This is a genomic window from Streptomyces sp. NPDC001492, assembly GCF_053597275.1.
The window spans coordinates 1-55,432 of the sequence record NZ_JBSFHW010000012.1 but is presented as its reverse complement, the minus strand read 5'-3'; the positions used below and the strand labels follow the sequence as shown (position 1 = coordinate 55,432).

The 55,432-nt window shown below is 70.7% G+C and carries 56 protein-coding genes (1 of these 56 cut by a window edge); 30 read left to right on the top strand and 26 right to left on the bottom strand.

Annotation, left to right across the window (positions count from 1 at the left end; translation table 11 throughout):
- Positions 1-130, bottom strand: partial view of a mycothiol conjugate amidase Mca gene (mca, locus tag ACWC1K_RS17460; protein WP_450832238.1) — the 5' portion only. It extends 752 nt beyond the left edge of the window; the window shows 130 of its 882 coding nt (coding positions 1-130); it begins with the start codon at positions 128-130; its stop codon lies off the left edge, out of view.
- A gap of 113 nt (positions 131-243) precedes the next feature.
- Here mca and ACWC1K_RS17455 point away from each other — a divergent pair, with 113 nt between their 5' ends.
- Complete coding sequence (locus tag ACWC1K_RS17455) at positions 244-642, top strand: DUF4307 domain-containing protein (RefSeq protein WP_450832236.1); 399 nt, start codon at positions 244-246, stop codon at positions 640-642.
- Between the two features lie 169 nt (positions 643-811).
- Positions 812-1,312: a transcription elongation factor GreA gene (gene greA / locus ACWC1K_RS17450; RefSeq protein ID WP_030929763.1), complete on the top strand. Its 501-nt coding sequence runs from the start codon at positions 812-814 to the stop codon at positions 1,310-1,312.
- A 67-nt stretch (positions 1,313-1,379) separates the two neighbouring features.
- Here greA and ACWC1K_RS17445 read toward each other — a convergent pair whose 3' ends face one another.
- From ACWC1K_RS17445 to ilvA, 3 genes are all read right to left on the bottom strand, one after another.
- Positions 1,380-2,225, bottom strand: coding sequence for an ABC transporter permease (locus ACWC1K_RS17445; RefSeq protein WP_450832234.1), 846 nt, complete (start codon positions 2,223-2,225; stop codon positions 1,380-1,382).
- Positions 2,222-3,232, bottom strand: coding sequence for an ATP-binding cassette domain-containing protein (locus ACWC1K_RS17440; protein WP_450832232.1), 1,011 nt, complete (start codon positions 3,230-3,232; stop codon positions 2,222-2,224). The genes ACWC1K_RS17445 and ACWC1K_RS17440 overlap by 4 nt, the downstream gene beginning before the upstream one ends.
- Positions 3,233-3,426: 194 nt before the next feature.
- Complete coding sequence (gene ilvA / locus ACWC1K_RS17435; protein WP_450832230.1) at positions 3,427-4,656, bottom strand: threonine ammonia-lyase; 1,230 nt, start codon at positions 4,654-4,656, stop codon at positions 3,427-3,429.
- A gap of 166 nt (positions 4,657-4,822) precedes the next feature.
- Between ilvA and ACWC1K_RS17430 the strand changes: the two genes are divergently transcribed.
- The 3 genes from ACWC1K_RS17430 (at position 4,823) to ACWC1K_RS17420 (ending at position 6,276) form a co-directional block, all read left to right on the top strand.
- Positions 4,823-5,329, top strand: coding sequence for a MarR family winged helix-turn-helix transcriptional regulator (locus tag ACWC1K_RS17430; protein WP_450832449.1), 507 nt, complete (start codon positions 4,823-4,825; stop codon positions 5,327-5,329).
- A 169-nt stretch (positions 5,330-5,498) separates the two neighbouring features.
- Positions 5,499-6,002, top strand: coding sequence for a sigma factor-like helix-turn-helix DNA-binding protein (locus tag ACWC1K_RS17425; protein ID WP_450832228.1), 504 nt, complete (start codon positions 5,499-5,501; stop codon positions 6,000-6,002).
- A gap of 25 nt (positions 6,003-6,027) precedes the next feature.
- Positions 6,028-6,276, top strand: a complete 249-nt coding sequence (locus tag ACWC1K_RS17420) for a hypothetical protein (protein ID WP_351462253.1) — start codon at positions 6,028-6,030, stop codon at positions 6,274-6,276.
- Positions 6,277-6,289: 13 nt separating this feature from the next.
- On the opposite strand, the gene ACWC1K_RS17415 is transcribed toward ACWC1K_RS17420, so the two are convergent.
- On the bottom strand, positions 6,290-7,444 hold the full coding sequence (locus tag ACWC1K_RS17415) for a cystathionine gamma-synthase (protein WP_450832226.1): 1,155 nt from the start codon (positions 7,442-7,444) through the stop codon (positions 6,290-6,292).
- Positions 7,445-7,607: 163 nt separating this feature from the next.
- On the opposite strand from ACWC1K_RS17415, the gene ACWC1K_RS17410 reads away from it, so the two are divergent.
- A complete protein-coding gene (locus tag ACWC1K_RS17410) occupies positions 7,608-8,726 on the top strand; it encodes a hypothetical protein (RefSeq protein ID WP_450832225.1) in 1,119 nt (372 codons plus the stop codon).
- Positions 8,727-8,744: 18 nt separating this feature from the next.
- Here ACWC1K_RS17410 and msrA read toward each other — a convergent pair whose 3' ends face one another.
- Complete coding sequence (msrA, locus tag ACWC1K_RS17405) at positions 8,745-9,257, bottom strand: peptide-methionine (S)-S-oxide reductase MsrA (protein WP_351462256.1); 513 nt, start codon at positions 9,255-9,257, stop codon at positions 8,745-8,747.
- Between the two features lie 179 nt (positions 9,258-9,436).
- Between msrA and ACWC1K_RS17400 the strand changes: the two genes are divergently transcribed.
- From ACWC1K_RS17400 to ACWC1K_RS17390, 3 genes are read left to right on the top strand one after another with little or no spacing between them, the layout of a single operon-like run.
- On the top strand, positions 9,437-10,075 hold the full coding sequence (locus tag ACWC1K_RS17400; RefSeq protein WP_450832223.1) for a DUF4291 domain-containing protein: 639 nt from the start codon (positions 9,437-9,439) through the stop codon (positions 10,073-10,075).
- An 8-nt stretch (positions 10,076-10,083) separates the two neighbouring features.
- Positions 10,084-11,190 carry a serine hydrolase domain-containing protein gene (locus tag ACWC1K_RS17395; protein ID WP_450832221.1) on the top strand — a complete coding sequence of 369 codons (1,107 nt, stop codon included), beginning with the start codon at positions 10,084-10,086 and terminating at the stop codon, positions 11,188-11,190.
- Between the two features lie 27 nt (positions 11,191-11,217).
- A complete protein-coding gene (locus tag ACWC1K_RS17390; RefSeq protein WP_450832219.1) occupies positions 11,218-11,958 on the top strand; it encodes a Type 1 glutamine amidotransferase-like domain-containing protein in 741 nt (246 codons plus the stop codon).
- 9 nt (positions 11,959-11,967) lie between these two features.
- On the opposite strand, the gene ACWC1K_RS17385 is transcribed toward ACWC1K_RS17390, so the two are convergent.
- Both ACWC1K_RS17385 and ACWC1K_RS17380 read right to left on the bottom strand, forming a co-directional pair.
- Entirely contained in the window at positions 11,968-12,351 is a 384-nt protein-coding gene (locus ACWC1K_RS17385) for a VOC family protein (RefSeq protein WP_450832218.1), read from the bottom strand.
- 176 nt (positions 12,352-12,527) lie between these two features.
- Positions 12,528-13,568 (bottom strand): NAD(P)-dependent alcohol dehydrogenase, encoded by a 1,041-nt coding sequence (locus ACWC1K_RS17380; RefSeq protein ID WP_450832216.1) that lies wholly within the window; start codon positions 13,566-13,568, stop codon positions 12,528-12,530.
- A 171-nt stretch (positions 13,569-13,739) separates the two neighbouring features.
- Between ACWC1K_RS17380 and ACWC1K_RS17375 the strand changes: the two genes are divergently transcribed.
- Positions 13,740-14,651 (top strand): helix-turn-helix domain-containing protein, encoded by a 912-nt coding sequence (locus ACWC1K_RS17375; RefSeq protein ID WP_450832215.1) that lies wholly within the window; start codon positions 13,740-13,742, stop codon positions 14,649-14,651.
- A 127-nt stretch (positions 14,652-14,778) separates the two neighbouring features.
- Here the strand turns inward: ACWC1K_RS17375 and ACWC1K_RS17370 are convergent, their stop codons facing one another.
- The 6 genes from ACWC1K_RS17370 to ACWC1K_RS17345 form a co-directional block, all read right to left on the bottom strand.
- Positions 14,779-15,549, bottom strand: coding sequence for a globin domain-containing protein (locus tag ACWC1K_RS17370; RefSeq protein ID WP_450832213.1), 771 nt, complete (start codon positions 15,547-15,549; stop codon positions 14,779-14,781).
- Positions 15,550-15,629: 80 nt separating this feature from the next.
- Positions 15,630-18,917, bottom strand: coding sequence for a S8 family peptidase (locus ACWC1K_RS17365; protein WP_450832211.1), 3,288 nt, complete (start codon positions 18,915-18,917; stop codon positions 15,630-15,632).
- 212 nt (positions 18,918-19,129) lie between these two features.
- Complete coding sequence (locus ACWC1K_RS17360) at positions 19,130-19,813, bottom strand: ABC transporter ATP-binding protein (protein ID WP_450832209.1); 684 nt, start codon at positions 19,811-19,813, stop codon at positions 19,130-19,132.
- 244 nt (positions 19,814-20,057) lie between these two features.
- Positions 20,058-21,497 (bottom strand): ABC transporter permease, encoded by a 1,440-nt coding sequence (locus ACWC1K_RS17355; RefSeq protein ID WP_450832208.1) that lies wholly within the window; start codon positions 21,495-21,497, stop codon positions 20,058-20,060.
- A gap of 151 nt (positions 21,498-21,648) precedes the next feature.
- The gene (locus ACWC1K_RS17350; protein ID WP_450832206.1) at positions 21,649-22,917 is read right to left on the bottom strand and encodes a L,D-transpeptidase; all 1,269 of its coding nucleotides are present in this window, start codon (positions 22,915-22,917) and stop codon (positions 21,649-21,651) included.
- 238 nt (positions 22,918-23,155) lie between these two features.
- The gene (locus ACWC1K_RS17345) at positions 23,156-23,509 is read right to left on the bottom strand and encodes a hypothetical protein (RefSeq protein ID WP_450832204.1); all 354 of its coding nucleotides are present in this window, start codon (positions 23,507-23,509) and stop codon (positions 23,156-23,158) included.
- A gap of 109 nt (positions 23,510-23,618) precedes the next feature.
- Here ACWC1K_RS17345 and ACWC1K_RS17340 point away from each other — a divergent pair, with 109 nt between their 5' ends.
- Both ACWC1K_RS17340 and ACWC1K_RS17335 read left to right on the top strand, forming a co-directional pair.
- Complete coding sequence (locus ACWC1K_RS17340) at positions 23,619-23,933, top strand: hypothetical protein (protein WP_450832202.1); 315 nt, start codon at positions 23,619-23,621, stop codon at positions 23,931-23,933.
- A 42-nt stretch (positions 23,934-23,975) separates the two neighbouring features.
- Positions 23,976-24,788 (top strand): hypothetical protein, encoded by an 813-nt coding sequence (locus tag ACWC1K_RS17335; RefSeq protein ID WP_450832201.1) that lies wholly within the window; start codon positions 23,976-23,978, stop codon positions 24,786-24,788.
- 60 nt (positions 24,789-24,848) lie between these two features.
- Here ACWC1K_RS17335 and hutH read toward each other — a convergent pair whose 3' ends face one another.
- The 5 genes from hutH to ACWC1K_RS17310 all read right to left on the bottom strand — a co-directional run bounded on the left by hutH (position 24,849) and on the right by ACWC1K_RS17310 (position 31,576).
- A complete protein-coding gene (hutH, locus tag ACWC1K_RS17330; RefSeq protein WP_450832447.1) occupies positions 24,849-26,387 on the bottom strand; it encodes a histidine ammonia-lyase in 1,539 nt (512 codons plus the stop codon).
- Positions 26,388-26,558: 171 nt separating this feature from the next.
- On the bottom strand, positions 26,559-27,707 hold the full coding sequence (locus ACWC1K_RS17325) for a diguanylate cyclase domain-containing protein (protein WP_450832199.1): 1,149 nt from the start codon (positions 27,705-27,707) through the stop codon (positions 26,559-26,561).
- Positions 27,708-27,799: 92 nt separating this feature from the next.
- Positions 27,800-28,618: an enoyl-CoA hydratase/isomerase family protein gene (locus tag ACWC1K_RS17320; RefSeq protein WP_450832197.1), complete on the bottom strand. Its 819-nt coding sequence runs from the start codon at positions 28,616-28,618 to the stop codon at positions 27,800-27,802.
- 859 nt (positions 28,619-29,477) lie between these two features.
- Positions 29,478-30,593 (bottom strand): adenylate/guanylate cyclase domain-containing protein, encoded by a 1,116-nt coding sequence (locus ACWC1K_RS17315; protein ID WP_450832195.1) that lies wholly within the window; start codon positions 30,591-30,593, stop codon positions 29,478-29,480.
- Positions 30,594-30,715: 122 nt separating this feature from the next.
- Positions 30,716-31,576 carry a biotin--[acetyl-CoA-carboxylase] ligase gene (locus ACWC1K_RS17310; protein ID WP_450832194.1) on the bottom strand — a complete coding sequence of 287 codons (861 nt, stop codon included), beginning with the start codon at positions 31,574-31,576 and terminating at the stop codon, positions 30,716-30,718.
- A 111-nt stretch (positions 31,577-31,687) separates the two neighbouring features.
- Between ACWC1K_RS17310 and ACWC1K_RS17305 the strand changes: the two genes are divergently transcribed.
- The 4 genes from ACWC1K_RS17305 (at position 31,688) to ACWC1K_RS17290 (ending at position 34,562) form a co-directional block, all read left to right on the top strand.
- The gene (locus ACWC1K_RS17305) at positions 31,688-33,280 is read left to right on the top strand and encodes an acyl-CoA carboxylase subunit beta (RefSeq protein WP_450832192.1); all 1,593 of its coding nucleotides are present in this window, start codon (positions 31,688-31,690) and stop codon (positions 33,278-33,280) included.
- A gap of 8 nt (positions 33,281-33,288) precedes the next feature.
- Complete coding sequence (locus tag ACWC1K_RS17300; protein WP_115906254.1) at positions 33,289-33,498, top strand: acyl-CoA carboxylase epsilon subunit; 210 nt, start codon at positions 33,289-33,291, stop codon at positions 33,496-33,498.
- 256 nt (positions 33,499-33,754) lie between these two features.
- Positions 33,755-33,883 carry a morphogenic membrane protein MmpB gene (mmpB, locus tag ACWC1K_RS17295; RefSeq protein WP_344404440.1) on the top strand — a complete coding sequence of 43 codons (129 nt, stop codon included), beginning with the start codon at positions 33,755-33,757 and terminating at the stop codon, positions 33,881-33,883.
- Between the two features lie 61 nt (positions 33,884-33,944).
- On the top strand, positions 33,945-34,562 hold the full coding sequence (locus ACWC1K_RS17290) for a Maf family protein (protein ID WP_450832190.1): 618 nt from the start codon (positions 33,945-33,947) through the stop codon (positions 34,560-34,562).
- Here ACWC1K_RS17290 and ACWC1K_RS17285 read toward each other — a convergent pair.
- Positions 34,531-35,046 carry a hypothetical protein gene (locus ACWC1K_RS17285; protein ID WP_450832188.1) on the bottom strand — a complete coding sequence of 172 codons (516 nt, stop codon included), beginning with the start codon at positions 35,044-35,046 and terminating at the stop codon, positions 34,531-34,533. The two genes, ACWC1K_RS17290 and ACWC1K_RS17285, sit on opposite strands and share 32 nt — an antisense overlap.
- Before the next feature lie 398 nt (positions 35,047-35,444).
- Here ACWC1K_RS17285 and ACWC1K_RS17280 point away from each other — a divergent pair, with 398 nt between their 5' ends.
- Positions 35,445-37,217: an acetyl/propionyl/methylcrotonyl-CoA carboxylase subunit alpha gene (locus ACWC1K_RS17280; protein ID WP_450832186.1), complete on the top strand. Its 1,773-nt coding sequence runs from the start codon at positions 35,445-35,447 to the stop codon at positions 37,215-37,217.
- A 275-nt stretch (positions 37,218-37,492) separates the two neighbouring features.
- Positions 37,493-38,041 carry a TetR/AcrR family transcriptional regulator gene (locus ACWC1K_RS17275; protein ID WP_450832445.1) on the top strand — a complete coding sequence of 183 codons (549 nt, stop codon included), beginning with the start codon at positions 37,493-37,495 and terminating at the stop codon, positions 38,039-38,041.
- Positions 38,042-38,141: 100 nt separating this feature from the next.
- Here ACWC1K_RS17275 and ACWC1K_RS17270 read toward each other — a convergent pair whose 3' ends face one another.
- Both ACWC1K_RS17270 and ACWC1K_RS17265 read right to left on the bottom strand, forming a co-directional pair.
- On the bottom strand, positions 38,142-39,092 hold the full coding sequence (locus ACWC1K_RS17270) for a DeoR/GlpR family DNA-binding transcription regulator (RefSeq protein ID WP_450832184.1): 951 nt from the start codon (positions 39,090-39,092) through the stop codon (positions 38,142-38,144).
- 166 nt (positions 39,093-39,258) lie between these two features.
- The gene (locus ACWC1K_RS17265) at positions 39,259-40,707 is read right to left on the bottom strand and encodes an NAD(P)H-quinone dehydrogenase (RefSeq protein ID WP_030929901.1); all 1,449 of its coding nucleotides are present in this window, start codon (positions 40,705-40,707) and stop codon (positions 39,259-39,261) included.
- Positions 40,708-40,814: 107 nt separating this feature from the next.
- Between ACWC1K_RS17265 and ACWC1K_RS17260 the strand changes: the two genes are divergently transcribed.
- From ACWC1K_RS17260 to ACWC1K_RS17250, 3 genes are all read left to right on the top strand, one after another.
- Positions 40,815-41,252, top strand: coding sequence for a gamma-glutamylcyclotransferase (locus ACWC1K_RS17260; protein ID WP_390693227.1), 438 nt, complete (start codon positions 40,815-40,817; stop codon positions 41,250-41,252).
- Positions 41,253-41,396: 144 nt separating this feature from the next.
- On the top strand, positions 41,397-42,221 hold the full coding sequence (locus ACWC1K_RS17255) for a purine-nucleoside phosphorylase (RefSeq protein WP_351462287.1): 825 nt from the start codon (positions 41,397-41,399) through the stop codon (positions 42,219-42,221).
- A 351-nt stretch (positions 42,222-42,572) separates the two neighbouring features.
- Complete coding sequence (locus tag ACWC1K_RS17250; protein ID WP_450832181.1) at positions 42,573-44,204, top strand: phospho-sugar mutase; 1,632 nt, start codon at positions 42,573-42,575, stop codon at positions 44,202-44,204.
- A gap of 325 nt (positions 44,205-44,529) precedes the next feature.
- On the opposite strand, the gene ACWC1K_RS17245 is transcribed toward ACWC1K_RS17250, so the two are convergent.
- Complete coding sequence (locus ACWC1K_RS17245; RefSeq protein ID WP_450832180.1) at positions 44,530-44,691, bottom strand: hypothetical protein; 162 nt, start codon at positions 44,689-44,691, stop codon at positions 44,530-44,532.
- Between the two features lie 319 nt (positions 44,692-45,010).
- Entirely contained in the window at positions 45,011-45,670 is a 660-nt protein-coding gene (locus ACWC1K_RS17240; RefSeq protein ID WP_450832178.1) for a PH domain-containing protein, read from the bottom strand.
- Positions 45,671-45,783: 113 nt separating this feature from the next.
- Between ACWC1K_RS17240 and deoC the strand changes: the two genes are divergently transcribed.
- Genes deoC through ACWC1K_RS17225 form a run of 3 tightly spaced genes read left to right on the top strand, consistent with a single transcriptional unit; the run spans position 45,784 to position 49,104 of the window.
- Entirely contained in the window at positions 45,784-46,743 is a 960-nt protein-coding gene (deoC, locus tag ACWC1K_RS17235) for a deoxyribose-phosphate aldolase (RefSeq protein WP_450832443.1), read from the top strand.
- Positions 46,744-46,748: 5 nt separating this feature from the next.
- On the top strand, positions 46,749-48,185 hold the full coding sequence (locus ACWC1K_RS17230; protein ID WP_450832176.1) for an aldehyde dehydrogenase family protein: 1,437 nt from the start codon (positions 46,749-46,751) through the stop codon (positions 48,183-48,185).
- Complete coding sequence (locus tag ACWC1K_RS17225) at positions 48,178-49,104, top strand: aldehyde dehydrogenase family protein (RefSeq protein WP_450832175.1); 927 nt, start codon at positions 48,178-48,180, stop codon at positions 49,102-49,104. The genes ACWC1K_RS17230 and ACWC1K_RS17225 overlap by 8 nt, the downstream gene beginning before the upstream one ends.
- Positions 49,105-49,179: 75 nt before the next feature.
- Here the strand turns inward: ACWC1K_RS17225 and ACWC1K_RS17220 are convergent, their stop codons facing one another.
- Positions 49,180-49,581 carry a hypothetical protein gene (locus tag ACWC1K_RS17220; protein ID WP_450832173.1) on the bottom strand — a complete coding sequence of 134 codons (402 nt, stop codon included), beginning with the start codon at positions 49,579-49,581 and terminating at the stop codon, positions 49,180-49,182.
- Between the two features lie 126 nt (positions 49,582-49,707).
- Here ACWC1K_RS17220 and ACWC1K_RS17215 point away from each other — a divergent pair, with 126 nt between their 5' ends.
- Positions 49,708-50,343, top strand: coding sequence for a uridine kinase family protein (locus ACWC1K_RS17215; protein ID WP_450832171.1), 636 nt, complete (start codon positions 49,708-49,710; stop codon positions 50,341-50,343).
- 169 nt (positions 50,344-50,512) lie between these two features.
- Here the strand turns inward: ACWC1K_RS17215 and ACWC1K_RS17210 are convergent, their stop codons facing one another.
- Positions 50,513-51,256, bottom strand: coding sequence for a SigE family RNA polymerase sigma factor (locus ACWC1K_RS17210; RefSeq protein ID WP_351462294.1), 744 nt, complete (start codon positions 51,254-51,256; stop codon positions 50,513-50,515).
- Positions 51,257-51,509: 253 nt separating this feature from the next.
- On the opposite strand from ACWC1K_RS17210, the gene afsQ1 reads away from it, so the two are divergent.
- From afsQ1 to ACWC1K_RS17185, 5 genes are all read left to right on the top strand, one after another.
- Entirely contained in the window at positions 51,510-52,187 is a 678-nt protein-coding gene (gene afsQ1 / locus ACWC1K_RS17205) for a two-component system response regulator AfsQ1 (protein WP_351462295.1), read from the top strand.
- Positions 52,184-53,749, top strand: coding sequence for an ATP-binding protein (locus tag ACWC1K_RS17200; RefSeq protein ID WP_450832169.1), 1,566 nt, complete (start codon positions 52,184-52,186; stop codon positions 53,747-53,749). Before afsQ1 ends, ACWC1K_RS17200 begins: the two co-directional genes overlap by 4 nt.
- Positions 53,746-54,357, top strand: a complete 612-nt coding sequence (locus ACWC1K_RS17195; RefSeq protein WP_450832167.1) for a hypothetical protein — start codon at positions 53,746-53,748, stop codon at positions 54,355-54,357. Before ACWC1K_RS17200 ends, ACWC1K_RS17195 begins: the two co-directional genes overlap by 4 nt.
- An 82-nt stretch (positions 54,358-54,439) precedes the next feature.
- Positions 54,440-54,991 carry a VanZ family protein gene (locus ACWC1K_RS17190; RefSeq protein ID WP_450832165.1) on the top strand — a complete coding sequence of 184 codons (552 nt, stop codon included), beginning with the start codon at positions 54,440-54,442 and terminating at the stop codon, positions 54,989-54,991.
- 96 nt (positions 54,992-55,087) lie between these two features.
- Positions 55,088-55,291, top strand: coding sequence for a PspC domain-containing protein (locus tag ACWC1K_RS17185; RefSeq protein ID WP_030929945.1), 204 nt, complete (start codon positions 55,088-55,090; stop codon positions 55,289-55,291).
- Positions 55,292-55,432: the final 141 nt, after the last annotated feature.

The window sequence follows — 55,432 nt, the reverse complement described above, 5'->3', positions numbered from 1 at the left end:
CCCCGCCCGTGCAGGTCACGACCAGCACGTCCACCCCCTCGGACACGTACTTCGCCATGGTGGCCGCGCCCTTGCTCGACTCGTCGTCGGGGTGGGCATGGACGGCCATCAGTCGCAGCTGGTCAGTCAAGACTCAATCCTCGGTCAGTCGGCGCCCGGTGTGAACCGGCGCGATCGGCGGCTTCTATAGTGACCGAATCCGGGGGAGAAAAATTCCGTGGTCCGGTTTCGGAGAGGACGATCATGAGTACGGCGAGCACGCGGCTGCCCGAGGGCCGCTACGGCCGCTCCTCGGACGAGCGCGCCGACCGCAAGCTCAAGATCGCCGGTGCAGTGCTCGGAGCCTTCCTGCTCGTACTGATCGGCTACTTCGCCTACCACTACGTGGCCCAGAACAAGATCAGCGCCGAGGTGATCACCTTCGATGCGCAGAAGGACGCGGTGAAGGTGCATCTGGAGGTCCGCAAGGACGCCGAGGCCTCCGGCTACTGCACCATCCGCTCCCAGTCGAAGGACGGGGCCGAGGTGGGCCGGGCCGACTTCCACTTCGGCGGACACGCCACCCGCATCGACCGGCTCGTCACGCTGCGTACGACCTCCGAGGGCACCACGGCGGAGCTGCTCGGCTGCCACGCCGACTGACCCGGGCCGCAAATACACAGGCCGTGGCCTGCGGGGATGCAATTCTGATGGCTTATGTCCTCCCCCTTCAGCCGCTGAATTGTTAGGCTCGTGGTTTCGCCCATCCGTGAAGGACCATTCTTCTGGGTAGGGCGATGCTTTGTATTCCCAGTACCTACGAGGAGCACCTGTGACCCAGACCAGCGAGAACGTCACCTGGCTGACCCAGGAGGCGTACAACCAGCTCAAGGCCGAGCTGGAGTACCTGTCTGGTCCTGCGCGCACGGAGATCGCCGCCAAGATCGCGGCCGCGCGCGAGGAGGGCGACCTGCGTGAGAACGGCGGGTACCACGCGGCCAAGGAAGAGCAGGGCAAGCAGGAGCTCCGTGTGCGCCAGCTGACCCAGCTCCTGGAGAACGCCAAGGTCGGCGAGGCCCCGGCGTCGGCGGACGGCGCCGTGGCACCCGGCATGGTCGTGACGATCGCCTTCGACGGCGACGAGGACGACACGATGACCTTCCTGCTCGCCTCGCGCGAGTACGCGAGCTCGGACATCGAGACGTACTCGCCGCAGTCCCCGCTGGGCTCCGGTGTGATCGGCCACAAGGTCGGCGAGGACGCGGAGTACGAGCTGCCCAACGGCAAGAAGGCCTCGGTGACGATCCTGAAGGCCGAGCCCTACACCGGCTGATCCGGTCTGCACGCCTTTCGGTGCCCCCGGCGTCCTGAGGACGCCGGGGGCGTCTTCATGCCATGGGTCACGCCGTCGCCGAGCGGTACTTGCGCACCGCCAGCGTCCTGAATATGAAGATGATCAGGACCGAGTAGATCAACGAGGCCCAGACGGGGTGCGCCATGGGCCAGGCGTCCGAGGGCGAGACGCCGGGATTGCCGAAGAGCTTGCGGCAGGCCTGGACCGTCGCGCTGAACGGGTTCCACTCGGCGATGTGACGCAGCCAGGGGGTCATACGACTGGAGTCCACGAACGCGTTCGAGATGAACGTGACGGGGAACAGCCAGATCAGTCCGCCGGAGGTGGCCGCCTCGGGCGTGCGCACGGACAGGCCGATGACCGCACCGATCCAGGTGAACGCATATCCGGTCAGGAGCAGCAGGCCGAAGGCGCCGAGCACCTCACCCATGTTGGTGTGGGTGCGCCATCCGACCAGCAGGGCGACCATGGCCAGCACGAACAGCGTGAGCGCCGTCTGCACCAGGTCGGCCAGCGTCCGCCCGGTCAGCACCGCGCCGCGGGCCATGGGCAGCGAGCGGAAACGGTCGATGAGCCCCTTGTGCATGTCGTCGGCGATGCCCGCCCCCGCACCCGCGGTGGCGAAGGTGACCGTCTGGGCGAAGATGCCGGCCATCAGGAAATTGCGGTAGACCACGGGGTCCGTGGTGCCGCCGATGTTCATGGAACCGCCGAACACATAGCTGAACAGCACCACGAACATGATCGGCTGGATGAGGCCGAAGATGACCATCTCGGGGATCCGGGACATGCGGATCAGATTGCGTTTGGCGACGACCAGCGAGTCGCGGATCGACTGGCTGACCGGGTTCGCGGGCGGCGCGACCCGCACGGCGTCGGTGACGGCGCTCACTTGGCTGCCTCCTTCTTCTGCTTGCGGTCCTTGGTCTCCGCCGTCGTGCCGCTCTCCTCGTCCTTGACCTCTGCCACGTGTCCCGTCAGGGACAGGAAGACGTCGTCGAGGGTGGGGCGGCGCAGGCCGATGTCGTCTATCTCGATGCCACGGGTGTCCAGCTCCCGGATGACCTCGGCGAGCAGCTTGGCGCCGCCGGTGACGGGCACGGTGAGCTTGCGGGTGTGCTCCTCGACGGTGAGCTCGCCCTTGCCGAAGCCGGTGAGGACCTCGCCGGCGGTCGACATGTGCTCGCGCTCGTGCACCACGACCTCGACGCGCTCGCCGCCGGTGCGGGCCTTGAGCTGGTCGGAGGTGCCGCGGGCGATGACATGGCCGTGGTCGACGACCACGATGTCGTGCGCGAGGTGGTCGGCCTCCTCCAGGTACTGGGTGGTGAGCAGCAGGGTCGTGCCGCCGGAGACGAGCTGTTTTATGACCTCCCACAGCAGCTGGCGGTTGCGGGGGTCGAGGCCGGTCGTCGGCTCGTCCATGAACATCACGGGCGGCGAGACGACCAGGGCCGCCGCGAGGTCGAGCCGGCGGCGCATGCCGCCGGAGTAGGTCTTCGCGGGCCGGTCGGCGGCGTCCGCGAGGTCGAACTGGTCGAGCAGCTCCCCGGCCCTGGCCTTCGCGGCCCTGGCCTTCATCTGGTACAGCCGGCCCACCATCTGGAGGTTCTCGCGGCCGGTCAGGTACTCGTCGACCGCGGCGAACTGGCCGGACAGGCCGATGGAGCGCCGCACCTCGTTGGGCTGCTTGAGGACGTCGAGGCCGGCCACGACCGCCCTGCCGCTGTCGGGTCGCAGCAGCGTGGTCAGGCAGCGGACCGCCGTCGTCTTGCCCGCGCCGTTCGGCCCGAGCAGGCCCAGCACGGTGCCCTCGGGGACATCGAGGTCGACGCCGTCCAGAGCCCTTACGTCGCCGAAGGTCTTGACCAGGCCTTCGGCATAGATGGCGCCTGGCATGTGAGTCTCCACGTCGTCGGGGGTTCTTCGGAAAGCCTTGCTCTGCGCACTTGCTCCGCCTGGTGGGTGACGCGACCGGCGGCCACGACACACACCATAACGCGATGTATCGCGTCTCTCAACGCATTTACTCGACCGGGTGACGAAAAGCCTCTGAGCTGGTGCTTCTTGCCCAGTCCGGGGCGCCGGGCGGCTCAGTCGATGACCGTGTAGCCCGCCTCGCGCAGCGCCCGGCCGACCTCGGCGCAGTGTTCCCGCCCCTTCGTCTCCAGGTGCAGCTCGACCTCCGCCTCCGTGAGCCCGAGCCGTGGGTCGGTCCGTACGTGACTCACATCGAGGACGTTAGCGTCCACCACTGACAACACCCCGAGAAGAGTCGCGAGCGCTCCCGGCCGGTCCGTCAGCCGCAGCCGTACGGCCAGGTAGCGGCCCTGCGCCGCCATGCCGTGGCGCAGGACGCGCTGCATCAGCAGCGGATCGACGTTGCCGCCGGACAGCAGTGCCACCACCGGGCCCTCGAAGGCTCCCGGCTCGCTCAGCAGCGCCGCCACCGGGCTGGCACCGGCCGGCTCGACGACCAGCTTGGCCCGCTCCAGGCACAGCAGCAGGGCGGTGGACAGGGCGTCCTCGGAGACCGTGCGGACCTCGTCGACCAGCTCGCGGACGATCCCGAAGGGCACGTCGCCGGGCCGCCCGACCTTGATGCCGTCGGCCATGGTCGCCGGGTTGTCGACCGACACCGGACGCCCCGCCTCGATGGAGGGCGGGTAGGCCGCCGCGCCCTCCGCCTGCACGCCCACGATCCGTACGTCCGGGCGCAGCGCCTTCACCGCGATCCCGACACCGGCCGCGAGGCCTCCCCCGCCGATGCCGACGACGACGGTGCGCACCTCCGGGCACTGCTCCAGGATCTCCAGCCCGACGGTGCCCTGGCCCGCGATGATGTCCGGGTGGTCGAAGGGGTGGATGAACACCGCGCCGGTCTCGGCCGCGTACGCCTGTGCGGCGGCCAGCGTCTCGTCGACCACCTGCCCGTGCAGGCGCACCTCGGCGCCGTACTCACGGGTGGCGCTGATCTTCGGCAGCGGGGCGCCCTGCGGCATGAACACCGTCGCCCGCACGCCGAGCAGCGAGGACGCCAGCGCGACGCCCTGCGCGTGGTTGCCGGCGCTCGCCGCCACCACCCCGGCGGCCCGTTCCTCGGGCAGCAGCCCGGCGATCCGGACGTAGGCGCCGCGCAGCTTGAACGAGCCGGTGCGCTGGAGGTTCTCGCACTTGAGGTGCACCGGGGCGCCCACCAGCTGGGACAGATGCCTGCTGCCCTCCATCGCCGTCACCCGCGCCACGCCCGAGAGCATCTTCTGGGCGCCGCGCACGTCGTCGAGGGTCACGGGCCGAAAGGAGTCAGCCGTGCTGTAGCTCATGACTCAAGCATCGCAGTTCACAGGCGCGCACGGTCGCTGTGACCAACGTCCGAGACTGGTTTGCGCAGCGCCAGTACGGCTTGCCCCCCGGCCGCGTACTCTGTCCCCCATTCCAGACAACCCCCCTTCATGAAGTGAGCCTCCGGCCATGCCCACAACACCTGAAATGTCGATGGACATGACGACCGTCGGTGACACCGGTCTCCTCGACACGCTGCAGCACGAGGTGGCGGTGTTCGCACGCCGTGCCGAACAGACCCGGCTCGGCGGTGTCGGGCAGGTGCGCAACTCCATGGACCGCGCCGCGTACCTGCTGCTCAACCGCCTCGACAAGGAAGGCCCCATGGGCGTCAAGGCGCTCGCGGCGAGCATGGGCATCGACTCGTCGACGGTCACCCGGCAGGTGGCTCCGCTCGTGGACACCGGGCTCGTCAAGCGCACCTCGCACCCGGAGGACGGGCGTGCGGTGGTGCTTCAGCTGTCCCCGCGCGGCCAGGCGCGGCTGGAGGAAGTGCGTTCCTCGAGGCGCCAGTTGATGGCCGAGCTGACACACGACTGGGCGCCGGAGGAGCGCGAGGCGTTCTGCACGCTCCTGACGCGCTTCAACACCGCTCTCTCCTCGCGGATGGCGGCCCAGGGAGTGCCGGCGCCGGAGGCGTCGTCGGCCTCGTAGCCGCCGTCGGCGGGCGCACCCGCCGTGCTCGGTACGCGCGCGTGCCGCGCGGCTCTTGACCGAAAGGCCACCCCTGGCCTCAGATGAGACCGGGCCCCTTCGTACGCGGTTGCGCACCCCGTACGCGGCCGGGTCCATTCGGTCAGGGTCGCGTCAGGCGGGAGGCGTGGTGCGACAGCGGCAGGCGTTCCAAGGCGCCCGCCGGGCCCGGGAGTTCGAGGCGTTCGTCGCGGGCGCGGCAGGGCGGCTGCTGCATGCCGCCACGCTGCTCACGGCGGAGGCCCCGGACGACAACCCGAGGGCGCGGCGCCTGCTGACGCTGGCCCTCGCGCACACGTACGCGTGCTGGGACAGGCTGCGCGGGGAGGACCCGTACGACCGTGCTCGCCAGTACCTGGCGACCCGCTTCGCGCGCGGGGCATGGCACCAGTACGGCGGTTTCGGCCGGGCCCGCCCGCACCCCGGCAGTCCGCTGGCCCTGCTGACACCGCAGGAGCGTCTGATCCTGGTCCTCAGGCTGTACGAGGGGGTCGGCGAGGAGCAGACGGCAGCGCTGCTCGGCCTGCCGGCGGAACGCGTCCGCGCCATCTGCGACCGGGCCACGACGACGCTGCTGCGTCCGCCGCGCAACCCGGCACCGGCGGTCGGCGGGGCGAAGGTGGTGCCGTCATGAGGCCCGCGGGCGGAGGGGGACGCTCATGAACCGGGCCGAGCGTCAGGCCGCCGCACGGCGGATCATGGAGCAGGTGCCGCCGCCGGTGCCGCCGGACCTGTACGGGGAGGCCGTGCGCCGCGGTGCCCGCAGTCTGCGCCGCAGGACGCTCGCCCGCCGTCTGATGTGGCTGCTGCTGTGCGCCGCGAGTGTGGCGTTCCTCGTGTGGGCCATGACGGCCCGCCCGTGGGTGGAGCCGCCCTCGCAGACGACTCCCCCGTACACGGGCTGGTGAGCGGGCGGGCCGGCTAGCCGAGCGCCTGCTGCAGGTCCTCCAGGAGGTCGTCGACGTTCTCGATGCCGACGGAGAGACGGACGAGATCGCCGGGCACCTCCAGGGCCGAGCCGACCACGGAGGCGTGGGTCATCCGCCCGGGGTGCTCGACCAGCGACTCGACGCCGCCCAGGGACTCGCCGAGCGTGAACACCTTGGTGCGGTTGCAGACCTCGACGGCCGCCTCCTCGCCGCCCTCGACGCGGAAGGAGACCATGCCGCCGAAGGAGCGCATCTGCTTGGCGGCGACCTCGTGACCGGGGTGCTCGGGCAGGCCCGGGTAGAGAACCTGCGTCACGCGTGCGTGCCGGGTGAGCATGTCGGCGACCTTGGTGGCGTTCTCGCTGTGCCGGTCCATGCGCACCGACAGCGTCTTCGCGCCGCGCAGCACCAGCCAGGAGTCGAAGGGCCCCGCGACCGCGCCCATCGCGTTCTGGTGGTACGCGAGCTCCTCACCGAGCGCCTCGTCGGCGGCGACCAGCGCACCGCCGACGACGTCGGAGTGGCCGCCCATGTACTTGGTCAGCGAGTGCACGACGACGTCCGCGCCGAGCGCCAGCGGCTGCTGCAGATACGGCGTGGCGAAGGTGTTGTCGACGACCAGCTTCGCGCCCGCCTCCCGGGCGATCTGGGCGACCGCGGCGATGTCGGTGATGCCGAGCAGAGGGTTGGAGGGGGTCTCCACCCACACGGCCTTGGTCTTGGGGGTGATGGCGGCTCGTACGGCGGAGGGATCGCTGGTGTCGGCGACCGACCACTCCACCCCCCACCGGGCGACGACCTTCGCGAACAGACGGAACGTGCCGCCGTACGCGTCATTGGGGATGACCACGTGGTCGCCGGGGCTGAGCAGCGCACGCAACAGGCAGTCCTCGGCCGCCAGTCCGGACGCGAACGCGAGGCCGCGACGGCCGCCCTCGAGGGCGGCGAGGTTCTCTTCCAGGGCGGTCCTGGTGGGGTTGGCGCTGCGGCTGTATTCGTAGCCGCCGCGCAGACCGCCGACGCCGTCCTGCTTGTAGGTCGAGACCTGGTAGATCGGCGGGACGACCGCGCCGGTGAGGGGATCGGCGGTGTTGCCCGCGTGGATCGCGAGGGTCTCGAAGTGCTGACTGATGTGCCTGTCGCTCATGGGCACCGAGGGTAGTGCGCTCGCGGGGCGCGCGCCGGGCGGCGAGGCGCAGAAGGCCGTACTGCGGGGTTTTCCCTCGGTCCCGGGCCCCGGTTCAGGGAGTTTTCCACAGGGCGGCCGACCGGGTTCGCCAATTGTCACCGGCGTCTGGAACGCTTGAGGCATGGAATTTCTCTGGGTCCTGATCGCGGCCGTCATGCTGGGCTTCGTGCTGCTCCCCGTCCTGCGGCGCAGGCGGGGCATGATCGAGCAGGTCCCGGCCGGTCACCCGGACGCCGCCGACCCCGCGAACTACGGATTCGTGCGGGAGGAGGAGCTGGACGTCCGCATGCCCGGCCCCGACCAGGACCTGCTCGACGTCCTGGACCTGGTGCAGCGCACTCAGGACCACCACGCGGCCTCCCAGCTGCTGGCGGGCACGGAGTCGGAGGGCGAGCTGCGCTGGCAGCGCGTGCAGGCCTTCGCGGGTGCCGCCTCACTGGAGCTGCAGCAGCGGCCCGGCGGGGTCAGCGAGACCCCGGGCGGTCAGTGGCTCAGGGTGTGGCGGGCCGAACAGCCCAAGGACGCGGGCGGCGCCGCGGTGCACGCGGAGTTCCTGGTCCAGCAGGCATGGCGGACGTCGACGCCGGGCACGGACGAGTTCCGGATCATCATGGAGGAGGCGAAGGCGGCGTGCGGCGATGCGGCGCTGCTCGCCCCCGGCGACCCGGTCCCGTACATCATCGAGCTGTCGGTGGCCCGCGGGCTGGCCTACTCCCGGCCGGAGTTCGAGCAGCTCTGGCTGAGGATCCTGGACCGCGCCCCGGCCCACATGGGCGCACACCTGGCCGCCCTGCACTACTGGTGCGAGAAGTGGCACGGCTCGCGCGAGCTGGCGTACTCCTTCGCGGAGGCGGCGGCCGCGCGCGCACCTCAGGGTTCCCTCCTCGCCGCGATGCCCCTGTTCGCGGTCTTCGAGCACCTGCCCGAGGTGAACCTGGTCAGCAGTTTCTACCAGAGCGAGACCGTGCGGAAGGCGATCCACGGAGCGCTGCACGCCGTCCACTCGGCCCGCCCCGACGACCCGATGCTCGCGCACGTACGCCATCTGCTGGTCTTCTTCCTGGTCCGCGCGGAGCGCTGGGCGGAGGCCATGAACCAGCTGATACACATCGACGGCCACGTCGGCGCCCTCCCCTGGACCTTGTCCGCCGACCCGGCAGCCGAGTTCGCGGTCTACCGGGCGCTGGCGGTGGCGGGCTACGAGGCGAACGGCGGCAGCCCGGCGACGCTGCCGCACTGAGGGCCGCCCCCGGGAGTGTCAGCCCTCCGTGCGGGCGGGCAGCCGCCATCCCGGGCGGGGGAAGTGGCAGGTGTAGCCGTCCGGGTAGCGCTGCAGGTAGTCCTGGTGCTCCGGCTCGGCCTCCCAGAAGGGGCCGACCGGCTCCACCTCGGTGACGACCTTGCCCGGCCACAGGCCGGAGGCGTCCACGTCCGCGATCGTCTCCTCGGCGATCCGCTTCTGCTCGTCGTCCACGTAGTAGATCGCGGAGCGGTAGCTGAGGCCGATGTCGTTGCCCTGGCGGTTCTTCGTGCTCGGGTCGTGGATCTGGAAGAAGAACTCCAGGAGCGCGCGGTAGTCGGTCTTCTCCGGGTCGAAGAGGATCTCGATGGCCTCCGCGTGCGTGCCGTGATTGCGGTACGTCGCGTTCGGCACGTCACCCCCGGTGTATCCCACCCGGGTCGCCGTTACGCCGGGGAGCCTGCGGATCAGCTCCTCCATCCCCCAGAAGCATCCGCCCGCCAGCACGGCCCTCTGCGTCTGCGCAGCCATTGCAGTCCTCCCATATCTGTCAGCTCGGTCACTCGGGCGACGCTGCTCGCACACCACCGGCGTCCCGTGCCCACCCTCCTCAACGCAAAAGGGTTCCACGCGATTCCGCGCCCGCCCGACCGGCCCTCCGGCCGAAAACCGGTCGCCGCCCGCACCGGCCGTCCCCCACGCTGTATGCCATGGAAGATCCACAGCGCGGCATCCGTGCGCTCTACACAGAGTCCACGATCACCGTCTACCAGGCCTACCCACCGGAAATCGGCGGACCCGCGGTCCGCACGGGACGGTTCCCCGCCGCGTGGAAGCGGGACCGGATGACCTGGATCAAGCCGTCATTCCTGTGGATGATGTACCGCTCCGGCTGGGGCACGAAGGCAGGGCAGGAGACCGTGCTGGCCGTCGAGATCGGCCGGGACGGCTTCGAGTGGGCGTTGCGGCATGCGTGTCTGTCGAGCCATGTCCCCGCCGTGCACGCCGAGCAGGCCGCCTGGCGGCGGGAGTTGAAGGCGGCACCGGCCCGGGTGCAGTGGGATCCCGAGCGGGATCTGCGGCTGCAGCCGCTGCCGTACCGGTCGTTGCAGCTCGGTCTCTCCGGTGAGGCCGTACGGCGCTATGCGGACGAGTGGACGGTCGCCGTCAGGGATGCGACCCCGCTGGCCCGGGAGATACATGCGTATGTGGGCAGCGGCGACCTCGGCTCGGCGGCCCGGCTGCTTCCGCGGGAGCGGCCGTATCCCGCGGGGGAGGAACTCCTGGCCCATCTGCGTCCGTCGGCTGCCGCAAATTCGGTTGCCGCATCGCGTGCCGATGCGGGCTAATGCCACGCATGGCTGACATCCAGGGCTCGTACGACGGTCTGTTCACCGCGGTGCCCGACAAGCTGGCGGAGACGCTGGACGCCGGGGACACGGGCGGCTCGGTGGCCGTCTTCGTGGACGGCGAACCGGTGGTGGACGTCTGGGGCGGGTTCGCCGACGCCGGGCGCACCGTGCCGTGGGAGCGGGACACGATCGTCAACGTCTTCTCCGTCACCAAGACCATGACGGCGCTCGCCGCGCTCGTCCTGGCCGACCGTGGCGCGCTCGACCTGGACGCGCCCGTGGCCCGGTACTGGCCGGAGTTCGCCGCGGCGGGCAAGGACGGGGTGCTGGTGCGGCACCTGCTCTCGCACACCGCGGGCCTGCCCGACTGGGACGGGCCGGTCGAGGAGCTCTACGACTGGCCGGCCGCCACGGCACGGCTCGTCGCGCAGGCCCCGCAGTGGGAGCCGGGCAGCGCGGCCGGGTACCACTCGCTCACCCAGGGGTTCCTCGTGGGCGAGGTGGTGTGGCGGGTCAGCGGGCGGAGCGTGGGTGAGTTCTTCGCTCAGGAGATCGCCGGGCCGCTGGGGGCCGACTTCCACATCGGGCTGGCCGCCGAGCACGACCGGCGGGTGGCGCTCACGGTGCCGCCGCCGGGACGGGACGAGGAATACGTCGCGAGTGCGCCCGGCAGGGGTGCGACGCCCCCCGCCGGGACCGCCATGCGGGTCCGCGACGGCAACAGCGTGGCCTGGCGCCGTGCGCAGATCCCCGCGGCGAGCGGATTCGGAAACGCTCGCTCGGTCGCGCTCGTGCAGTCGGCGATGGCCTGCGCGGGGACGCTGCGCGGAGTGCGGCTGCTGTCGCAGGCGGGGTGCGAGCGCGCCTGGGAGGAGCAGTTCAGCGGCGACGACCGGGTGCTGGGCATGCCGGTGCGCTGGGGGCTGGGCTACGGGCTGTTCGGCAACACCTACGGCTGGGGCGGCTGGGGCGGATCGCTGGTGATGATCGAACCCGAGTCCCGGATGGTGGTGGCGTACGTGACCAACCAGATGCGCGAACCCGCCGACGACAACCGGGGGTTGGAGATCGTCATGTCCGCCTACGACGGTCTCGTGGGTCTGCGGGCCTGACAGGTGGACGCAGAGAACGTGGGGGCAGTGGCGGGCAGCCGTGGCAGTCGTACGTTCCTGATCGGGGGCGGCTGGGACGCGACGGCCGCGCACGCTGTCCACGGGCCGTTCCTGCGGGCGGCCGGCGGGCCGCGCATCGGCTGCGTCGTGCTCGACGAAGGGGACGGCGCCGAGCAGTTCGGCCGCTACGACGCCGTACTGCGGAAGGTCGCCGACTGCGGCCCCGTACCGCTGCTGGTGCCGCTCGGCGGGGAGTTCGACCCGGGCCGCCTCCAGGATCTGGACGGGCTGCTGGTCTGCGGTGGGCTGACGCCGGCGTATCAGGACGCGTTCGCCGGGTGTCTGGACCGACTGCGGTCCGCGCTCGCCGAGTTCGGCGTTCCGTACGCCGGCTTCTCCGCCGGTGCCGCGGTCGCCGCGCGGCAGGCCGTCGTCGGAGGGTGGCTCGACGACGGCGTACCCGTGTGCCACGAGGACACGGCCGAGGACCTGGAGGAGATCGACGTACGGGCCGGGCTCGGGCTGGTGCCCTTCTCCGTGGAGGTGCACGCAGCGCAGTGGGGGACGCTGCCGCGCATGATCGCCGCCGTCGCAAGGCACGGACTCGCGCACGGTGTGGCCATCGACGAGAACACGGTTGTGGAGGTCGGCGCGGACGGACGCGCCCTGGTCTCGGGCCTCGGGCGCGCGCATTCCGTGCGACCGTCCGCCGACGGGAGCGTCCTCGTACGGTCCTACGGAGCCGGCGAGTTCCTCCCCGCCGAGTGAACCGGCAGGTCAACTCCCGCTGCCGTACGGCCTGGTGATGATCTCCAGGTTGTGGCCGTTGGGGTCGTCGAAGTACGCGCCCCGCCCGCCGTCGTTGTGGTTGATCTCGCCGCGGCGGTGGTGGTACGGGTCCGCCCAGTAGGTCAGTCCCGCTTCCTGGACGCGGCCGAAGATGGTGTCGAACTCGTCCTCGGACACCAGGAACGCGTAGTGCTGCGGCGTGATGTCGCCGTCCGTCTCCATGTAGTCGAGGGTCACGCCGTTCGGGATCCGGACGGGGATGAAGGGACCGAACGGCGGGCTGGGCTCCAGCCCCAGGATGTCGGCGAGGAACTGGGCCGACGCCTTCTTGTCATGAGCGGCGACGATGGTGTGGTTCAGCTGCACGTTCATCGTGTGGGCCTCCTCACGCCCAACATACTCCGCAGGGCGGGCAAGGTAAGGCTCGCCTCACAAGGCGTTCGGGGAGCCCACACATGGGGCCCCGTCGGCGCTTTCCGCCGGGGCCCCACCTGTCAGGCCGGTCAGATGTCTCAGACCTATCAGACCTGTCAGATCTCTCAGACCTGTCAGATCGTCGCGGTGTCGATCACGAAGCGGTACCGCACGTCGCTCGTCACGACCCGCTCGTACGCCTCGTTGATCTGGTCCGCGCTGATCACCTCGATCTCGGCGCCGAAACCGTGCTCGGCGCAGAAGTCGAGCATCTCCTGGGTCTCCGCGATTCCGCCGATCATGGAACCGGCGAGGGTCTTGCGGCCGGCGATCACCGAGAAGAGGTTCAGGGCGATCGGCTCCTCGGGGGCGCCGACGTTCACCAGCGCGCCGTCCCGCTTCAGCAGCGACAGGAAGGCGCCGAAGTCGAGCGGGGCCGAGACCGTGGAGAGGATCAGGTCGAAGGAGCCCTGCAGGTCCTTGAAGGTCTGCTCGTCGCTGGTCGCGTAGTAGTGGTCGGCGCCCAGCTTGAGGCCGTCGTCCTTCTTGCGCAGGGACTGCGAGAGGACCGTGACCTCCGCTCCCAGGGCGTGGGCGATCTTGACGCCCATGTGGCCGAGGCCGCCCATGCCGAGGATCGCGACCTTCTTGCCGGGGCCCGCGTTCCAGTGCTTCAGCGGGGAGTAGGTGGTGATGCCGGCGCACAGCAGCGGAGCGGCCACGTCCAGGGACAGGGCGTCGGGGATGCGGACGACGAAGTTCTCGTCGACGACGACCTTCTGGGAGTAGCCGCCGTAGGTGGGCTCGCCGTCCTTGCCGATGGAGTTGTACGTGCCGACGTTGCCGCCGGTGCAGTACTGCTCCTCGCCGGCCTTGCAGCTCTCGCACTCCCGGCAGGAGTCGACCAGGCAGCCCACGCCCACGCGGTCGCCGACCCGGTGCTTGGTGACGCCCGCGCCGACCTCGGAGACGATGCCCGCGATCTCGTGACCGGGGACCATCGGGAAGATCGCCTCGCCCCAGCCCTCCTGAGCCTGGTGGATGTCGGAGTGGCAGATACCGGCGAACTTGATGTCGATCAGGACGTCGAACTCACCGACCTCGCGGCGTTCGATGGTGGTGCGCTCCAGCGGAGCCTTCGCGGCGGGGACGGCGTAAGCGGCAACAGTGGTCATGCCGAGGGGTCTCCTAGCAGTGGTTACGCGCCCGGCTGCCTTCTGACCGGGCATGTCGCCCAGCATGCCGGACCACAGGGGCTTCACCCAGGCCACGCTTCTGCGTATGTCCGCTGTGCCTACCACTGGCGGGGTCAGGATGCTGTGCGTACGACAGTGAATACTTGAGGCATGGACGAACAGCCCGATGCCGTACCCGAGCCCTCCGGGGCTCTGGACCGTCGTGCCGAGCTCAGCGAGTTCCTGCGCACCCGGCGCGCCCGGCTGAAGCCGGAGGACGTGGGGCTGCCGGACTTCGGCCGGCACCGGCGGGTGCCCGGACTGCGCCGTGAGGAGCTGGCGCAGCTGGCGGGCGTCTCGGTGGCGTACTACACGCGCCTCGAACAGGGCAACGGGCGGAACGTGTCGGCGGAGGTGCTCGACGCCATCGCGCGGGCGCTCAGGCTGACGGACGCCGAGCATGCGCACCTCACCCACCTCGCCAAGCCGAAGCAGCACAAGAAGAAGCCGGCGGCGCGGTCGCAGCAGGTGCGGGGCACGCTGCGACAGCTGCTGGACTCGATGGACGGGGTGCCGGCGTACATCTCCGGGCGGCGCTCGGACATCCTCGCGTGGAACCGGATGGCGGCGGCCGTCTTCGGCGACTGGGGAGAGCTGCCGGCGCAGGAGCGGAACTGGGCGCGGCTGGTGTTCCTGCGGCCGGAGTACCGGGAGCTGTTCCTCGACTGGGAACAGAAGGCCAGCGACATCGTCAGCTTCCTGCGGATGGACGCGGGCTGCTACCCGGACGACCCGCGGCTGTCCGCGCTGGTGGGCGAACTCTCCGTGAAGAGCGAGGAGTTCAGGCGGCTGTGGGCCACGCACGACGTGAAGGAGAAGGGCTACGGGGTCAAACGTCTGCACCACCCTCTGGCCGGTGACCTGACGCTCCACTTCGAGTCGTTCCGGTCGGCCGACGGCGACGGTCAGGCGCTGACCATGTACCACGCCGAGCCGGGGTCCGCGTCGGCGGAGGCGTTGCGGCTGCTGGCCAGTTGGGGGGCGGACGCCACTTGGGCGGGGCAGTCGGCGACGTCTTCCTGAGCCGTGCCCGGCGGTTCGTGCGCCGCTGCCGGGGGCTGCCGCCCCAGACCCCCGCTTCGGCCTGAACAGCCTCGTCCTCAAACGCCGGACGGGCTGGATGTGCACCACCGCCGCTGAAAAAAAGACCTCACCCCTGATACGGCGGCATCGCCCCCCACGTCCATCGCGGCACCGGCTGCTCCGCCGGCGGCTTGGCGTCCGGGCCCGAGAAGTAGACGGCGAGGCGGGTCCCCCACTCCACATACGCCACGAACGCCGACCGGAACTCGGCATCCGTCGGGAGTCCCGCTTCGTCCGCCGCGTCCTGGATGAGGTTGACCCAGCGGCGGCGCTGTGGCTCGGTGATGTGCTTGCCGAAATGTTTGGCGACCATGTGGCCGTGGCCGCCCTGGGTCAGGGAGTAGGTGGCGGGACCGCCGAAGACCTCGCCGAGCCAGAGGGCGACGTGCTCGGCGTGGTCGGGGGCCAGGCCGGCGAAGAGCGGGGCGAGGAGGTCGTCCTTCAGGACCTTGTCGTAGAAGACCGACGTCAGACGGGAGAAGGCGGCGGCGCCCCCGGCCCAGTCGTACAGCGTCGGCACCGAGGACCCCGTACCGCGTACCGTCGTCGGCTTGTAGTGGCGCATCTCCTCGATGTTGCCGACGTACGGGCGGATCTCCGCGAGGAAGTCGGAGAACAGGTCCGAGCTGCGGAAGCCCTCCAGGTGGTCCTCGGTCGACGTCCAGGTGATGCGCAGGACGTAGTGCGCGAAGTCCTCCTCGCAGCGCGCGAGTTCGTAGTCCACGCACTGGGGTGCCGCGGCCAGTTGTACCGCGGCCCGGGTGTAGGCGGCGAGGAACTCCGCCGAGCGGTCTTCCGGGATGCGGTAGCGGATGTACTCGACGGTCTGTGTGGTCATGCGCCCACGGAAACACGGACCGCCCGCCGGAAGCTGCACTTCCGGCGGGCGGGTCACTCAGCGCTCAGCGAACCCGCGGCTCACTTGGCGTAGTACGCGTTGTAGATCGAGATCGTCGACTTGTTGTTCTGCTTGTCGGTGATCTTGGCGTGGAAGGAGATGGCCTTGCCCTTCTCCGGGTTCTTCACCTTGATCTTGCCGCCCACGACGTCCAGCTTCGTCCAGGTCTGCCCGTAGTCGTACGACACGTACACCGACAGCGACTTGAGGTTGCTGCCCTTGGCGGCGCCCTCGACGGTGACCGGGATCGACACCGTCTTGCCGGCCTCCACCTTGTTGTCCAGGCCGGTGACCGCGTTGAAGCGGACCGTGGACGCGGGCAGGGTGGCCGTGTCGGACGTCTTCTTCGAGCGGAAGGTCCAGCTCGCGTCGATGCGAGTGGAGGCCTCCGCCACCAGGACGCTGCGCTTGACCGACGTCGTCAGCTTGTAGTCGGCCTCGCCGGCGGGGACCTTGAACTCCTTGTTGCCGAAGAGCGGGTCGTCGTTGGAGCCGACCTTGGTGCCGTTGCGGTACAGGGTGGTGTCGACCGCGGTGAATTCCGAGGAGCCGGCGTGGCCCGCCCCGTCGGTGAACAGCGGCAGATAGCCGTAGATGCTGTTGCCGTCGCGGAAGAGCCCGAAGTCCTTGTTCAGATGCGGGCCGAAGACCGCCCTGTTGAAGGTCTTCGTGTACTTCTGGCCCGCCTTGAAGGTCTGCGGGTCGCCGAGCGTGTAGTACGCCTCCGGGATCGGGAGGCCGTCCGCGTCATGGCCCTTGATCTGCTCGAAGTCCCACGTCCACTGGATCTTGTCGGAGGTCGACAGGTACAGCGTGCGTGCGCCCGGCAGCTTCTGCTCGATACCGCCCGCGAAGACGGCGTCCTGCGGGAACAGCCCGAGAGGCATCAGGGCGCCGGTCTTGCCGGGGGCTCCCGAACCGAGGTTGTTCTTCACCGTGGCGAGCTCGCTCGCCTTGAAGTGGCGGACCTTGTCGCCCTGGATCTTCTTGACCTTGGCGGTGGTGGCCACGTCGTACTCGGCGTCGTCGCCCTTGGTCCACTGGCCGTTCCAGGTCTGGTGCAGGCCCGAGACCTCGCCGCCCAGCGGCGCCATGCGTATGTCGGCGAAGGACTTCGCGTCGAAGCCGAAGCCGCCCGCCGGGTCATAGTTGTAGCTGATCGTCGCCTGCTGCTGGGCCGCCTGCGCGTCCGGCACCGTGATGTCGGCCGCCTTCGTCCTGCGGGCGTCGATCGTCACCGTGGTGTTCTTGGTGACGCTCAGCTTCGGCTGGACCAGCCAGTCGAGGCCGCCCTCGAAGTGCACGAGGTCCTTCGCGATCCAGGCGTCCAGCAGGTAGTCGCCCTTGGGCAGGCGCATCGTCGTCGTACCGGAGTCCGAGACGGTCACCGGGTACCCGCGGCCCTCGGCCAGGCCCGAGTAGCCGGACACGATGTCGTTGTAGTTCCCGGTCGGCTGCCCGTCACGCCCGATGTGCTTGAACGTCACGCTGTACGACTGGATCTCGCGCTGCACACCGGCCGCGGTCCGCACGGTCTGGCCGCCGCCCGTCGCCGTCACATACGCGGAGTACGCGCCGTCGACCGTGCCGCCCAGCTTGGTGTTGACGGTCAGGCCGACGGAGGCCTTGCCGCCCGCCGGGACGGTCAGCTTCGTCGCGGCCAGCTTGAAGAAGCCCGCGGGGGCCGCCTGGCCCTTGGGGTTCGTGGCGGTGGCGGACAGGTCGAGCGTGACGTCCTTCGTACCGAAATTGCGGTACGTCAGCTGCTTGGTGACCGGCTTGTCGTCGGTGTGCGGCCACTGCTGCACACCGAAGCCCAGCGACACCGGGTCGGCGATCACGCTCTGCTTGATGGCCCTGTCGACGGCGATACGGCCCGCTCCCTGCTGGAACGCCGTGTACTTGCCGCCCTTCGCGGAGCCGGTCAGCGCGCCCTTGAGCTCGGAGAACTTCCAGTCCGGGTGCTCCTGCTTCAGGATCGCCGCGGCGCCCGCCACATGCGGCGTCGCCATCGACGTACCCGAGATGGTCAGGTAGCCGGGCGGGTTCTCGCCGACCTCCTGGTCGATGACACTGCCCTTGGCCGCGGCCGCCGTGATGTCCACTCCGGGCGCGGTGACATCGGGCTTGATGGCGCCGTCGACGGTCGGGCCGGTCGAGGAGAAGTCGGCCAGCTTGTCGTGGTCGTCGACCGCGCCGACAGTGAGCGCGTCCTCGGCGCTGCCGGGCGAACCGACCGACTCGGGGCCGGCGTTGCCCGCGGCGATCGCGAAGAGGATGCCCTTCTGCTCGGACAGCTTGTTGACCTCGGCCTCGAGCGGGTCGATGCCGGGCGCGTCCTGGCCGCCGAGGCTGAGGTTCACGACGTCGGCGCCCTGCTCGGCCGCCCACTCCATGCCGGCGAGGATGCCGGAGTCGTCACCGGAGCCGGTGTCGTCGAGGACCTTGCCGTTGAGGATCTTCGCGCCGGGCGCGACACCCTTGTACTTGCCGCCCGACTTGGCGCCGGTGCCCGCCGCGATGGAGGCGACGTGCGTGCCGTGCCCGAAGTGGTCGGTGGCGTCGGCGGCGGTGGAGAAGTTCTTGGACTCGATGACCTGGGTCGCCAGGTCCGGGTGGGTCGCGTCGACACCGGTGTCCAGTACGGCGATCTTGACGCCCTTGCCGTCGTAGCCGGCGGCCCATGCCTTCGGTGCGCCGATCTGCGGGACGGACTTGTCGAGGCTGGCCTTGCGGGTGCCGTCGAGCCAGACGTGCGCGATGCCCGCGGTGGCCCTGCCGCCGTTGGTGACGGCGTCCCACAGCTCGGGCGTTTCCTTCTGCGGGGTCTGAACGGCGTCCGCGTTCAGGGACTTCAGGGTCCTGCGGAGGGTGCCCGCGTCACGGACGTCGGCCTTCGCGGCGGTCGCCGGGCCCTGGTAGCCGACGATGACCTTCAGCCCCTTGGCCTGGGACTTGCGGGTCGCGGACTTGTTGAGCTCGGTGATGTCGAACAGCCGCTGGTCCAGCTTGCCGGTGGCGACCAGCCGGGCCGCGTCCGCCGGTACGACGAGCGTGTGCCCGCCGGCCTTGCGGAACTGAACGGGTATGTGCTCGCGCCCCTTCGCCCGCTCCAGGCCGACGACCCGGCCCTTGGAGTCGACGACCACACGGTCGCCGGTGATCAGGGTGATGCGGTGCTTGGACGTGAGCTGAGTCTGCGGAGCAGTGGTCGACTGCTCCGGCTTCGCGGACGCCGGGCTGGTCATGCCCGCCGCAAGGGCCACGGCGGCCGCCGTGGCAACGGTTGCCGCGCATGCTCTCTTCACTTGTCTGCGCAAGTCTCCCCCTGGAGATGAAGTACCGGGCGTTTTCCCCTGTCACCCGGCCGGGGGCGGTCCCGCACACATGAACGCATGCACCCCCCGGAACACGCAGTATGCCGGGGGGTGATCAGGTACCTCAAGAGATGAGAAGAAGGTAAGAGGTGGCCCTGGGGACTGTTACGAGGCGGTCCCAAAGCCGTTACCGCTCCGGGCAATTACGCGCCCGCGTTCTCCTTGACGGTGAGCTTGCCCTTGCGGATCGTCGCCAGCCGCGGGGCCTTCCTCGCGATCGCGGAGTCGTGGGTGACCATGATGAAGGTCAGCCCGAGCTCCTTCCACATGCGCTCCAGCACCTCCATGATCTCGTCGCGCATCGACTCGTCGAGATTTCCGGTGGGTTCGTCGGCGAGCAGCACCTTCGGCTGTTTGACGAGTGCTCTGGCTATGGCGACGCGCTGCTGCTGTCCTCCGGACATCTCGCCGGGGAGGTGGCCGAGCCGTTCGCCGAGACCGACCGAGGTCAGCGCCTCGGCTGCACGCTCCCGTCGTTCCTTGGTCTTCACTCCTAGGGGTACGAGGGCGGTCTCGACGTTCTCCTGGGCGGTGAGGGTCGGGATGAGGTTGAAGGACTGGAAGACGAAGCCGATGTTCTCACTGCGGACGCTGGTGAGCCTGGCCTCGGAGAGCCTGGCCAGGTCCGTGCCGTCGAGGACGACTTCGCCGGAGGTGGGGCGGTCGAGACCGCCGAGCATCTGGAGGAGGGTGGACTTGCCGCCGCCGGTGGGGCCCTGGATGACAAGGCGGTCCCCGTCGGCGATGGAGAGGTCGACTCCGTCGAGGGCGTGGACGGTGTCCCTGCCTCGGGTGTAGCGCTTGGTGACGTTTCTCAGTTCGTACATTTTGGTCTCCTGGGAGGGTTCGGGGGTGGTGCGCGTCGTGTTCTGGCTGCGGGTGGGTGGGGGCTGGTCGCGCAGTTCCCCGCGCCCCTGAAAGCCGCTGCAGCTGCCGCAGGCGCGTAGCCGCTTAGCCGCCCTAGCTGCGGGCAGTCGTGCCGCTAGGGGCGGCTCCCGTCCCCAAGAGAGCGGCACCCCGCCAGCGCGGGATGAGCGCACCCGCCCTCCCCCCAGCCACAGCCGACCTCAGCTACTCGACGCGCCTCAGCGCATCCGCCGGACGGAGCCGAGACGCCCGCCAGCCACCGAAAGCACCGGCAATCAGGCCCCCGGCCACCGCAAGAGCCACCGCCAGCACGATCGTCGTCACACTCACCGGCGCCGTCAGCGCAACCTCCAGCGTCTTCGCCGCCCGCCGACCGGGCCCACCGAAACCGCCCCCAGGACCACCCGTACCGCCCCCCAACTGCGCCTGCAGCGTAGGGCTGACACTGGTCACGACATACGCACCGGCCAGACCGAGCCCGATCCCCAGCGCACCGCCCAACAACCCGTTGACCATCGCCTCGCCCACGACCTGCCGGGTCACCCGCCCCGACTTCCACCCCAGCGCCTTCAGCGTCCCGAACTCCCGCACCCGCCGCGAAACGGCGGAGGACGTCAGCAGCCCCGCCACCAGGAACGCGGCCACCAGCACGGCGATCGACAGCCACCTGCCGACGTTGGTCGCGAGGGACGACGCGGTGGACAGCGACCCGGAGACCGTCTTCGCCAGGTCGGACGAGGTCGTGACCGTCGTACCCGAGACGTTCTTCTGGATGGTCGACTTGACGGAGTCGATCTGCTGGGAGTCGGTCGCCTTGACGTAGACCGTGGTGACCTTGTTCTTCTCGCCGGCCAGCGTCTGCGCCTGCTGCAGCGGGATGTACAGGTTGGCAGCCGCGTCACCGCTGTCCGCGGTCGCGATGCCGATCAGCTCGAACTTGACGCTCTTGATGGTGACGGTCGAACCGACCTTGTACTTCTTCTCCTTGGCGTACGCGGAGTCCGCCACGGCGACCTTGGCGTTCGTCTCGCTCGTCCTGAAGGTACGGCCACTGGTGATCTTCGACGAGGTCAGCGGGCCGAGCGCGGTCTTCGTGACGTCGGTGCCGTACACCGTGTACTGGTTGATGTCGAAGTCGGCGCCGCCGCCCTGCACTTCGCCCTGCGGCTGCCCGGTGCCGCCACCGCGTCCGCCCTGGCCGCCCCCGGAGTTCTGGTTCTGCTGGAACTGCCCGCGGGTGAACTGGCCGTTGACCTTCACCACGTTGAGGCTCAGCCCGCCCACCGCGGACGAGACCCCCTTCTGGTCCGCGACCTTGCCGACGGTCGAGGAGGCCAGGGTCGTGAAGCCCTGCACCATGACCCGGTCGCTGCTCTGCGTCGAGTCGTCGTCGTTGCCCCGCGCGTCGAACTGGAAGCGCGGGCGCTGGGAGTTGCTCGCGGTCGGCGTCGCCGCCTTGGTCACCGTCATGTCCGTGCCCAGCCCGTACAGCGACTGGAGAACCCTGTCCTGCGCCCTGCCCATGCCGGACGACACGGAGCTGACCACGATGACGAGCGCGATGCCGAGGGCAAGACCGGAGGCGACGACGAGGGCCGCCTTTCTGCGGCGGCGCAGTTCGCGCCTCAGGTAGGTGAAGAACATGCGCCGCAAGCTAGGGACGCCCCGTGATGACTCGATAAGGCCCCGATAAGAGACGCATGAGAAGGCTGCGGCGGACCCGGGAAAGGGCTCGGAAACACCGATGCCGCCCCTGGGGGCGGCATCGGAGAGAAAGCTGTGGACCGGCAGTGGGTCAGATGGCCGAACCGGCCTTCCAGTCAGCCCAGCTGAGGTTCCAGCCGTTGAGGCCGTTGTCCGGCTGGACCGTCTTGTCGCCGGTGTGGGAGATGACCACGACGTCGCCGACGATCGAGTGGGTGTACATCCAGTAGCCCGGCGTGCTGGTGTCGTTGGCACCCTTGGTGTCGGACAGGCCCACACAGCCGTGGCTGGTGTTCACCGAGCCGAAGATGGACTTCGCGCCCCAGTAGTTGCCGTGCAGGAAGGTGCCGGAGTTGGTGAGGCGGATGGCGTGCGGCACGTCCTTGATGTCGTACTCGGCCTTGCCGTCGTTGTCCGTGAAGCCGACGGTCGTGCCGTTCATGCGCGTCTGCTTGTACTTCTCGGACATCACCATGACGCCGTTGTACGTCGTGTGCTCGGGCGAACCGGCCGAGATCGGGATGGTCTTGATCGTCCTGCCGTCCTGCGTGACCTTCATCTGCTTGGTCTTGGCGTCGACGTACGAGACCTGGTTGCGGCCGATGTGGAAGGTGACCGTCTTCTGCTGCACGCCGTAGACACCGGAGGCACCCTGGACACCGTCGAGCGCCAGCTTCAGCGTGACGGTGGAGTTCTCCTTCCAGTAGTTCTCCGGGCGGAAGTCGAGGCGGTTGGCGCCGAACCAGTGTCCGACGACCTCCTGGCCGCTGCTGGAGGAGACCGTGATGCCCTTCTGGACCGCGGCCTTGTTGGTGATCGCCTTGTCGAAGTTGATCGACACGGGCATGCCCACGCCGACGGTGGTCCCGTCGTCCGGAGTGAAGGTGCCTATGAAGCTGTGGGCCGGAGCGACCGTGGTGAACGAGGCGTTCTCGTGCGCGACGCGACCGGCGGAGTCCTTCGCCACCGCCGCGACCTTGTAGGTGGTCGAGCGCTCCAGCTGGGCGTTCGGCTTCCAGCTGGTCTTGTCGGCGGAGAGCGTGCCGGCGACGGCGGTGCCGCTCTCGGTCGTCATGGTCACGCCCGTGAGCGTGCCCTTGCTGACGGTGACGGCCGCGGAGTTGTTGATGGAGGCGTTGTCGGAGCCGTCCTTCGGCGTGATCTTGATGTCGGCCTCGGACGGCTTCTTGGCCGCCGCCTCGTCGGCCTTGGCCTGCGAGGTGTCCTTGCCCTTGCCGCCCGAGGCGTCGTCGCCGCCACCGCCGGAACAGGCCGAGAGCACCAGAACCCCGCCGAGCAGTGCGGACGCGACCGTCAGGCCCCTGCGCCGCTTACTGTTCGTCATCACACGCTTCTCCATGGTTGCCGTATCCCCAAAAAGCCCCGAGAGTCCCCGTTAACGAACTTCAACGCTACGGCCGCTTCGTCCCGTTCCACATGTCCCGTAGGTGTGGGGCACGCCACGTCCGCCGGGGCGGGCGGTGCGGCTGGTGCGGCGGAATCCGTCGGCGGCTTCGCCGTGGTCGGCCGGCGCGCGGCCGGAGACGAAGAAACCCCGGACGGCGGTCGCCACCCGGGGTCATGTTTTCCCAAGCCGCTCAGGAGACGCCGTCGGCCCCCTCGTCTTCGTCGTCTTCGTCCACATCATCCTCGTCCAGGTCCCAATCGGGCGAATCGGGGTCGTAGTCGATGGGCTCGCTCGACCAGGAGGCCTGCGCGAGGTCGACCCCCGGCACCTCGCTCACCAGGTCGAACGGGTCGACGAGAGAGGCGAGGGCCTCCGCCGTGTCTTCCGTCACAGCGCCCTCGGCGTGCGCCCGCTCGTCGGCCGGCAGGTCGGTGTCGGCGGCGAGGCGCCGCAGCGCCTCCTTGGTCAGTGCGCCGGGGTCCTCGATTTCAAGGACGAGTTCCACCCGAAGGCGGACAAAACGTGATGTCTCTTCAGTGTTCATACCCGGAGCGTAAAGCCCGCGGCTCCCGTGACTTTCCTGTGACCCGCGCCTTTCACTAACATCGCCCCACACGGCCAATTCGCCAGCGCCACAAGGGGATCGATATTCCGTGTCATCCGCTCGTCGTCCGTTGCTGACCGCCACCGCCGCAGGCACCGTCCTGTGCGCCCTGTGGTTCGTTCCCTCCGCCAAGGCGACGGGGGAAGAACCGGCGAGAACAGCATCGTCGGCGGCCCCGACCTCGCAGGTCACAGCGCAGGCACGGGCCGTCTCGGAGACCACGGACAGCTCCGGCACCCAGACCCAACTCGCCGACACGGGAAGCCCCGACACCACTCCGTACGTCGTCGGCGGCACTCTCTTCCTCGGGATCGGCGCCGGTTTTGTGGCGTATTCGGTGCGCCGGGAACGCCTCGGCTTTTGAATTCACTTGACGCTTCCTTGACTCGGACCTCATAGTCCGCGCATGAAGAGATCATCGAGGGTGCGTGCAGGCGCCACGGTTGCCGTGAGCCTGCTGTCGCTCGCCCTCATCACGGGTTGCGGCGGGAATGCGGACGACTCCAAGGGCTCCGGCTCCAAGGACTCGCCCTCCTCGTCGACTGCGGCCGCGAAGGCGCTCAGCGCGGCCGAGCTGAAGAAGCTCATCATCAGCGGGGCGGACCTCGACGGCTACGAGGTCAAGTCCGCGGACACCGGAGGCAAGTTCGCCGCGTCCAAGGACCAGGTGAAGGTGGCCGACGTCAAGTGCGCACCGCTCGCCTACGTCCTCACCGGATTCGCGCCGGGCGACACGAGCGCCTACGTCAACCGGATGGCCACGGAGAAGAGCGACAGGCCCACGCCGACGGGCACCTCGGACGAGGACCTCGACGCCGCGATGAACGGCCTCCAGGACGTCCTGGAGTCCAAGCTGACGATCGTCTCGCTGTCCTCGTACGACGGCGGCGGCGCGCAGGAGACGATGAAGTCCGTGTCGGACGCGGTGAGCGGCTGCGCGAACGGCTTCACGGTCTCGGCCAAGGGCCAGGACACCCAGAAGTTCACCAAGGTCGCCGAGGAGAAGTCCTCCGGCAGCGGTGACGAGTCGGTGGCGTTCGCCGTGACCGGCAGGACCGAAGGCGACACGACGACGGTGCACGGCGAGGTCGTGCGGCACGGCTCCACGGTCGCCACGTACTACTCGATCAGCCTGGCGGCCCTGGCCGGCAAGCAGGACAAGTACGGCGTCCCCGCCGAGATCGTCAAGGCCCAGTCGGCCAAGCTGGCACAGAGCTGACCCGCGGGGAGGGCCGCCGCCGGGGGGAGACAGCGGCGGCCCTCGTACCTACCGGAGCGGTCAGGCGAGCGGTCCCGTCACACCCTCGACCGCGGCGACCAGATGTCCGTCGCGCACGAACGCGTCCGCGGCGGCGAGGTCGGGCGCGAGGAACCGGTCCGGACCGGGGCCCTGGACCCCCGCCGCCCGTGCGGCGGCGATGGCGGCCTGCGAGGCGGGCGCCGGGGCCAGGCCCTCGCGCAGTTCGATCGCGCGGGTGGCCGCGTACAGCTCGATGGCGATCACCCGCGTGAGGTTGCCGACGGTCGTACGCAGCTTGCGGGCGGCCGACCAGCCCATGGAGACATGGTCCTCCTGCATGGCGGAGGAGGGGATCGAGTCCGCGGAGGCGGGTACGGCCAGTCGCTTCATCTCGCTGACCAGCGCGGCCTGCGTGTACTGGGCGATCATCAGCCCCGAGTCGACGCCCGCGTCGTCGGCCAGGAACGGCGGCAGACCGTGGCTGCGGTTCTTGTCGAGCAGCCGGTCGGTGCGCCGCTCGGCGATGGACGCGAGGTCAGCGGCGGCGATGGCGAGGAAGTCCAGGACGTACGCCACCGGGGCGCCGTGGAAGTTGCCGTTGGACTCGACCCGCCCGTCGGGCAGGACGACGGGGTTGTCCACGGCCGAGGCCAGCTCGCGCTCGGCGACGAGCCGGGCGTGCGCCAGGGTGTCCCGTCCGGCGCCGGCGACCTGTGGGGCGCAGCGCACCGAGTAGGCGTCCTGGACGCGCGGCGCGTCGTCCTGGTGGTGCCCGGTGAGCTCCGAGCCCTTCAGCACGGCCAGCATGTTGGCGGCGGAGGCGCCCTGCCCCGGGTGCGGGCGGATGGCATGCAGCTCGGGGGCGAGCACCTTGTCCGTCCCGAGCAGCGCCTCCAGCGACAGGGCGGCCGTGATGTCGGCGGACTTGTAGAGGGCGTCCAGGTCGGCGAGGGCCATGACCAGCATGCCGAGCATGCCGTCGGTGCCGTTGAGCAGGGCGAGGCCCTCCTTCTCGCGCAGTTCGACGGGGGCGATCCCGTGCTCCGCGAGGAGCTCACCGGCGGGGCGGACGGCTCCGTCCGGTCCTTCCGCCTCCCCCTCGCCCATGAGCGTGAGGGCGCAGTGCGACAGGGGCGCGAGGTCGCCGGAACAGCCGAGCGAGCCGTACTCGTGGACGACCGGGGTGATCCCGGCGTTGAGCACGTCGGCCATGGTCTGCGCGACCTCGGGCCGCACGCCCGTGTGCCCCGAGCAGACGGTCTTGAGCCGCAGGAACATCAGGGCCCGTACGACTTCCCGCTCCACCCGCGGCCCGAGGCCGGCGGCGTGCGAGCGGACGATGTTGCGCTGCAGCTGAGCGCGGAGTTCCGGGCTGATGTGCCGGGTCGCCAGGGCGCCGAAGCCGGTGCTGACGCCGTAGACGGCCTCGGGCTTGGCAGCGAGCGCATCCACGATCTCGCGGGCGGCGCCGAGGGCCGCCACCGCCTCCGCGGAGAGCTCGACCCGGGCGCCGTCGCGCGCCACGGCAAGAACGTCGGACGCGGTCACCCCGGACGTCCCCACCACCACAGTGTGCATATCCATATTCAGGAGCGTACGCAGTGAAGACGAGGATGTCACTACTGGGTTGCGGGTACGACCCTTACACGGTCACGTCTCAGCGCCGGTCGGCGATTTCAGCCCGTCCGGCGTTTGAGAGCGAGGCCGTTCAGGCCGATACGGGAGCCTGGGGGCGGAGCCCCCAGCACGTCACCCCGGCCGCCCCCGGAACCGCCGCCGCTCGGCCGGCACCTGAGGCGAAGGCTCGTCGGCCAGCCGTACGACCGGATCGTCGGGACCCTCCCGCCCCGCCACCACCGGCCCACCCGAGCGGAGCGCCTTCGCCCGGTACTGGGCCGCGTCCGCCAGCCGGAACAGCCGCCGGGCCGACCGCACGGGCCCGATGGGGTCCTCGGTGGAAGCGACCCCGCAGGCGACCCCGTCACCGAGCTCCAACTCGGCGGCGCGGCGGCAGAGTTCGTCGGCCGCCTTGACGGCCTCGTCGGCGGGCGGGCCGACGGAGAGCAGACAGAACTCGTCGCCGCCGAGGCGGGCGGCGAGCGTGCCGGGGAGCATCGCGCCGCACAGGGAGAGGACGGAGCCGAAACGCTCCAGGAGGCGGTCGCCGACGGCGTGCCCCTGGGTGTCGTTGACGCGCTTGAGGCCGTTGAGGTCGCAGACGACGAGGCTGACCACCGTGCCGTCCGCACGGTGCCGCTCGACGGCCTCGTCCAGCTTCGCGTCGACGGCACGGCGGTTGGCGAGACCGGTGAGGGCGTCGGTGTAGGCGAGCCGCCTCACCTCCTCCAGCCGCTCCGCCTGGGCGATCCCGGCGGCGACGACGGCGGCCAGGACGGTGGCGAAGTCGGCATCCTCCCGATCGAAGACGGGAGCACCCGCGGGACGGGCGACGTAGAGCTCGCCCCACGCGCGCCCGTGCAGCACGATCGGGGCGACGACACAGCAGCCGCGGCCCCGGCGGCGCAGGGCGGCGACCCGCTGGTGGAGGTATCCCGGAGGGCCGCCCGCGGCGGGCCCGTGCGCCGTCTCGACCCATGCGTCGGGCTCGCCGCCGCCGGCCCACCGCTCGTGCAGGAACTCGGTGATCTCGGGGAACTGGTGCACGGGGTACGACTCGTCCTCCGGGAACTCCTCCTCGCCCTCGGCCCGCTCCCCCACGTTGGCGAGGACCCGCAGCCGGCCGAGCTCCCGCTCCCACACCGACAACGCGGCGAAGCTCCCGCCGAGCGCACGGCACCCTCCGGCCGCCGCCGCACGCCACGCCTCGCGCGAGCCGTGGGCCGCGGCCATGCCCTGCGCCAGCGCGACGACCGCTGCGAGCCGTTTGTCCTCACCCATTACTCCAGGTTAGGGAGGTTTCTATTGGTTTGTTCTACTGATAAGGCGGTGGGGTGACCGGTGCTGGGGCTCCGCCCCCGGACGGCCCTGTTTCACTCACCCGGCCAATCGGGCCGCCGCTTCTCGTTGAACGCCGCCACGCCCTCCGCCCGGTCCCCCGAGAACGCCACCGACCGCCACGCCGCGTCCTCGACCTCCAGACCGGCCCGCAGGTCGAGCCCGTGGCCCAGACGCAGTGCGCGCTTGGCGGCCCGCAGGCCGACCGGGGAGTTCGCCGCGATGCGCGCGGCCAGGTCCAGTGCCGCCTCCCGGTCCCGGCCCTCCTCCACCAGCTCGTCCACGAGCCCCAACTCCCGCGCCTCCGCGGCCTGCAGACGCCGCGCCGTGAAGATGAGCTCGGCCGCCCGCGCGGCCCCCACCCGCCGCGGCAGCAGCTGTGTACCGCCGCCGCCCGGGATGACGCCCACGGACACCTCCGGCAGCCCCACCACCGCCGTACGGTCGGCCACGATCAGGTCGCACGACAAGGCCAGCTCGAAGCCCCCGCCCAGGGCGAACCCGTGCACCGCCGCGATCGTCGGCACCGGCAGCTCCAGGACCCCCGTGTAGGCGGCCCGCGCGACCGGCCGCTGCCGGAGCAGATCGGCGTCGGTGAAGGAGTTGCGCTCCTTGAGGTCGGCCCCGACGCAGAACGCCCGCTCGTGCGTGGACGTCACCACGACCACCCGTACGTCACGGTCCGCGCCGAGTGCCGTGCAGGCCCCGGCGATCGACCGCGCCATCTCGCTCGACACGGCGTTCATGGCCTTGGGCCGGTCCAGGACGAGCTCCGCGACATGCCCGACGTCCCCGACACCCTCGTCGCCGTGTCGCCGCACCACCACGAACTCCCCGAACCGCTCCTCGCCCATGACACCCTCCGGTTAACGCGGGTTAACAACCGTCGGCCCGATCATTGCAGGGTTTTTCTCCGTTGTCCCCGTTCGGGTGACATCCCGCCCAACTCCCGCCACACCGCCCACGGGAGCGCATACGGTGCGTTCGCCACGGCGCACAGGGGGGCGCGGGCACAGGGGGAGGGGACAGGATGACGCTGACGGCAGAGACATCGATGAGGCGCGGCCGCCATCGCAGGCCCCGCCCCCGCAAACTGCTGTTCGCCGTCAGCGGGCTGGCACTGGCCGCGGGCGCGCTGAGCCTCGTACGGGTGGCACCGGATTCGGGAAACACCGGTCTCGGGACCACGGAGGCTGACCCCCATCAGGATCCGGTCACCGACACCGACCAGTCGAGCACCACCGTCGCCGCCGCAGAGACCGCACCCCGGGTGAGCCCGTCGGCGACCTACGCAATGGGCAACGCGAGCACGACACCTACGGTGCCTTCCACCCTCGTACCGCTGCAAACGGCACCCGCGTCACCGAGTGTGGCGCCCACTGCGGGCACCACAACCATCCCGGTCACACCGAACACCCCTGCACCCACGACCGGTCAAAAGCCGCCGACGACCTCCGCCCCCCGGCCGACTCCGACTGCCGACAGGACCACGCCGCCGCCAGCTCCACAGCCGGGCAGGTCAGACGAGCCCGGCCTGTGCGTACCGGTCGTCGGCCTGTGCGTGAACCAACCCGACGCCGACTGAGAACACGTACGGGGCATCGGCCGTGCCCTTAAGGGGCGCGGGGCTATACGGATATGCGGCTCCGCCGCGTGGGCGCGACCGGCCGCGACGGACCCGCAGTCAATCGACGACGTCCCCCGGCAAAGCGCTCACCCCCGCCGGGTGAGCAACCAAGGCTCCACCACACCAAGCCCCCGCACCGGCCGCTGCCACATCGGCTGCAGCGCAAAGCGGTACACCGGCGGCTCCTCGCCCTCCTTCTCCGCCGCGGCAGCCGCTTCGGCCGCCTCGGCCTCGGAGGCCGGTGCCTCCCCGGTGCGGATGAGCTCCTGGGCGAAGTCGGCGTCGACCAGGACGGCGTCACGCGGGGCTATCGACGTCAGCCGGGAGGCGAGGTTCACCGTCGTACCGAAGACATCGCCCATACGGGTGGTCACCGTGCCGAAGGCGATGCCGACGCGCAGTTCGGGCATCGTCTCGTCGTTCGCCATGGTCTCTATGAGACGCAGCGCGATCTCGGCGGCGATCCCGGCGTCGTCGGCCGCGTAGAGCACCTCGTCGCCCAGCGTCTTGACCAGCCGGCCGCCGTGCGCGGCGACCAGGTCGGCGGCGGTGGTCTCGAAGGCCTCGACGAGTTCGCCGAGTTCCTCCTCCTCCATGCGGCGGGTCAGACGGGTGAAGCCGACCAGGTCCGCGAAGCCGACCGCCAGGCGCCGGTCGACCATCTCCTCGTCGTCGGCGGCCTGCACGACCCGCCCGGCCGAGGCGGCGAGCTGGCGCCGCCAGACGTAGACGAGGAACTCCTCCAGCTCGGGCAGGAGCAGTTCGACGATCGGGTACGTCACCTCGGTGCGCGTCATCCCCAGCTCCGGGGGCTCGGTCAGGCCCTCCAGGAAGGAGTCGATCTGCCACTCGGCGAGCCGGGCGGTGGTCTGGCCGGTGGACCGGGCCACCTGCACCGCCATCGCCTCGCTCAGCAGCCCGGCCTCGACGAGGCCGGACAGACGGCGCAGCGCGAGTACGTCGGCCTCGGTGAGCGCCTTGGCCTGCCCGATGTCGGCGAAGCCCATGGCCCGCCAGAAGCGGGTGGCGAGCTCCACGGAGACGCCCGCGCTGCGGGCCGCCTGAAAGGGGGTGTAGCGTCGCTCCGCGCCGAGGATCAGGTGTTCCAGACGCAGGGCGAGCGGGTCCTCGCCCGGTTCGGCGGCGTGGGGGTCCACCCGGCCGTCCGCGCCCGTGCCGGAGCCCGTGTCGTCGACGGTCACGCCTGCTGCCCTTCCCATCTGCCACGGTCAGGTATCGACCGGCCTCAACTGTACGGCAGGTGTGCCCTAGCTCACTCCCGAGAGTCATGCACGGCTGCAGGCAGCCGTACATCCACCCTCGGTCAGGCGGGCCTCAGGTGCACGATGTCCCCCGCCCCCACCGGTTCCTGCACTCCGGACCCGGTGGCGATCACCAGCCTGCCGTCCCCGTCCACCGCCACCGCCTCCCCGGTGATCGACCGGTCGCCCGGCAGCTCGGCCCGCACCGTCCTGCCCAGCGTCGCGCAGCCCGCCGCATACGTCTCCTGCAAGCCGCTCACCGACGGGTCGCCGCCCGCCTCGCGCCAGCGCCCGTACCACTCCTCCAGGGCCCGCAGCACGGCCCTGAGCAGGGGGTCGCGGTCGGTGCTCACCGCGCCTGCCAGCGCGAGCGAACCCGCGGTCGGCACCGGCAGTTCGCCCTCCCGCAGCGTGACGTTGACGCCGACCCCGATGACGACGCCGTCGTCCCCGGCCCGCTCGGCGAGGATGCCGCCGGCCTTGCGTTCCTCGCCGCCGATGGAAACAAGCAGGTCGTTGGGCCACTTGAGTGCCGTGTCGACGCCCGCCGAGCGGGACAGCCCGGTGGCCACGGCGACCCCGGTGAGCAGCGGCAGCCAGCCCCAGCGGGCGACCGGCACCTCGCTCGGCTTGAGCAGTACGGAGAAGAAGAGCCCGGAGCGGGGCGGTGCCGTCCACTGGCGGTCCAGGCGGCCCCGCCCGGAGGTCTGCTCCTCGGCGACCAGGACGTACCCCTCGCCCGCCTTGCCCGCGCCCGCCAGGGCGACCAGGTCGGAGTTGGTGGAGCCGGTGCTGCGCACCACCTCCACCTCGCGCCACAGCCCGCCCTCCCGCACGAGCCCGCGCCGCAGCGCCGGGGCATTGAGCGGAGGCCGGTCCAGATCGGACCAGCGGCTGTCGTCTGAAGCATCTCGCGGCGTCATGCAAGCCACCCTAGGTGTGTGAAACGCCGCACTGCTGATTCGTAGCGCCACCACTACTCTACGGATGAGTAACCGTCCCCCCTTTTGAGCAGGCAGGGAGCCGCGATCCCGATGTCCGAGCCGGAAGAGATCGATATCCACACCACCGCGGGCAAGCTCGCGGATCTCCAGCGTCGTATCGAGGAAGCGACGCACGCCGGCTCCGCACGCGCCGTCGAAAAACAACACGCCAAGGGCAAGTTGACGGCCCGTGAGCGGATCGAGCTGCTGCTGGACGAGGGCTCGTTCGTCGAGCTGGACGAGTTCGCCCGGCACCGGTCGACGAACTTCGGTCTTGAGAACAACCGCCCGTACGGGGACGGCGTGGTGACCGGCTACGGCACCGTCGACGGCCGCCCGATCGCGGTCTTCTCCCAGGACTTCACCGTCTTCGGCGGCGCCCTGGGCGAGGTCTACGGCCAGAAGATCGTCAAGGTGATGGACTTCGCGCTGAAGACCGGCTGTCCGGTCATCGGCATCAACGACTCCGGCGGCGCCCGCATCCAGGAGGGCGTCGCCTCCCTCGGCGCGTACGGCGAGATCTTCCGCCGCAACACGCACGCCAGCGGTGTCATCCCGCAGATCAGCCTGGTCGTCGGCCCCTGCGCGGGCGGGGCGGTCTACTCCCCCGCGATCACCGACTTCACGGTCATGGTCGACCAGACCTCGCACATGTTCATCACCGGTCCGGACGTCATCAAGACGGTCACCGGCGAGGACGTCGGTTTCGAGGAGCTGGGCGGCGCCCGCACCCACAACTCCGCGTCCGGCGTGGCCCACCACATGGCCGGCGACGAGAAGGACGCCATCGAGTACGTCAAGCAGCTGCTGTCGTACCTGCCGTCCAACAACCTCTCCGAGGCCCCGGTCTTCCCGGAGGAGGCGGACCTGACGGTCACCGCCGAGGACCTCGAGCTGGACGCGATCGTGCCGGACAGCGCGAACCAGCCGTACGACATGCACACGGTGATCGAACACATCCTGGACGACGCCGAGTTCTTCGAGACGCAGCCGCTGTTCGCGCCGAACATCCTCACCGGGTTCGGGCGGGTGGAGGGCCACCCGGTCGGCATCGTCGCCAACCAGCCGATGCAGTTCGCGGGTTGCCTCGACATCGACGCGAGCGAGAAGGCGGCGCGCTTCGTGCGCACCTGCGACGCCTTCAACATCCCGGTCGTCACCTTCGTCGACGTGCCGGGCTTCCTCCCGGGCGTCGACCAGGAGCACACCGGCATCATCCGCCGCGGCGCCAAGCTGATCTACGCCTACGCCGAGGCGACCGTCCCGCTGATCACGGTCATCACCCGCAAGGCCTTCGGCGGCGCCTACGACGTCATGGGCTCCAAGCACCTCGGCGCGGACCTCAACCTCGCCTGGCCGACCGCCCAGATCGCCGTCATGGGCGCCCAGGGGGCGGTCAACATCCTGCACCGCCGCACCATCGCGGAGGCGGAGGCAAGCGGCGACCTGGAGGCGACCCGCGCCCGGCTGATCCAGGAGTACGAGGACGCCCTCCTCAACCCCTACATCGCGGCCGAGCGCGGCTACATCGACTCGGTGATCATGCCGTCCGACACCCGCCGGCATGTCGTCCGCGGCCTGCGTCAGTTGCGCACCAAGCGGGAATCCCTGCCTCCGAAGAAGCACGGCAACATCCCCCTCTAGGAGCCGCCATGACGATCAAGGTCGTACGGGGCAACCCGACCCCGGAGGAGCTGGCCGCCGCCCTGGCGGTGGTCCGCGCCCGCGCCGCGGCGGAAGCCTCCGTCCCGCCCGGCGCGACCCGAGACAGGGACTCCTGGTCGGACCCGGCAAGGATCGCCTCCCACCGCTTGCCGAAGCCGGGCCCGTCGGCGTGGACCCGCACCTACTGGCCCGGATAACGGCTCTCAGCTTTCAGCGGCGTGGGCAACTGCGCATCTTCTGGGGGCGCGGGGACCTGCAAACCTCTGAGGGCTGGGGCTGCGGGGACCTGCGCAACCTCTTGGGGGCGCGGGGAACTGCGCAATCTTTCAGGGGCGCGGGGAACTGCGCGACCAGCCCCCACCGGCCCGCAGCCGACAACGAACCGGCTGCGGGCCCCCAACTTGAGTACGCGTACTCAGGCGCCCACCCCCGGCCCAGCCCCACGCTGGTGGCATGCTGTGGTCCGACCCTGAGAACGAGCCCCCCAAGGAACTCCGCGACATGCAGGAGATGCTGCGGCGGCTCGGCCTCCTGATGGCGTTGGCCATGATCCTCGCGATGGTCGTGATCGGCCTGAGGTGACCCCCACCGCCGCCTCGATGCGCGGCTTCGCCGCGTGGCACCCCGCGGCTACGCTGACCGCATGACAGACGCGCCCCGCCGCCTCATCCTCGCCTCCCAGTCCCCCGCCCGGCTGAACCTTCTGCGCCAGGCGGGCCTCACACCGGAGGTGATCGTCAGCGGTGTGGACGAGGACGCCGTGACCGCCCCCACCCCGGCCGAACTCGCCCTCGCCCTCGCGGAGGCCAAGGCTTCCGTCGTCGCCGCCAGGCCGGAGGCGCACGGCGCCCTGGTGATCGGCTGCGACTCCGTGCTGGAGCTGGACGGCGAGGCCCTGGGCAAGCCCGCGGACTCCGAGGAGGCCACGGCCCGCTGGAAGTCGATGCGCGGCCGCGCGGGCATCCTGCAGACGGGGCACTGCGTCTGGGACACCGCGAACAAGCGGTACGCGTCCGGCACCGCCTCCACCGTCGTCCGCTTCGGCGACCCCTCGGACGAGGAGATCGCCGCCTACGTCGCCTCCGGGGAACCCCTCCACGTCGCGGGGGCGTTCACGCTCGACGGCCGCAGCGCGCCGTTCATCGAGGGCATCGACGGCGACCACGGCAATGTGATCGGCATCAGCCTGCCCCTGGTCCGCCGGCTGCTCGCCCAGCTGGGTGTCGGCATCACGGAGTTGTGGGCGCCGGCGGAGAGGTGACCGGGGAGCCCCCTTGGTCCTTGCTGCCGTCCTCCCGGCCCCCGTCGTCGCTGCCGCCGTCGTTCCCGGGGCCGGGTGCAGCGGGCGGGACCGCGTCGGCGGGTTCGGCCGGGCTGTCGTACGTCATCAGGAGCAGCACGATGAGGGCGAGCACGACCACCATGAACAGGAACGCGGTCCAGCCCACCAGCCCCCACACGAACGCCCCCAGCAGCCCGTGCACGACCGCGGCGCTGATCAGCAGAATGCGCCCGAAGCCGGCCGGCGGGCGGTTGCGGATCGCCACGAGAAGCGCGACCAGGCCGCACAGGGCGAAGTAGAGGCCGAAGACGATGCCGCCGATCTTCGAGGACACCGACATCATGTCGGGGTCGAGACCGGCCAGCGACATGTCCTGCCGGTCGACGACGATCCCCAGGAACCAGTTCAGCGCCGCGACGCCGAACGCCTCCACGAAGAGCACGACGGCCACGACCCACGCCACCGGTCTGCGTACCACCGGTCCCACCCACTTTCGACTGCCGCCCGAGCGGGCCGGGCAAGGCTGTAGTTACCTCAAGTACGTACGAGACATCGCGAACGCTACTAACGGGTAAACCCCGGGACAAGGGTTCTGCGGACGGCAAAGATTCGTTGGGCCATTCGTAGGGACTCCACAAAGAAACCGAGTGGCCCGCAGCACGCTCTCACAGAGACCTTGACCACATGGGAGAGCTAGGGTTTTCGGGAGGAGTCCTGCGTACCGAGGTGCGACAAGGGATTTCGCGGGTCGAGCAAGCCTCGCATCACGCTCCGTGTGGGCAAGCTCACCACTGGGGACGGGTCGTAGTGCCGTGTAGCCAGTCCCTAAACTCGGCTTGTTTCAAGGAGGGAGCCTCAATCGTGCGCAAGGTGCTCATCGCCAACCGTGGCGAAATCGCTGTCCGCGTGGCCCGGGCCTGTCGGGATGCCGGGATCGCGAGCGTGGCCGTCTACGCGGACCCGGACCGCGACGCTCTGCATGTCCGCGCCGCGGACGAGGCGTTCGCCCTGGGCGGTGACACCCCGGCGACCAGCTACCTGATGATCGACAAGATCCTGAACGCGGCGAGCGAGTCCGGCGCGGACGCCGTCCACCCCGGATACGGCTTCCTCTCCGAGAACGCCGACTTCGCGCAGGCCGTCCTGGACGCCGGGCTGATCTGGATCGGTCCGCCGCCGCAGGCCATCCGTGACCTGGGCGACAAGGTGGCCGCCCGGCACATCGCCCAGCGCGCCGGCGCCCCGCTGGTCGCGGGCACGCCCGACCCGGTGTCCGGTGCCGAGGAGGTCGTCGCCTTCGCCGAGGAGCACGGCCTGCCGATCGCCATCAAGGCCGCCTTCGGCGGTGGCGGCCGCGGCCTGAAGGTCGCCCGCACCCTCGAAGAGGTGCCCGAGCTCTACGAGTCCGCGGTCCGCGAGGCGGTGGCCGCGTTCGGCCGCGGCGAGTGCTTCGTCGAGCGCTACCTGGACAAGCCCCGGCACGTGGAGACCCAGTGCCTGGCCGACCAGCACGGCAACGTGGTCGTCGTCTCCACCCGTGACTGCTCGCTCCAGCGCCGCCACCAGAAGCTGGTCGAGGAGGCCCCGGCGCCGTTCCTGTCCGAGGCACAGGTCGCCGAGCTCTACTCCTCGTCCAAGGCCATCCTCAAGGAGGCCGGCTACGTCGGCGCGGGCACCGTGGAGTTCCTCGTCGGCCTCGACGGGACGATCTCCTTCCTGGAGGTCAACACCCGCCTCCAGGTCGAGCACCCGGTCACCGAGGAGGTCGCCGGCATCGACCTGGTGCGCGAGATGTTCCGCATCGCCGACGGCGAGGAACTCGGCTACGGCGACCCCGAGCTGCGCGGCCACTCCTTCGAGTTCCGCATCAACGGCGAGGACCCGGGCCGCAACTTCCTCCCGGCCCCGGGCACCGTCACCACCTTCGCCCCGCCGTCCGGCCCGGGCGTCCGCCTGGACGCGGGCGTCGAGTCCGGCAGCGTCATCGGCCCGGCCTGGGACTCCCTGCTCGCCAAGCTGATCGTCACCGGCGCCACCCGTGAGCAGGCCCTGCAGCGCGCCGCCCGCGCCCTGGAGGAGTTCCAGGTCGAGGGCATGGCGACGGCGATCCCCTTCCACCGCGCGGTGGTCAAGGACCCGGCCTTCGCCCCCGAACTCACCGGCTCCGCCGAGCCGTTCACGGTCCACACCCGGTGGATCGAGACCGAGTTCGTCAACGAGATCCCCGCGTTCGCCGCCCCGGCCGAGGCCGAGGCCGAGGAGGACTCGGACCGCGAGACGATCGTCGTCGAGGTCGGCGGCAAGCGCCTTGAGGTCTCCCTGCCGTCCTCGCTGGGCATGTCCCTGGCCCGCACCGGCCTCGCGGCCGGCGCCAAGCCGAAGCGCCGCGCCGCCAAGAAGTCCGGCCCGGTGGCCTCCGGCGACACCCTCGCCTCGCCGATGCAGGGCACCATCGTCAAGGTCGCCGTCGAGGAGGGCCAGGAGGTCAAGGAGGGCGACCTGGTCGTCGTCCTGGAGGCGATGAAGATGGAACAGCCGCTGAACGCCCACAAGTCCGGCACCATCAAGGGCCTGTCCGCCGACGTCGGCGCGTCCATCAGCTCCGGCGCCGCGATCTGCGAGATCAAGGACTGACACGACACGGTCGTTCCTACGACATCCCGAGGCGCCCGGCGGACTGGAACAGTCAGTCCACCGGGCGCCTCGCTTTCTGCCCGTTCCCCCGTCCCCCCGGCACGGTGGCCCGCACCGCCGATGTCCCTCGCCATCCCCCGGCGCCCGTTCCCCGATGGCATGCTGGAGCCAGACAGGGGCGCACGAGAGGGCAGGTGGGAGGCATGGTGGGCACGACGTCGGCGGAGACCGCGGCGAACGGCGGCACAGCGGTGACCCCGGCGCCCCCGCGCGTCATGCGTGCCGACGCCCGGCGCAACTACGAGCGGCTGCTCACCGAGGCCCGCGCCGCCTTCGCCGCACACGGCACGGACGCGTCCCTGGAGGACGTGGCCCGGCGCGCGGGCGTCGGCATCGGCACCCTGTACCGCCACTTCCCCAACCGTCACGCCCTGTTGAGCGCCGTCTTCGAGGAAGCGGTGAGCGATCTCCTGGACCGCTCGCACGAACTCCTGGGCGCCCCCGAGCCGTGCACGGCCCTGGTGACCTGGCTCCGCGAGATCATCACCCACGCCGGCGAGTACCGCGGCCTGGCCCTGGCCCTGATGTCCGTGACCTCCGACACCACCTCGGCCCTGGCCAGTTGCAGCACCCCGATGCACGAGGCGGGCACCGCCCTGCTGGAGCGCGCACAGCAAGCAGGCAAGGTCCGCGAGGACGTCACCATCACCGACCTCCTCCAACTCACCAACGCCATCGCACTGGCGGCGGAGGAATCCCCGGGAGATCCAGAACTGGCAGACCGCCTGCTGACCCTCACCCTGCGGGGCTTGAAAGCTACGTGACGGCAGCGGCTTTGAAGGGGCGCGGGGAACGGCGCGACAAGCCACACACAGCCCGCACCCGCGCAACCACAGAAACCCCTACGGCGAACAGGCAAACAATCTAACGCCGCCGCAGATCCGCCACCCGAGCCCGCTCCCGCTCTCCCCCGGAGGGATCAAGCACGGCCGCCGTCCGAAGGCCGGACCCCGGCTGCCCGCGCCGCGGCCCCGGCAGGGCGACGTCCCGACGCGGTCCCCGCGGGGGGACGGAATCACCGCCCGAACTCCCCGAGGCCCCGGCCACGGCGATCTGCACGCCCTGATCGGCGAGAGCCTGCAACTCCGTGGCGGCCCGGTCGTCATGCACCGGCGGCTCATCGGTCACCAGCCGGGTGATCACATCCGTCGGCACGGTCTGGAACATCGTGTCCGTGCCCAGCTTGGTGTGATCGGCGAGCACGACGACCTCCGCGGCCGCCTGCACCAGCGCCCGGTCCACGGACGCCGACAGCATGTTGGACGTGGACAGGCCGCGCTCGGCGGTGAGCCCGCTCCCGGACAGGAACGCCCTCGACACCCGAAGCCCCTGCAGGGACTGCTCGGCACCGCTGCCCACGAGGGCGTAGTTGGAGCCGCGCAGGGTGCCGCCGGTCATCACGACCTCCACGCGGTTGGCATGGGCCAACGCCTGGGCGACCAGCAGGGAGTTGGTGACGACGGTCAGCCCGGGGATCCGGGCGAGCCGGCGGGCCAGCTCCTGGGTGGTGGTACCCGCCCCGACCACGATGGCCTCGCCCTCTTCGACGAAGTTGGCGGCGAGGTCGGCGATGGCCGTCTTCTCGGCGGTCGCGAGATGTGACTTCTGCGGAAAGCCGGACTCCCGCGTGAAACCGCCCGGCAGTACCGCACCGCCGTGCCGGCGGTCGAGGAGTCCTTCTGCCTCCAGTGCGCGCACGTCCCGCCGTACGGTCACTTCGGAGGTCTGGACGACGCGGGCGAGCTCACGGAGCGACACGGCCCCGTTCGCTCGCACCATTTCGAGGATCAATTGGCGACGTTCTGCAGCGAACACGAAACTGACAGTAACCCCAACGACCGTCTGCTTTCAGCTGTTTGCGCCGAATAGCAGAAGTTGTTCGCACAGGAGGGCGGGAAGTGGTATAGGGCCTACCCGCCCCGACTATGCCGTACGCATGCTCGACAACTCCCCGTGACCAGCGAGGAGTCGGTTTCGGCCGTCAGACCTCGCCGCCGGTCTTGCGGGTGTGGAGCTGCCGGGCGACCTCCGCGATCGACCCCGAAAGGGAGGGATACACGGTGAACGCGTTCGCGATCTGTTCGACCGTCAGATTGTTGTCGACGGCGATCGAGATCGGATGGATCAGTTCCGAGGCGCGCGGGGACACGACCACACCGCCGACCACGATGCCCGTACCCGGGCGGCAGAAGAGCTTCACGAAGCCGTCGCGGATGCCCTGCATCTTGGCGCGCGGGTTGCGCAGGAGCGGGAGTTTGACCACTCGGGCGTCGATCTTGCCCGCGTCGACGTCGGCCTGCGTGTAGCCGACGGTCGCGATCTCCGGGTCGGTGAAGACGTTGGACGAGACGGTCTTCAGATTCAGCGGGGCCACCGCGTCGCCGAGGAAGTGGTACATGGCGATACGTCCCTGCATGGCGGCCACGGAGGCGAGGGCGAAGACGCCCGTCACGTCACCGGCGGCGTACACACCGGGAGCGGTCGTGCGCGAGACCTTGTCGGTCCAGATGTGCCCGGACTCGCGCAGCTTGACGCCGGCCTCCTCCAGGCCCATGCCCTCGCTGTTGGGGATGGCGCCGACCGCCATCAGGCAGTGGGTGCCGGTGATGACACGGCCGTCGGAGAGGGTGACCTCGACGCGGTCGCCGACCCGCTTGGCGGCGGCGGCGCGGGAGCGGGCCATGACGTTCATGCCGCGACGCCGGAAGACGTCCTCCAGCACGGCGGCGGCGTCCGGGTCCTCACCCGGCAGCACCCGGTCCCGGGAGGAGACCAGGGTGACCTTCGACCCCAGCGCCTGATAAGCACCGGCGAACTCGGCGCCGGTGACACCGGAACCGACCACGATGAGCTCCTCGGGAAGCTCGTTCAGGTCGTACACCTGCGTCCAGTTGAGGATGCGCTCGCCGTCGGGCTGGGCGTCGGGCACCTCGCGCGGGTGGCCGCCGGTCGCGATGAGGACGGCGTCCGCGGTGAGCGTCTCCTCGGTGCCGTCGGCGGCGGAGACGATCACCTTGCGGGAGCCGTCGAGGGCCTGCATGCCCTCCAGGCGTCCACGGCCGCGCATGACCCGGGCGCCGGCCCGCGTGACGGAGGCGGTGATGTCATGGGACTGGGCAAGGGCGAGCCGCTTCACACGGCGGTTGACCTTCCCCAGATCGACCCCCACCACCCGGGCCGCCTGCTCCAGCGGCGGAGTGTCGTCGGCGACGATGATGCCGAGCTCCTCGTACGAAGAGTCGAAGGTGGTCATCACCTCGGCCGTAGCGATAAGGGTCTTCGACGGTACGCAGTCGGTCAGCACCGACGCCCCGCCCAGACCGTCGCAGTCGACGACGGTCACCTCCGCGCCGAGCTGGGCGGCCACCAGGGCCGCCTCGTATCCGCCGGGTCCGCCACCGATGATCACGATCCGAGTCACGTACCCCATTGTCCCGCACCGTTCAAGGTGCTACTGCCCGGGGGGCGGGGCAATGGGTTGGCAAGGGGCCGCTGATACGTCAGGGGCCCGTGGGTCGGCTGCCGTACCCTCGACCCATGTCGCTCTACGCCGCGTACGCCGGCAACCTCGACGCGCGGCTGATGACCCGCCGCGCCCCGCACTCGCCGATGCGCGCCACGGGCTGGCTGAACGGCTGGCGGCTGACGTTCGGGGGCGAGCACATGGGCTGGGAGGGTGCCCTGGCGACGATCGTCGAGGACCCCTTCTCGCAGGTCTTCGTCGCGCTGTACGACATCGCGCCGCCGGACGAGGAGTCCATGGACCGCTGGGAGGGCGTCGGCCTCAACGTCTACCGCCGGATGCGGGTGCGGGTGCACACGCTGGACGGCGAGGAGTCGGCGTGGACCTATGTCCTCGACGGCTACGAGGGCGGTCTGCCCTCCGCCCGGTATCTGGGCGAGATCGCCGATGCCGCCGAGTCGGCGGGCGCGCCGCACGACTATGTGATGGAGCTGCGGAAGCGCCCCTGCTGAGGCGCGGCAGGTGCACAGGTGGACCACAGGGGCCGCAAAGGTCCCGTTGTGTCACATGCTTCGTTGGAAACGACAAGACAACGATCGCCATCCCGTGAGCTCTGCCATCTACGCGCGTAGGCGTGGAGCGGCTACTCTCGACGCGTGAACGCATCTCTTCTTCCGGACGACATCCAGGGCGACCCGCACGCCGCCGCCGACGCCGCCGCCGCGCGCCTGCGCGAACTGACCGGCGCCGAGACCCACGACGTCGCCCTCGTGATGGGCTCCGGCTGGGCGCCGGCCGTGGACGCCCTCGGCGCACCCGACGCCGAGCTCCAGGTCACCGACCTGCCCGGTTTCCCGCCGCCGGCGGTGGAGGGGCACGGCGGCAAGATCCGCTCGTACAAGATCGGTGAGAAGCGGGCCCTGGTCTTCCTGGGCCGCACGCACTACTACGAGGGCCGCGGGGTCGCCGCCGTCGCGCACGGCGTCCGTACCGCCGTCGCCGCCGGCTGCAAGACCATCGTGCTCACCAACGGCTGCGGCGGCCTCCGCGAGGGCATGCGCCCCGGCCAGCCGGTCCTGATCAGCGACCACATCAACCTGACGGCGACGTCCCCGATCGTCGGCGCGAACTTCGTCGACCTGACGGACCTCTACTCCCCGCGCCTCCGCGCCCTGTGCAAGGAGATCGACCCCAGCCTGGAGGAGGGCGTCTACGCCCAGTTCCCCGGCCCGCACTACGAGACGCCGGCCGAGATCCGCATGGCCCGGGTGATCGGGGCGGACCTGGTGGGCATGTCGACGGTGCTGGAGGCCATCGCGGCGCGTGAGGCGGGTGCGGAGGTGCTGGGTATCTCCCTGGTGACGAACCTCGCCGCGGGGATGACCGGCGAGCCGCTGAACCACGAGGAGGTCCTCCAGGCGGGCCGCGACTCCGCGACGCGGATGGGCTCGCTGCTGGCGCAGGTGCTCGGGCGGATCTGAACGCCATAGGGGGTGCCACGGAATGTCGTAGTGCGACTGCGGGTCGGTAGCGGCTGATCGCGCAGTTCCCCGCGCCCCCTGGACGGCTGCAGTCGCCCATAGCGGACACGCGCTCCTTGGACGGCCGCAGTCGCCCACGGCGGGAAGGGGAGGTGGCGGGGGTGTCCGCCCGCAGCGGCGGGCGTCCGCCGCCGAGCACAGCCCCGCCAGACGTCAACCGCCGACCGAGGACGGACACCCCCGGCGCGGCCCCGACCCACAATCGAACCGCAGGCGCTTCCCGCACCCCCACCGAACCCGCGGATGCGCCGCAGGCATCCCCGTCAGACCACACGAGAGGCTGGACCGACCGTGCACGACGACCTCATCGCCCGCGCCAACGCGTGGCTCGCCGAGGACCCGGACCCGGAGACCCGCGACGAGCTCGCCAAGCTCATCGAGGCCGGTGACGTCACAGAACTCACCGACCGCTTCAGCGGCACCCTCCAGTTCGGCACCGCGGGTCTGCGCGGTGAGCTCGGCGCAGGCCCCATGCGCATGAACCGTTCGGTCGTCATCCGGGCCGCCGCCGGACTCGCCGCGTACCTCAACGCCAAGGGAGAGCGCGGCGGGCTCGTGGTCATCGGCTACGACGCCCGGCACAAGTCCGCGGACTTCGCGCGCGACACGGCGGCCGTGATGACGGGCGCGGGCTTCCGGGCCGCGGTGCTCCCCCGCCCGCTCCCCACCCCCGTCCTCGCCTACGCGATAAGGCACCTCGGCGCGGTCGCGGGCGTGGAGGTCACCGCCAGCCACAACCCGCCCCGCGACAACGGCTACAAGGTCTATCTGGGCGACGGTTCGCAGATCGTGCCGCCTGCCGACGCGGAGATCGCCGCCGAGATCGACGCGATCGTCTCCCTGGAGGACGTGCCGCGTCCGGAAGCCGGCTGGGAGGTTCTCGACGACAGCGTCCTGAACTCCTATCTGGCCCGCACGGACGCGGTGCTCGCCGCCGGTTCCCCGCGCACCGCGCGCACCGTCTACACGGCGATGCACGGCGTCGGCAAGGACGTCCTGCTCGCCGCGTTCGCCCGGGCCGGATTCCCCGAGCCCGTCCTGGTCGCCGAGCAGGCCGAGCCCGACCCGGACTTCCCGACCGTCGCCTTCCCCAACCCGGAAGAGCCGGGCGCCATGGACCTCGCCTTCGCGAAGGCCCGCGCGACCGACCCCGACCTGATCATCGCCAACGATCCCGACGCCGACCGCTGCGCCGTGGCCGTCAAGGACGGCGGCGACTGGCGGATGCTGCGCGGCGACGAGGTGGGCGCGCTGCTCGCCGCCCACCTGGTCAGACGCGGCGCCCGGGGCACCTTCGCCGAGTCGATCGTCTCGTCCTCCCTCCTCGGCCGTATCGCCGAGAAGGCGGGGCTGCCGTACGAGGAGACCCTCACCGGCTTCAAGTGGATCGCCCGCGTCGAGGGGCTGCGCTACGGCTACGAGGAGGCCCTCGGCTACTGCGTCGACCCGGACGGGGTGCGCGACAAGGACGGCATCACCGCCGCACTGCTGATCACCGAGCTGGCGTCCGAGCTCAAGGAGGAGGGGCGGGCCCTGCCGGACCTCCTCGACGACCTCGCGGTGGAGCACGGGCTGCACGCCACCGACCAGCTCTCGGTCCGGGTGGAGGACCTGTCGGTCATCGCGCGCGCCATGCGGCAGCTGCGGGAGCAGCCGCCGACCGAGCTCGCGGGCCTCGCCATCACCAGGGCCGAGGACCTCACCCGGGGCACGGACAGGCTGCCGCCCACCGACGGGCTGCGCTACACGCTCGAGGGCGCCCGCGTCATCGTCCGCCCGAGCGGCACGGAGCCCAAGCTGAAGTGCTACCTGGAGGTCGTGGTCCCGGTCGCCACACACGCCGACCTCCCGGCGGCCCACGCCACCGCGAACGACCTCCTCGCGGCGATCAAGCGGGACCTGTCGGCGGCGGCCGGCATCTGAGCCGCACCGCTCGCACCGGCGCCACCTCGCAGGGGTGCCCTCGGCCATCGGCCCGGGGCACCCCTTCGAAGCCTTGAGCCAGCGCTGCCGAGCTGGCCACCACGCCCCGCCGACAACGCCGCTGGGGCACCCCGGTGGGAAGGGCGTACCAGCCCCGCGCCCCCGAGCCGACCCGGGCCACGGGGGCGGCCCGCCGTGGCCGACCGACGACGCCCAGCGGCCCGAGCGGGGCCAGGACCCAGCAGCCCGGGCCGGACCTCATCGGCTCCTACACCCGGGCAGCCCCGGCCGAGACCCGCCGGGACCCCGCAGTGCCGGCCAGTCCTCACAGCAGGACACCGTCGCCGCCCGGCCGCCACGGGAACCAGGCGAGACCGAGACCCAGCGAGCCAAGCAGTCCGGACAGCAGGACACCGTGACCGAACAGGCCCAAGGCCCAGGCGGCGGCGCGCCCGGGCGGCAGCACGCCGTGGCCGACCGACGACACCCAGCGGCCCGAGCGGGCCGAGACCCAGCAGCCCGGGGCCGGACCTCATCGTCTCTCCCGGCGACCTCGGCCGAGACTCGCCGGGACCCCGCGGTGCCAGCCAGCCCTCGCAGCAGGACGCCGTAGCCGCACGGGCGAGACCCGGGCGGTACCCGGGCCGGGCGGGGCCGGAGCCCAGACGGGGCCTGGGGCCCAGACGGGAGCATGTCCGCTCAGCAGCACGCCGTAGCCCACCGACGACGCCCAGCGTCCCAGGCCGACCCAGGACCCAGTGGCCCCGGCGCCAGGCGCCAAGCCCCACCCGCGGATCAGCGGCAGTTCAGCCCGTCGCCAGCAGAATCGCCAGCAGTACCGCTCCGGCCAACGCCGGGCCCGCGATCTCGTACGCCCAGCGCACCGTCACCTCGCCCTGCCTCGTCTCCGTCCGCTCCTGGGCTTCGAAGAGTTCGCGCAGGTCGTCCATGGTTCTGTCGCCCTCGGCGCGCACGGGCCCCGCCGGGACGGCGGGGCCGAAGGCACCGACCCGCCGGCCCCGGCCGCTCGCGTCCGCCGTGGCCCTGGCCTCCCGCCGCGCCGCCTTCTTCCGGGCGCGCAGCGAGACGGGGACGGCCCACAGCTGGTACTTGCTGCCCGACTTCACGACGACCTCGTTGGAGTAGCCGGACCGCAGCTGGGCGACCTCGCTCCAGGGCACCACGACGATGCGGAAGGGGTTGCGGATGCGCAGCCGCTCGGCGTTGGCCTGGACGGCGGGGCGCAGCGTGAAGGCCACGATCAGCGGCACGATGAGGATGAGCGTGGCGAGCGCCAGCCACGGCGTGCGGCCGTGCCCGGAGACGATCGCGTCGATGCCCAGCCAGCCCGCGATGGCGAGCAGCAGGACGCCGCCGGCGAGACCCGCGGACGACCGGTAGACCCGGTCCTGGTACGGGGAGGCCGGGGGCTGCGGTGCTGCTGACTCGTGGTCCGGGGTCGTCATGGTGCCGATTCTGCCCGACGGCCACGACGATGCTCGTAGGTGGTGCGTGCGCACGTGATGAACAGCCGGGGGTGTACAGCCGCTACGCGCGTAGATATGCTCGTCTGGTGACCATGCCCACCACTGCACCCACAGCACCCGCTCTCGCTGACGTCACCGCGTCCGACAGCACGCTGCGCCGCTTCCTCCACGGGCTGCCCGGCGTAGACGCGGTCGGCCTGGAGGCACGCGCCGCCTCGCTCGGCACCCGTTCCATCAAGACGACCGCGAAGGCGTACGCCATCGACCTCGCCATCTCGATGGTCGACCTGACGACGCTGGAAGGCGCGGACACCCCGGGCAAGGTCCGGGCGCTCGGCGCCAAGGCGGTCCACCCCGACCCCACGGACCGTACGACCCCCGCCACCGCGGCCGTCTGCGTCTATCCCGACATGGTGCCCGCCGCGAAGGAGGCCGTCGCCGGCTCCTCCGTGAAGGTCGCCTCGGTCGCCACCGCCTTCCCGGCGGGCCGCGCCCCGATCGCCGTGAAGCTGGCCGACGTCCGCGAGGCCGTCGCCGCGGGCGCCGACGAGATCGACATGGTCATCGACCGCGGGGCGTTCCTCGCGGGCCACTTCATGAAGGTGTACGACGAGATCGTCGCCGTGAAGGAGGCCTGCGGCGCCTCGGCCCGCCTCAAGGTCATCTTCGAGACGGGCGAGCTGTCGACGTACGACAACATCCGCCGCGCGAGCTGGCTCGGCATGCTGGCGGGCGCGGACTTCATCAAGACGTCCACGGGCAAGGTCGCGGTCAACGCCACCCCCGCCAACACCCTGCTGATGCTGGAGGCCGTGCGCGACTTCCGCGCGCAGACCGGGGTACAGGTGGGCGTGAAGCCCGCCGGCGGCATCCGCACCTCCAAGGACGCCATCAAGTTCCTCGTCCTGGTCAACGAGACCGCGGGCGAGGACTGGCTGGACAACCACTGGTTCCGCTTCGGCGCCTCCTCGCTCCTGAACGATCTGCTGATGCAGCGTCAGAAGCTGGCCACCGGCCGCTACTCCGGCCCCGACTACGTGACGGTGGACTGATCACCATGGCATCCGCATTCGCATACGCCCCGGCACCCGAGTCCCGCTCGATCGTCGACATCGCGCCGTCCTACGGCCTGTTCATCGACGGCGAGTTCACGGACGCGGCCGACGGCAAGGTCTTCAAGACGGTCTCCCCGAGCACCGAGGAGGTGCTGTCGGAGGTCGCCCAGGCCGGTTCCGAGGACGTCGACCGCGCGGTGAAGGCCGCCCGTAAGGCCTTCGAGAAGTGGTCGGCGCTGCCCGGCTCCGAGCGCGCCAAGTACCTGTTCCGCATCGCGCGGATCATCCAGGAGCGCAGCCGTGAGCTCGCCGTCCTGGAAACGCTCGACAACGGCAAGCCGATCAAGGAGACCCGCGACGCCGACCTCCCCCTGGTCGCCGCGCACTTCTTCTACTACGCGGGCTGGGCCGACAAGCTGGACCATGCCGGTTTCGGCGCGAACCCGCGCCCTCTCGGCGTCGCGGGCCAGGTCATCCCGTGGAACTTCCCGCTGCTGATGCTGGCGTGGAAGATCGCCCCGGCCCTCGCGACCGGCAACACGGTCGTCCTCAAGCCCGCCGAGACGACCCCCCTCTCCGCCCTGTTCTTCGCGGACATCTGCCGCCAGGCGGGCCTGCCCAAGGGCGTCGTCAACATCCTTCCCGGCTACGGCGACACGGGCGCCGCGCTCGTCGCGCACCCGGACGTCAACAAGGTCGCGTTCACCGGGTCGACGGCGGTCGGCAAGCAGATCGCCCGCACGGTCGCGGGCTCCCGCAAGAAGCTCACCCTCGAACTGGGCGGCAAGGGCGCCAACATCGTCTTCGACGACGCCCCCATCGACCAGGCCGTCGAGGGGATCGTCAACGGCATCTTCTTCAACCAGGGCCAGGTCTGCTGCGCGGGCAGCCGCCTCCTCGTCCAGGAGTCGATCCAGGACGAGCTGTTGGAGTCGCTCAAGCGCCGCCTCGCCACCCTCCGCCTCGGCGACCCGCTGGACAAGAACACGGACATCGGCGCGATCAACTCCGAGGAACAGCTCTCCCGTATCACCACCCTCGTCGAACAGGGCGAGGCGGAGGGCGCCGAGCGCTGGTCCCCGGCCTGCGACATCCCGTCCTCCGGCTACTGGTTCGCCCCGACGCTCTTCACCAACGTCACCCAGGCGCACCGGATCGCCCGCGACGAGATCTTCGGCCCGGTCCTGTCGGTGCTCACCTTCCGCACGCCGGACGAGGCGGTCGCCAAGGCCAACAACACCCCGTACGGCCTGTCGGCAGGCATCTGGACGGAGAAGGGTTCGCGCATTCTCGCCGTCGCGAACAAGCTCCGCGCGGGCGTCGTCTGGTCCAACACGTTCAACAAGTTCGACCCGACCTCGCCGTTCGGCGGCTACAAGGAGTCGGGCTTCGGCCGCGAGGGCGGCCGCCACGGCCTGGAGGCGTACCTCGATGTCTGAGAAGACCGAGAAGACCGAGCGGTTCGACCGTCTGTCGGTCTTCAAGACCTACAAGCTGTACGTCGGCGGGAAGTTCCCGCGTTCCGAGAGCGGCCGGGTGTACGAGGTGACGGACACAAAGGGCAACTGGCTGGCGAACGTGCCCCTTTCGTCCCGCAAGGACGCCCGTGACGCCGTGGTCGCGGCCCGCAAGGCGTTCGGCGGCTGGTCGGGCGCGACGGCGTACAACCGCGGTCAGATCCTCTACCGCATCGCGGAGATGCTGGAGGGCCGCAGGGACCAGTTCGTCCGCGAAGTCGCCGACTCGGAAGGCCTCTCGAAGTCGAAGGCGGCGGCGGTCGTCGACGCGGCGATCGACCGCTGGGTCTGGTACGCGGGCTGGACCGACAAGATCGCCCAGGTGGTCGGCGGCGGAAACCCCGTCGCGGGCCCGTACTTCAACCTGTCCTCGCCCGAGCCGACGGGCGTGGTCGCCGTCCTGGCCCCCCAGGAGTCGTCGTTCCTCGGCCTGGTCTCGGTGATCGCCCCGGTGATCGCGACGGGCAACACGGCGGTCGTGGTGGCCTCCGAGAAGTCCCCGCTCCCCGCGCTGTCCCTGGGCGAGATCCTGGCCACCTCCGACCTGCCCGGCGGCGTCGTCAACGTCCTCTCCGGCCGTACGGCGGAGATCGCGACCCCGCTGGCCGCGCACCAGGACGTCAACGCGATCGACCTCGCGGGCGCCGGCGCCGACGATGGCCTGGCGAAGGAGCTGGAGGTCGCGGCGGCGGACAACCTGAAGCGGGTTCTTCGTCCACAGCCTGTGGACGAAGTCGACTGGTCGGCGACTCCGGGGATCGACCGACTGACGGCGTTCCTGGAGACGAAGACGGTCTGGCACCCGACGGGTTCGCTGGGCGCGTCGGGCTCGTCGTACTGACCGGCCCCCGCAGACCGAGAGCCGCGTCCTCCCTCCGTCCGGGGAAGACGCGGCTCTCTCATGCGCCGGCCGGGTTCAGACCAGGCGAGGCCCGCCCAGCAGCATGGCGGCCGTCGTCAGCGCAGCCGGAACCGTACCGACCGGGCTCGTCTCGGCGAGGTAGCTCAGCCCGGAGAGCGGACCGGCGATGTGGTTGTCCGTCGGGTCGACCGTGTTGCGGGGGAGCGCGTTGCGCTTGAGGCCCTGCACGGAGCCGGTGACCGACCGCACCTGGCCGGTCGGCCCCTGCAGGCTCTTCTGCGGGTCCAGCTTGCTGAGCGCGTTGGCCGCGGTGGCCGGCGACAACGGCACCTTCACGGCGGCCGTGGAGTCGGCGGAGGCCGTCGCCGCGCTCGCGCCCAGGGCCGCCGAAACGGTCGCGAGGGCGATCAGGGCGCGCTGGGCGGTGGGCTTGGAGGGGGAAGCGTGTCGTGCCATTGCAGTAGTCACCTTGGATTCGCTGAGTAATCAGGTCGACACGAAGGGTAGTTGAGATGTGATGCGCACACCAAAGCCGACCCGCGGGGTCGGCAGGGCGTACGGAATACGTCAAACTGGTGTCCCGTGAGCATCCATCTCCCCTCCCCCGCCCGCGTCGTGCTGCTCTGCGGCCCCTCGGGCTCGGGCAAGTCCCTGGTCGCCGCCCGCTCCGGCCTCCCCGTGCTGCGCCTCGACGACTTCTACAAGGAGGGCGAGGACCCGACGCTTCCGCTGGTGGCGGGAAGCTCCGACATCGACTGGGACCACCCGGACTCCTGGGACACGGACACAGCCGTCGCCGCGATCGCGGAGCTGTGCCGCACGGGCCGTACGAAGGTCCCCGTCTACGACATCTCCCGCTCCGCCCGCACGGGCGAGGACACCGTCGACATAGGCCGGACCCCGCTGTTCATAGCGGAGGGCATCTTCGCGGCCGAGATCGTCGAGCGCTGCCGGGAGTTGGGGCTGCTGGCCGACGCCCTGTGCCTGAACCGCGGCGCGGTCCGCACCTTCCGCCGCCGCTTCCTGCGCGACCTCAAGGAGGGCCGCAAGTCGGTCCCGTTCCTGCTGCGCCGCGGCTGGCGCCTGATGCGCCAGGAACGCTCGATCATCGCCCGCCAGACCGCCCTCGGCGCCCACGCCTGCGACCGCGACGAGGCGCTGGGCCGGCTGGCCGCGGCCGCGGTGGGCCGGCGCCCCGCGGCGACCCCCACACGCTGACCGCGCGCGTCCACGCAGAAAAGCGGGACTGGACGGACCCCCCGGCCCTCCAGTCCCGCTCTCCCCCGTTCCCCCCGTGGTGCTTCCCCCGTGAACCCCCGTTGTCCCCCGTGGGCCCCCCGGTTACCGCTCCCCCGTACTTCCCCCGTTACTTGCTTCCCCCCAACCCTCAGGCGACGAGCTCCCCGAAGGCGTCCTCCTCGTCACGGCCGAAGCTGAGGACCTCGTCCTCGCGCAGCCGGCGGAGCGACCGCCAGATGCTGGACTTCACCGTGCCGACACTGATGTCGAGGATCTCCGCGATCTCCGGGTCCGTGCGGCCCTCGTAGTAGCGAAGGACCAGCATGGTGCGCTGGAGTTCGGGGAGGCGGGCGAGCGCCTGCCACAGGACCGCGCGCAGTTCCGTGCCGCGCATCGCGTCCGTGTCGCCGGGCGTCTCCGGCAGCTCCTCGGTCGGGTATTCGTTCAGCTTGCGGCGGCGCCACGCGCTGATGTGCAGGTTCGTCATGGTGCGGCGGAGGTAGCCCCCGACCGCGGCCTTGTCGCTGATCCGGTCCCAGGCCTTGTACGTCGAGAACAGCGCGCTCTGCAGCAGGTCCTCGGCCTCGAAGCGGTCACCGGTCAGGTGGTAGGCGGTGGCGTACAGGGAGGCGCGGCGCTCCTGGACGTAGGCGGTGAACTCCGCCTCCGACAGCGAGCGACGCTCCCCCGAGTCCTCCCTGTACGCGCTTCCCCCGTGCGGTTCCCCCGTGAAACCGTCAACCACCGTCATGTACGCGGTGTGCTGACGCCCGGCGCCGCGAGCGCACCCCCGCCCGCTCACGGCACCGGACTTCTCGGAACCCCGGCCCCCGTTCACGTCGTGCAGGCGCGTGATCACTGCGCTGGTGCTCGTGCTGTGCAGCATGTTCATCTCGCGCCCCCCGTCGTGGACTTCCGGTGTTCGGCTTGCTCAGGCGGTGGATCTCTGCGGTGCTTTCTTGCCTGTGCCGAAAAGATTGCCCTCGCACCTTCATGGCCGTGTCCGCCGACTGTCACAGACCTGTCACAGGGGTCGGCCGCAGGGAAGACACAGCACGGTCACAGAGAAGAGCGGTACGGGCACACAGGCGTACGGGTCCGCAGCAGAGTCGAAACCCCGACCCACCATGGGCCAGAATGAGCGCGTGCCTACCCTGTTGCTGATCGAGGATGACGACGCCATCCGTACGGCCCTGGAGCTGTCTCTTACGCGCCAGGGACACCGGGTTGCCACCGCTGCCACCGGTGAGGACGGTCTGAAGCTCCTGCGCGAGCAGCGGCCGGACCTGATCGTGCTGGATGTGATGCTGCCGGGCATCGACGGGTTCGAGGTGTGCCGGCGCATCCGGCGCACGGACCAGTTGCCGATCATTCTGCTGACCGCGCGGAGTGACGACATCGACGTGGTCGTGGGCCTGGAGTCCGGCGCCGACGACTACGTCGTCAAGCCCGTGCAGGGGCGGGTGCTCGACGCCCGGATCCGGGCCGTGCTGCGGCGCGGCGAGCGGGAGTCGAACGACTCGGCCAGCTTCGGCAGCCTGGTCATCGACCGCGCGGCGATGACGGTGACCAAGAACGGCGAGGACCTGCAGCTCACGCCGACCGAGCTCAGGCTGCTCCTGGAGCTGAGCCGGCGTCCCGGTCAGGCGCTGTCCCGGCAGCAGCTGCTGCGGCTGGTGTGGGAGCACGACTACCTCGGCGACTCCCGGCTGGTGGACGCGTGTGTCCAGCGGCTGCGTGCCAAGGTCGAGGACGTGCCGTCGTCCCCGACGCTGATCCGTACCGTGCGCGGCGTGGGTTACCGGCTGGACACGCCTCAGTGACCAAAGCGCAAGGGGGGGTTCGCGGCTGGGCCGCGACTCGCAAGGGACATCTTTCACGGCTGCGCTTCACCAGTCTGCGGCTGCGCCTGGTCGTCGTCTTCGGCCTGGTGGCGCTCACCGCGGCCGTCTCCGCCTCCGGGATCGCCTACTGGCTCAACCGCGAGGCCGTGCTCACCCGCACCCAGGACGCGGTGCTCGGCGACTTCCGCCAGGCGATGCAGACCCGGGCGGGCACCCTGACGGCGCACCCCACGCAGGACGAACTGCAGCACACCGCGGGCCAGATGGCCAACAGCAGCCAGCGCTTCAGCGTGCTGCTGGTGGCACAGGACCCCGACGGCAGGACCGTCTACGGCAGTTCGGGCGGCCTGGACGGGTTCTCGCTGCAGGACGTGCCCAAGTCGCTGCGCGCGGCCGTGACCAGGAAGCAGCAGGTCGACTCCGGCAACAAGTACGCCTACCACCTGTACTGGCAGCGCGTCGTCGACCACGGCACGCCGTACCTGGTGGCGGGCACGAGGGTGATCAACGGCGGGGCGACCGGCTACATGCTCAAGTCGCTGGAGCCGGAGGCCAAGGACCTCAACTCCCTCGCCTGGTCGCTGGGGATCGCCACCGGGCTCGCGCTGGTCGGCTCGGCGCTGCTCGCGCAGGCCGCCGCCTCGACCGTGCTCAAGCCGGTGCAACGGCTCGGGGTCGCCGCGCGCAGGCTCGGCGAGGGCAAGCTGGACACCCGGCTGAGGGTGTCCGGGACCGACGAACTCGCCGATCTGTCACGCACGTTCAACCTCGCGGCCGAGGCGCTGGAGAAGCGGGTCGAGGACATGGCCGCGCGGGACGAGGCGTCCCGGCGCTTCGTCGCCGACATGAGCCATGAACTCCGTACGCCTCTCACGGCGATCACCGCGGTGACCGAGGTGCTGGAGGAGGAGCTGGAGGCCGAGTCCGGGTCGATGGACCCGATGATCGAGCCCGCCGTGCGGCTCGTCGTCAGCGAGACCCGGCGGCTCAACGACCTCGTCGAGAACCTGATGGAGGTCACCCGCTTCGACGCGGGCACCGCACGGCTGGTCCTGGACGACGTCGACCTCGCCGACCAGATCACCGCCTGCATAGACGCCCGGGCCTGGCTGGACGCGGTCGAGCTGGACGCCGAGCGCGGCATCCACGCCCGCGTCGACCCGCGCCGCCTGGACGTGATCCTCGCCAACCTGATCGGCAACGCGCTCAAGCACGGCGGGTCGCCGGTGCGGGTCTCGGTGCGGCCCGCGGACGACGAGATCGTTATCGCCGTACGCGACCACGGGCCCGGTATCCCCGAGGACGTCCTGCCGCACGTCTTCGACCGCTTCTACAAGGCGAGCGCCTCCCGCCCGCGCTCCGAGGGCAGCGGCCTGGGCCTGTCCATCGCTCTGGAGAACGCGCACATCCACGGCGGCGAGATCACCGCCGCCAACTCCCCCGAGGGCGGTGCGGTGTTCACACTGCGGCTGCCGCGGGACGCGTCGGCGCTGACGGAGGAGTCCGAGAAGGACACGGGGAAGAACGGGAACGCCTCATGACCGCACGACGTCTCCTGGCGCTCCCCTTGCTCGCCGGCATGGCCGCGCTGATCACGAGCTGCGGCATCCGGCCCACCGAGGTGCCCACGGACTTCGGGGCGGCCCCTTCCCAGGTGCAGTGCTCGCCGGCCGAGCCGGAGGTCTCGACCCAGGCCTCGCGCGGGCTGCCCGTGCAGGTGTTCCTGCTGTGCGGGTCCTCGCTGGTCGCGGTGGACCGGACGGTACGGGTCCCGGACGGCTCCCCGGACTCGCAGCGGCGGGTGCTGGTGGCGCAGGGGCTGCTCGACCAGCTCGCGGCGACGCCGTCGGCCGCCGAGAAGGAGGCCGGCTACACCACCGACGTACGCGGCGGCATGACCGTGAGCGGCCCCCGCCCCGGCGACCCGGACGACACGCTCCGGCTCAGCAACCCGCCCGGCGATCTCACGTCCTTCGCGCTGGCCCAGCTCGTCTGCACCTTCTCCGACTCGGCGGCGGCCGAGGGCGACGGTTCGGTCATCCTCGGCGGCCCCGGCAAGGAGCCGCTGCGGCGCTACGAGTGCACGGACGAGGTCCGCTCCCGCCCGGGCACCGAGCAGCCGCCGTCGAGCGCGGTTACGGGCGGCTGACGTACAGGTGTGGCGGAGGCCTCATACAGGTACCTCCGGACAAGCCGGAACCGATCCTGCCGCACGCGGCGTCTAGGGGGTCGTGCAGCGTCAAGGCTTCATCGGCGGCAACGCCGCGATCCGTATCCGTGTGACAGGGGGTGTCCTCCTTGTCGCCCACCTCGCGTTCGTCGCCTGGCTCACGCTGCGCCCGCTGGATGTGCCCTGGGTGATGCCCCCGAACCTGCATCCGTTCGCCGGCATACGCGCCGACCTGGCCCTGGGCCGGCCGGCGGCGGCCCGCCGCATCGGCGAGGGCGTCGGCCTCCTCGCGCCGCTCGGCGTACTGCTCCCGATGGCGCACGGCAGGCTGTGGGCCTTCCCGTTCGCCTCGTTCGTCCGTACGGTCGCCGCGGGCGCGCTGGTCTCCGCGGGCATCCTGCTGCTGCAGACCGGGGTGCCCGGCCGGGTCCCGGACATCGACTCTCTGCTGCTGAACACCGTGGGGGTGGCCCTCGCCCACCTCGCGGTCGTCCCAGCGGCCCGCTCCTGGCTCCGCCGCAGGTCCGAGCGGAAGGAGGGGGCGGCCGTCCGCCAGGAGGAAGCGGTTCAGGGTCGAACCCCGACGTTTCCCAGGGTCGGGATCGCACCGTAGAGCGACGCTTTGCCCCCTTCGTCTCCGTAGCGTGGAAGGCAGATGAGGAAGCCACCAAGAGGCAGCCTCACCCCGACGCTCACGAAGGAGCCGCACATGTCCGCCCTCGTCCGCCCCACCCACGGCCGCATGATCGGCGGCGTGTGCGCCGGTCTGGCGCGGCGCTTCGGCACCTCCGCGACCACGATGCGCGTGATCTTCCTGCTGTCCTGTCTGCTGCCGGGCCCGCAGTTCCTGCTCTACATAGCGCTGTGGATCCTGCTGCCCTCCGAGGAGAAGGCGGCCCGCACCGCCTGGTGAGCCCCTTTTCGCAGGTACGCCGATGGGGCGCACCCCGTGGCCGGGGTGCGGGAGTCGCCGGGTTCAGTCGCGGGGGAACTCTTCGGTCTTGAGGGTGAGGCCCACAAGGGTGGTGGTCATGTCGACGTCGCCGCCGAATGC

Bases quoted from the DNA above. Each gene is read 5' to 3' on its own strand.
- ACWC1K_RS17385 (WP_450832218.1), bottom strand. From the start codon at position 12,351: ATGAACGTGCAGCTGAACCACACCATCGTCGCCGCTCATGACAAGAAG.
- ACWC1K_RS17335 (WP_450832201.1), top strand. From the start codon at position 23,976: ATGAAGAGATCATCGAGGGTGCGTGCAGGCGCCACGGTTGCCGTGAGC.
- ACWC1K_RS17395 (WP_450832221.1), top strand. From the start codon at position 10,084: ATGGCTGACATCCAGGGCTCGTACGACGGTCTGTTCACCGCGGTGCCC.
- ACWC1K_RS17320 (WP_450832197.1), bottom strand. From the start codon at position 28,618: ATGGGCGAGGAGCGGTTCGGGGAGTTCGTGGTGGTGCGGCGACACGGC.
- ACWC1K_RS17380 (WP_450832216.1), bottom strand. From the start codon at position 13,568: ATGACCACTGTTGCCGCTTACGCCGTCCCCGCCGCGAAGGCTCCGCTG.
- ACWC1K_RS17415 (WP_450832226.1), bottom strand. From the start codon at position 7,444: ATGAGCGACAGGCACATCAGTCAGCACTTCGAGACCCTCGCGATCCAC.
- ACWC1K_RS17195 (WP_450832167.1), top strand. From the start codon at position 53,746: ATGACCGCACGACGTCTCCTGGCGCTCCCCTTGCTCGCCGGCATGGCC.
- ACWC1K_RS17260 (WP_390693227.1), top strand. From the start codon at position 40,815: ATGTCGCTCTACGCCGCGTACGCCGGCAACCTCGACGCGCGGCTGATG.
- ACWC1K_RS17350 (WP_450832206.1), bottom strand. From the start codon at position 22,917: ATGGAGAAGCGTGTGATGACGAACAGTAAGCGGCGCAGGGGCCTGACG.
- ACWC1K_RS17300 (WP_115906254.1), top strand. From the start codon at position 33,289: ATGACGATCAAGGTCGTACGGGGCAACCCGACCCCGGAGGAGCTGGCC.
- ACWC1K_RS17410 (WP_450832225.1), top strand. From the start codon at position 7,608: ATGGAATTTCTCTGGGTCCTGATCGCGGCCGTCATGCTGGGCTTCGTG.
- ACWC1K_RS17185 (WP_030929945.1), top strand. From the start codon at position 55,088: ATGTCCGCCCTCGTCCGCCCCACCCACGGCCGCATGATCGGCGGCGTG.
- ACWC1K_RS17345 (WP_450832204.1), bottom strand. From the start codon at position 23,509: ATGAACACTGAAGAGACATCACGTTTTGTCCGCCTTCGGGTGGAACTC.
- deoC (WP_450832443.1), top strand. From the start codon at position 45,784: ATGCCCACCACTGCACCCACAGCACCCGCTCTCGCTGACGTCACCGCG.
- ACWC1K_RS17210 (WP_351462294.1), bottom strand. From the start codon at position 51,256: ATGAACATGCTGCACAGCACGAGCACCAGCGCAGTGATCACGCGCCTG.
- ACWC1K_RS17305 (WP_450832192.1), top strand. From the start codon at position 31,688: ATGTCCGAGCCGGAAGAGATCGATATCCACACCACCGCGGGCAAGCTC.
- ACWC1K_RS17360 (WP_450832209.1), bottom strand. From the start codon at position 19,813: ATGTACGAACTGAGAAACGTCACCAAGCGCTACACCCGAGGCAGGGAC.
- ACWC1K_RS17375 (WP_450832215.1), top strand. From the start codon at position 13,740: ATGGACGAACAGCCCGATGCCGTACCCGAGCCCTCCGGGGCTCTGGAC.
- ACWC1K_RS17275 (WP_450832445.1), top strand. From the start codon at position 37,493: ATGCGTGCCGACGCCCGGCGCAACTACGAGCGGCTGCTCACCGAGGCC.
- ACWC1K_RS17420 (WP_351462253.1), top strand. From the start codon at position 6,028: ATGAACCGGGCCGAGCGTCAGGCCGCCGCACGGCGGATCATGGAGCAG.
- hutH (WP_450832447.1), bottom strand. From the start codon at position 26,387: ATGCACACTGTGGTGGTGGGGACGTCCGGGGTGACCGCGTCCGACGTT.
- ACWC1K_RS17440 (WP_450832232.1), bottom strand. From the start codon at position 3,232: ATGCCAGGCGCCATCTATGCCGAAGGCCTGGTCAAGACCTTCGGCGAC.
- ACWC1K_RS17310 (WP_450832194.1), bottom strand. From the start codon at position 31,576: ATGACGCCGCGAGATGCTTCAGACGACAGCCGCTGGTCCGATCTGGAC.
- ACWC1K_RS17325 (WP_450832199.1), bottom strand. From the start codon at position 27,707: ATGGGTGAGGACAAACGGCTCGCAGCGGTCGTCGCGCTGGCGCAGGGC.
- ACWC1K_RS17265 (WP_030929901.1), bottom strand. From the start codon at position 40,707: ATGGGGTACGTGACTCGGATCGTGATCATCGGTGGCGGACCCGGCGGA.
- ACWC1K_RS17355 (WP_450832208.1), bottom strand. From the start codon at position 21,497: ATGTTCTTCACCTACCTGAGGCGCGAACTGCGCCGCCGCAGAAAGGCG.
- ACWC1K_RS17240 (WP_450832178.1), bottom strand. From the start codon at position 45,670: ATGACGACCCCGGACCACGAGTCAGCAGCACCGCAGCCCCCGGCCTCC.
- ACWC1K_RS17455 (WP_450832236.1), top strand. From the start codon at position 244: ATGAGTACGGCGAGCACGCGGCTGCCCGAGGGCCGCTACGGCCGCTCC.
- ACWC1K_RS17225 (WP_450832175.1), top strand. From the start codon at position 48,178: ATGTCTGAGAAGACCGAGAAGACCGAGCGGTTCGACCGTCTGTCGGTC.
- msrA (WP_351462256.1), bottom strand. From the start codon at position 9,257: ATGGCTGCGCAGACGCAGAGGGCCGTGCTGGCGGGCGGATGCTTCTGG.
- ACWC1K_RS17290 (WP_450832190.1), top strand. From the start codon at position 33,945: ATGACAGACGCGCCCCGCCGCCTCATCCTCGCCTCCCAGTCCCCCGCC.
- ilvA (WP_450832230.1), bottom strand. From the start codon at position 4,656: ATGAGCTACAGCACGGCTGACTCCTTTCGGCCCGTGACCCTCGACGAC.
- ACWC1K_RS17430 (WP_450832449.1), top strand. From the start codon at position 4,823: ATGTCGATGGACATGACGACCGTCGGTGACACCGGTCTCCTCGACACG.
- mmpB (WP_344404440.1), top strand. From the start codon at position 33,755: ATGCTGTGGTCCGACCCTGAGAACGAGCCCCCCAAGGAACTCCGCGAC.
- ACWC1K_RS17400 (WP_450832223.1), top strand. From the start codon at position 9,437: ATGGAAGATCCACAGCGCGGCATCCGTGCGCTCTACACAGAGTCCACG.
- ACWC1K_RS17370 (WP_450832213.1), bottom strand. From the start codon at position 15,549: ATGACCACACAGACCGTCGAGTACATCCGCTACCGCATCCCGGAAGAC.
- ACWC1K_RS17230 (WP_450832176.1), top strand. From the start codon at position 46,749: ATGGCATCCGCATTCGCATACGCCCCGGCACCCGAGTCCCGCTCGATC.
- ACWC1K_RS17220 (WP_450832173.1), bottom strand. From the start codon at position 49,581: ATGGCACGACACGCTTCCCCCTCCAAGCCCACCGCCCAGCGCGCCCTG.